General features: G+C 64.2%; 49 protein-coding genes and 2 pseudogenes (2 of these 51 cut by a window edge). 19 read left to right on the top strand and 32 right to left on the bottom strand.

Translation table 11 applies throughout. The features are described from left to right. The 7 genes from HAP48_RS17350 to pcaF form a co-directional block, all read right to left on the bottom strand. On the bottom strand, window positions 1-740 hold the 5' portion of the coding sequence (locus HAP48_RS17350; RefSeq protein ID WP_166212258.1) for a Gfo/Idh/MocA family protein. 430 nt of this gene lie to the left of the window's left edge; the window shows 740 of its 1,170 coding nt (coding positions 1-740); it begins with the start codon at window positions 738-740; its stop codon lies off the left edge, out of view. A 16-nt stretch (window positions 741-756) separates the two neighbouring features. Next, window positions 757-1,608 (bottom strand): shikimate dehydrogenase, encoded by an 852-nt coding sequence (locus tag HAP48_RS17345; RefSeq protein ID WP_166212261.1) that lies wholly within the window; start codon window positions 1,606-1,608, stop codon window positions 757-759. Window positions 1,609-1,629: 21 nt separating this feature from the next. Then, entirely contained in the window at window positions 1,630-2,094 is a 465-nt protein-coding gene (locus HAP48_RS17340; protein WP_166212264.1) for an SRPBCC domain-containing protein, read from the bottom strand. Between the two features lie 9 nt (window positions 2,095-2,103). Then, window positions 2,104-2,427: an ArsR/SmtB family transcription factor gene (locus HAP48_RS17335; protein WP_166212267.1), complete on the bottom strand. Its 324-nt coding sequence runs from the start codon at window positions 2,425-2,427 to the stop codon at window positions 2,104-2,106. A gap of 159 nt (window positions 2,428-2,586) precedes the next feature. Further along, the gene (gene pcaG, locus HAP48_RS17330; RefSeq protein WP_166212270.1) at window positions 2,587-3,189 is read right to left on the bottom strand and encodes a protocatechuate 3,4-dioxygenase subunit alpha; all 603 of its coding nucleotides are present in this window, start codon (window positions 3,187-3,189) and stop codon (window positions 2,587-2,589) included. Window position 3,190: 1 nt separating this feature from the next. Beyond that, a complete protein-coding gene (gene pcaH, locus HAP48_RS17325; protein ID WP_166212273.1) occupies window positions 3,191-3,892 on the bottom strand; it encodes a protocatechuate 3,4-dioxygenase subunit beta in 702 nt (233 codons plus the stop codon). Window positions 3,893-3,997: 105 nt separating this feature from the next. Continuing rightward, entirely contained in the window at window positions 3,998-5,206 is a 1,209-nt protein-coding gene (gene pcaF, locus HAP48_RS17320; RefSeq protein WP_166212276.1) for a 3-oxoadipyl-CoA thiolase, read from the bottom strand. 214 nt (window positions 5,207-5,420) lie between these two features. On the opposite strand from pcaF, the gene mutS reads away from it, so the two are divergent. After that, window positions 5,421-8,147, top strand: a complete 2,727-nt coding sequence (gene mutS / locus HAP48_RS17315; RefSeq protein ID WP_166212279.1) for a DNA mismatch repair protein MutS — start codon at window positions 5,421-5,423, stop codon at window positions 8,145-8,147. A 232-nt stretch (window positions 8,148-8,379) separates the two neighbouring features. On the opposite strand, the gene HAP48_RS17310 is transcribed toward mutS, so the two are convergent. The 5 genes from HAP48_RS17310 to HAP48_RS17290 form a co-directional block, all read right to left on the bottom strand. Next, entirely contained in the window at window positions 8,380-9,201 is an 822-nt protein-coding gene (locus HAP48_RS17310; RefSeq protein WP_166212282.1) for a hypothetical protein, read from the bottom strand. Between the two features lie 140 nt (window positions 9,202-9,341). Next, complete coding sequence (locus HAP48_RS17305; RefSeq protein ID WP_166212285.1) at window positions 9,342-9,851, bottom strand: OsmC family protein; 510 nt, start codon at window positions 9,849-9,851, stop codon at window positions 9,342-9,344. A 56-nt stretch (window positions 9,852-9,907) separates the two neighbouring features. Next, on the bottom strand, window positions 9,908-10,693 hold the full coding sequence (locus tag HAP48_RS17300; RefSeq protein ID WP_166212288.1) for an ABC transporter ATP-binding protein: 786 nt from the start codon (window positions 10,691-10,693) through the stop codon (window positions 9,908-9,910). Further along, window positions 10,693-11,529 carry an ABC transporter permease gene (locus HAP48_RS17295; protein ID WP_166216308.1) on the bottom strand — a complete coding sequence of 279 codons (837 nt, stop codon included), beginning with the start codon at window positions 11,527-11,529 and terminating at the stop codon, window positions 10,693-10,695. The genes HAP48_RS17300 and HAP48_RS17295 overlap by 1 nt, the downstream gene beginning before the upstream one ends. A gap of 216 nt (window positions 11,530-11,745) precedes the next feature. Beyond that, window positions 11,746-12,720: an aliphatic sulfonate ABC transporter substrate-binding protein gene (locus HAP48_RS17290; RefSeq protein WP_166212291.1), complete on the bottom strand. Its 975-nt coding sequence runs from the start codon at window positions 12,718-12,720 to the stop codon at window positions 11,746-11,748. A 197-nt stretch (window positions 12,721-12,917) separates the two neighbouring features. Between HAP48_RS17290 and HAP48_RS17285 the strand changes: the two genes are divergently transcribed. Next, complete coding sequence (locus HAP48_RS17285; protein WP_166212294.1) at window positions 12,918-15,722, top strand: [protein-PII] uridylyltransferase; 2,805 nt, start codon at window positions 12,918-12,920, stop codon at window positions 15,720-15,722. Window positions 15,723-15,966: 244 nt separating this feature from the next. Here HAP48_RS17285 and HAP48_RS17280 read toward each other — a convergent pair whose 3' ends face one another. From HAP48_RS17280 to HAP48_RS17270, 3 genes are all read right to left on the bottom strand, one after another. Continuing rightward, on the bottom strand, window positions 15,967-17,913 hold the full coding sequence (locus HAP48_RS17280; protein WP_166212297.1) for a glycosyltransferase: 1,947 nt from the start codon (window positions 17,911-17,913) through the stop codon (window positions 15,967-15,969). Beyond that, window positions 17,910-19,274, bottom strand: a complete 1,365-nt coding sequence (locus HAP48_RS17275) for an HlyD family secretion protein (protein WP_224496497.1) — start codon at window positions 19,272-19,274, stop codon at window positions 17,910-17,912. Before HAP48_RS17275 ends, HAP48_RS17280 begins: the two co-directional genes overlap by 4 nt. Before the next feature lie 402 nt (window positions 19,275-19,676). Continuing rightward, a complete protein-coding gene (locus HAP48_RS17270) occupies window positions 19,677-19,940 on the bottom strand; it encodes a hypothetical protein (protein WP_166212305.1) in 264 nt (87 codons plus the stop codon). A 375-nt stretch (window positions 19,941-20,315) separates the two neighbouring features. Here HAP48_RS17270 and HAP48_RS17265 point away from each other — a divergent pair, with 375 nt between their 5' ends. Genes HAP48_RS17265 through HAP48_RS17255 form a run of 3 tightly spaced genes read left to right on the top strand, consistent with a single transcriptional unit; the run spans window position 20,316 to window position 23,238 of the window. Further along, on the top strand, window positions 20,316-22,088 hold the full coding sequence (locus tag HAP48_RS17265) for a PAS domain-containing sensor histidine kinase (protein WP_224497060.1): 1,773 nt from the start codon (window positions 20,316-20,318) through the stop codon (window positions 22,086-22,088). After that, entirely contained in the window at window positions 22,082-22,756 is a 675-nt protein-coding gene (locus HAP48_RS17260) for a response regulator transcription factor (protein WP_166212308.1), read from the top strand. The genes HAP48_RS17265 and HAP48_RS17260 overlap by 7 nt, the downstream gene beginning before the upstream one ends. 2 nt (window positions 22,757-22,758) lie before the next feature. After that, window positions 22,759-23,238: a response regulator transcription factor gene (locus HAP48_RS17255; protein WP_420869876.1), complete on the top strand. Its 480-nt coding sequence runs from the start codon at window positions 22,759-22,761 to the stop codon at window positions 23,236-23,238. Between the two features lie 7 nt (window positions 23,239-23,245). Here HAP48_RS17255 and HAP48_RS50030 read toward each other — a convergent pair whose 3' ends face one another. Further along, a complete protein-coding gene (locus HAP48_RS50030) occupies window positions 23,246-23,371 on the bottom strand; it encodes a hypothetical protein (protein WP_275949047.1) in 126 nt (41 codons plus the stop codon). Window positions 23,372-23,578: 207 nt separating this feature from the next. Between HAP48_RS50030 and HAP48_RS17250 the strand changes: the two genes are divergently transcribed. Further along, window positions 23,579-23,770, top strand: a complete 192-nt coding sequence (locus HAP48_RS17250) for a hypothetical protein (RefSeq protein WP_156928452.1) — start codon at window positions 23,579-23,581, stop codon at window positions 23,768-23,770. 265 nt (window positions 23,771-24,035) lie between these two features. On the opposite strand, the gene HAP48_RS17245 is transcribed toward HAP48_RS17250, so the two are convergent. Further along, window positions 24,036-24,560 (bottom strand): methylated-DNA--[protein]-cysteine S-methyltransferase, encoded by a 525-nt coding sequence (locus HAP48_RS17245; RefSeq protein WP_175612321.1) that lies wholly within the window; start codon window positions 24,558-24,560, stop codon window positions 24,036-24,038. A gap of 89 nt (window positions 24,561-24,649) precedes the next feature. Here HAP48_RS17245 and HAP48_RS17240 point away from each other — a divergent pair, with 89 nt between their 5' ends. From HAP48_RS17240 to HAP48_RS17230, 3 genes are all read left to right on the top strand, one after another. Continuing rightward, on the top strand, window positions 24,650-25,012 hold the full coding sequence (locus HAP48_RS17240) for a DUF1304 domain-containing protein (protein WP_166212317.1): 363 nt from the start codon (window positions 24,650-24,652) through the stop codon (window positions 25,010-25,012). A gap of 207 nt (window positions 25,013-25,219) precedes the next feature. Further along, on the top strand, window positions 25,220-26,440 hold the full coding sequence (locus HAP48_RS17235) for an ABC transporter substrate-binding protein (protein ID WP_166212320.1): 1,221 nt from the start codon (window positions 25,220-25,222) through the stop codon (window positions 26,438-26,440). Window positions 26,441-26,819: 379 nt separating this feature from the next. After that, window positions 26,820-28,046: an ABC transporter substrate-binding protein gene (locus HAP48_RS17230; RefSeq protein ID WP_166212323.1), complete on the top strand. Its 1,227-nt coding sequence runs from the start codon at window positions 26,820-26,822 to the stop codon at window positions 28,044-28,046. 224 nt (window positions 28,047-28,270) lie between these two features. Here HAP48_RS17230 and HAP48_RS17225 read toward each other — a convergent pair whose 3' ends face one another. Then, complete coding sequence (locus HAP48_RS17225) at window positions 28,271-28,696, bottom strand: DUF1330 domain-containing protein (protein ID WP_166212326.1); 426 nt, start codon at window positions 28,694-28,696, stop codon at window positions 28,271-28,273. A gap of 138 nt (window positions 28,697-28,834) precedes the next feature. Here HAP48_RS17225 and HAP48_RS17220 point away from each other — a divergent pair, with 138 nt between their 5' ends. Continuing rightward, window positions 28,835-31,084, top strand: coding sequence for a transglycosylase domain-containing protein (locus HAP48_RS17220; RefSeq protein WP_166212329.1), 2,250 nt, complete (start codon window positions 28,835-28,837; stop codon window positions 31,082-31,084). Between the two features lie 156 nt (window positions 31,085-31,240). Here HAP48_RS17220 and HAP48_RS17215 read toward each other — a convergent pair whose 3' ends face one another. From HAP48_RS17215 to HAP48_RS17200, 4 genes are all read right to left on the bottom strand, one after another. Continuing rightward, entirely contained in the window at window positions 31,241-32,080 is an 840-nt protein-coding gene (locus HAP48_RS17215) for a M48 family metallopeptidase (RefSeq protein ID WP_166212332.1), read from the bottom strand. Between the two features lie 198 nt (window positions 32,081-32,278). Beyond that, entirely contained in the window at window positions 32,279-33,607 is a 1,329-nt protein-coding gene (locus HAP48_RS17210; protein ID WP_166212335.1) for a polyhydroxyalkanoate depolymerase, read from the bottom strand. A gap of 127 nt (window positions 33,608-33,734) precedes the next feature. After that, a complete protein-coding gene (locus tag HAP48_RS17205) occupies window positions 33,735-34,559 on the bottom strand; it encodes an ABC transporter permease (protein ID WP_166212338.1) in 825 nt (274 codons plus the stop codon). Continuing rightward, the gene (locus tag HAP48_RS17200; RefSeq protein WP_166212341.1) at window positions 34,556-35,368 is read right to left on the bottom strand and encodes an ABC transporter ATP-binding protein; all 813 of its coding nucleotides are present in this window, start codon (window positions 35,366-35,368) and stop codon (window positions 34,556-34,558) included. The genes HAP48_RS17205 and HAP48_RS17200 overlap by 4 nt, the downstream gene beginning before the upstream one ends. Before the next feature lie 106 nt (window positions 35,369-35,474). On the opposite strand from HAP48_RS17200, the gene HAP48_RS17195 reads away from it, so the two are divergent. After that, window positions 35,475-36,794: an ActS/PrrB/RegB family redox-sensitive histidine kinase gene (locus tag HAP48_RS17195; protein ID WP_166212344.1), complete on the top strand. Its 1,320-nt coding sequence runs from the start codon at window positions 35,475-35,477 to the stop codon at window positions 36,792-36,794. Window positions 36,795-36,913: 119 nt separating this feature from the next. Beyond that, window positions 36,914-37,468 carry an ActR/PrrA/RegA family redox response regulator transcription factor gene (locus tag HAP48_RS17190; protein WP_029079490.1) on the top strand — a complete coding sequence of 185 codons (555 nt, stop codon included), beginning with the start codon at window positions 36,914-36,916 and terminating at the stop codon, window positions 37,466-37,468. A gap of 465 nt (window positions 37,469-37,933) precedes the next feature. Here HAP48_RS17190 and HAP48_RS17185 read toward each other — a convergent pair whose 3' ends face one another. Further along, complete coding sequence (locus HAP48_RS17185; RefSeq protein ID WP_166212347.1) at window positions 37,934-38,416, bottom strand: MmcB family DNA repair protein; 483 nt, start codon at window positions 38,414-38,416, stop codon at window positions 37,934-37,936. Between the two features lie 148 nt (window positions 38,417-38,564). On the opposite strand from HAP48_RS17185, the gene HAP48_RS17180 reads away from it, so the two are divergent. Beyond that, the gene (locus tag HAP48_RS17180; protein WP_166212350.1) at window positions 38,565-39,683 is read left to right on the top strand and encodes a vWA domain-containing protein; all 1,119 of its coding nucleotides are present in this window, start codon (window positions 38,565-38,567) and stop codon (window positions 39,681-39,683) included. Between the two features lie 216 nt (window positions 39,684-39,899). On the opposite strand, the gene HAP48_RS17175 is transcribed toward HAP48_RS17180, so the two are convergent. After that, complete coding sequence (locus tag HAP48_RS17175; RefSeq protein ID WP_166212353.1) at window positions 39,900-41,498, bottom strand: alpha-amylase family glycosyl hydrolase; 1,599 nt, start codon at window positions 41,496-41,498, stop codon at window positions 39,900-39,902. Window positions 41,499-41,600: 102 nt separating this feature from the next. Beyond that, complete coding sequence (locus tag HAP48_RS17170; protein WP_166212356.1) at window positions 41,601-42,413, bottom strand: RMD1 family protein; 813 nt, start codon at window positions 42,411-42,413, stop codon at window positions 41,601-41,603. Between the two features lie 174 nt (window positions 42,414-42,587). Between HAP48_RS17170 and HAP48_RS17165 the strand changes: the two genes are divergently transcribed. Continuing rightward, window positions 42,588-43,256 (top strand): MBL fold metallo-hydrolase, encoded by a 669-nt coding sequence (locus HAP48_RS17165; protein ID WP_166212359.1) that lies wholly within the window; start codon window positions 42,588-42,590, stop codon window positions 43,254-43,256. A gap of 20 nt (window positions 43,257-43,276) precedes the next feature. Here HAP48_RS17165 and HAP48_RS17160 read toward each other — a convergent pair whose 3' ends face one another. Then, complete coding sequence (locus HAP48_RS17160) at window positions 43,277-44,458, bottom strand: extracellular catalytic domain type 1 short-chain-length polyhydroxyalkanoate depolymerase (protein WP_166216310.1); 1,182 nt, start codon at window positions 44,456-44,458, stop codon at window positions 43,277-43,279. Window positions 44,459-44,671: 213 nt separating this feature from the next. Continuing rightward, a pseudogene (locus HAP48_RS17155) lies at window positions 44,672-46,075 on the bottom strand (MFS transporter); the annotation flags it as partial. Between the two features lie 287 nt (window positions 46,076-46,362). Here HAP48_RS17155 and HAP48_RS17150 point away from each other — a divergent pair. After that, window positions 46,363-47,604 carry an LLM class flavin-dependent oxidoreductase gene (locus tag HAP48_RS17150; RefSeq protein WP_029079481.1) on the top strand — a complete coding sequence of 414 codons (1,242 nt, stop codon included), beginning with the start codon at window positions 46,363-46,365 and terminating at the stop codon, window positions 47,602-47,604. Between the two features lie 1,137 nt (window positions 47,605-48,741). Further along, window positions 48,742-49,644: a transglutaminase family protein gene (locus tag HAP48_RS17145; RefSeq protein ID WP_166212363.1), complete on the top strand. Its 903-nt coding sequence runs from the start codon at window positions 48,742-48,744 to the stop codon at window positions 49,642-49,644. A gap of 59 nt (window positions 49,645-49,703) precedes the next feature. Here HAP48_RS17145 and HAP48_RS17140 read toward each other — a convergent pair whose 3' ends face one another. Next, window positions 49,704-49,967, bottom strand: a complete 264-nt coding sequence (locus HAP48_RS17140) for a GlsB/YeaQ/YmgE family stress response membrane protein (RefSeq protein WP_166216313.1) — start codon at window positions 49,965-49,967, stop codon at window positions 49,704-49,706. A gap of 259 nt (window positions 49,968-50,226) precedes the next feature. Here HAP48_RS17140 and HAP48_RS17135 point away from each other — a divergent pair, with 259 nt between their 5' ends. Continuing rightward, window positions 50,227-50,976 (top strand): ion transporter, encoded by a 750-nt coding sequence (locus HAP48_RS17135; protein ID WP_166216316.1) that lies wholly within the window; start codon window positions 50,227-50,229, stop codon window positions 50,974-50,976. A gap of 141 nt (window positions 50,977-51,117) precedes the next feature. On the opposite strand, the pseudogene HAP48_RS17130 reads toward HAP48_RS17135, so the two are convergent. The 4 genes and pseudogenes from HAP48_RS17130 to HAP48_RS17115 form a co-directional block, all read right to left on the bottom strand. After that, window positions 51,118-51,990: pseudogene (locus HAP48_RS17130) on the bottom strand (adenylate/guanylate cyclase domain-containing protein); the annotation flags it as partial. A gap of 371 nt (window positions 51,991-52,361) precedes the next feature. Continuing rightward, entirely contained in the window at window positions 52,362-53,519 is a 1,158-nt protein-coding gene (locus tag HAP48_RS17125) for an FIST signal transduction protein (RefSeq protein WP_225024834.1), read from the bottom strand. A gap of 499 nt (window positions 53,520-54,018) precedes the next feature. Next, entirely contained in the window at window positions 54,019-55,038 is a 1,020-nt protein-coding gene (locus HAP48_RS17120) for an adenylate/guanylate cyclase domain-containing protein (protein ID WP_166212369.1), read from the bottom strand. Window positions 55,039-55,059: 21 nt separating this feature from the next. Then, a complete protein-coding gene (locus HAP48_RS17115) occupies window positions 55,060-55,902 on the bottom strand; it encodes an SDR family NAD(P)-dependent oxidoreductase (RefSeq protein ID WP_166212372.1) in 843 nt (280 codons plus the stop codon). Window positions 55,903-56,080: 178 nt separating this feature from the next. Here HAP48_RS17115 and HAP48_RS17110 point away from each other — a divergent pair, with 178 nt between their 5' ends. Together HAP48_RS17110 and HAP48_RS17105 are read left to right on the top strand one after the other, a co-directional pair. Continuing rightward, window positions 56,081-57,043, top strand: a complete 963-nt coding sequence (locus tag HAP48_RS17110) for a sensor histidine kinase (protein WP_166212375.1) — start codon at window positions 56,081-56,083, stop codon at window positions 57,041-57,043. 213 nt (window positions 57,044-57,256) lie between these two features. After that, window positions 57,257-57,391, top strand: the beginning of a protein-coding gene (locus HAP48_RS17105) for a putative bifunctional diguanylate cyclase/phosphodiesterase (RefSeq protein WP_166212378.1). It continues 1,638 nt past the right edge of the window; the window shows 135 of its 1,773 coding nt (coding positions 1-135); its start codon is at window positions 57,257-57,259; the stop codon falls past the right edge of the window.

Here is a 57,391-nt window from a genome sequence, read left to right as displayed (position 1 = left end):
ATGAAGGCGCGCTCCTCGGGCTTGAGGCCGGCGGTGACATTGCCCACGTCGCAGGTAACGCTGGCAACATTGATGGTCTCGCCGCGGGCTTTCGCCTCGACCTGCTTGAGATAGAGCACGGCCGAGAGCGGATGGCAGCCCATCCGGATCAGCGACCCGCCGCCGGTCATCGCCCACTCTGCGGCGTGCGCGGCATGCGAGCCGGAATGGCTCTCCTCGCCCTTCATGAACAAGATCTTGTCGCGCGTGGCGCGGATGATCTCCGCGGTCTTGGTCACCGCCGGCGCGTAGATCCAGTCCTCGGCATACATGAACAGCTTGCCGCTGCGCTTGATCGCGGCGCGGGTCTTTTCCATCTCCTCCATCACGCGCTGATACATCAGCGCCTTCGCCACGTGCCTGCCGATCGGCGCCTTGTCGCCGGGCTGCCCGAAATAGCCGCTGAACGGTTTCTCGCAGATCACGTGCTTGCCGGCCTGCATCGTCTCCACGATCATCGCGGCGTGCAGGTTCGGCGGCGTGCAGATGTCGATGACGTCAAGCTCGCGGTCGGCAACCAACTCGGCAAAGCTGCGATAGGCGTTCGGGATTCCGTGCTTGCGGGCGAACTCATTCACATGATCGCCGCGCGCCGCGACCGCCCTCACCTCGACATCGACGCCGTAGACGCGCCGATAAGCATACATGTGCAGCTCAGACACGAAGCCGCAGCCGGCCAGACCGATCCTGATTTTTGTCATTTGATGTCTCCGCGGTTCAGGCTGATGCAGAGTAGCGCGCAGCCATCGCGGCGTCGAACGCATTTGCCATCGCGCCATGCGGCGGCGTCAATCCCGTGAACAGCTTGAACGCATCCGACGATGCGTTGATCGCGAGGTCGCGTCCGGTCAGCACATTTGCGCCCCTGGCTTTCGCCGCGGTCAGCAGCGGCGTCCAGAGCGGCGTGTAGACGGCGTCGGCGACCCACATCGAGGGACGCAGCAGCACATCCGGCACCGGCGTGTCGCGGCTTGGCAGCATGCCGACCGGCGTTGCGTTGACGAGGCCGGCGGCGCCGTCCACCGCGGCCGCGACGCTCGTGGCGCTGACAGCAAGGCGATCCGCCAACTGGGCCGCAAGCTGCGCGGCCTTGGCGGCATCGGCATCGAAAATCCGGAGCTCGGCGACGCCGAGACCAGCCAGCGCAAACGCGATCGCCTTGCCGACGCCACCGGCCCCGATCAGCGCGATCGGACCGCGCGGCGCGGTCGTCAGCAGCGGTTCGATCGCGCGCGCAAAGCCCGTCGCGTCGGTGTTGTGCCCGACGAGCCGTGCGCCATCGACGACGATGGTGTTGACCGCGCCGATCGCGCGCGCATCCGGCGCGAGGTCATCGAGCAGCTCGACGACCGCCTCCTTGTAGGGAAAGGTGACGTTGACGCCGACAAAGCCGAGCCGCCTGATGCCGTCGAGCATCGCGCGCAGATCGTCGCGCCCGGCGCCCTTGACCTCGATCAGCTGGTAGTGCGCGCGGATGCCCAGCGCTGCGGCCGCCTGCTCATGCATCGCAGGCGCCGCCGAATGCGCGATCGGATAGCCAATCAGGCCAGTCAGAAAACGGTCGCGCATTGTCCCTCACGTCAGTCGCGCTCAGCTCATGCGGTCGAGCCGAGCATAGCTGTCTTCCATGCCGTGCTCCATGCCGGTCGCGAGCATCGCCGCGCGCGCCCCGGCATCCGGCAGCGTCATCCGCAATGTCATGAGGGTGCCGGTGCCGTCGGGCGCGAACGTGGTCTCGACATGGTTATCGGGCGTCGGGTCGGGCAGATGCATGCGCCCGATATGCACGATGCGGCTGAACGGTTCGAGCGCGAGATATTCGCCGGTCTGATAGAAGCCGCGGCCCTTGCCGTCGCTCCATTCGAAACGGATCTTGCCGCCGGGCCGCGCTTCGCTGATGCAGACCGGCATGGTCCAGCCGTCGGGACCGAGCAGCCACTTCTGCAGCAGCTCCGGCTCGGTGTGCGCGCGATACACCGCCTCGGGCGGCGCAACGAAGCGCCTGATTACGACGACATGGCGGTCGCCTTCGGTGGTCAGTGTCAGCTTGCTCATGTGAACCCCTCACTTTTCAGGCTTCATCGGGGCCAGCACGCCGTCCAGCCGGTCGTAATTGGTTTCGAGCGCACGCCTGAGCATGCCGAGCCATTGATCGATCTCGGCGACTGCCGTCGGCGCCAGCCGGCACGGGCGCTTGGTGCCCTCGACCCGCTTCACGATCAGGCCCGCGCCCTCGAGCACTTTGAGATGGCGGGAGATCGCGGGCTGGGTCATCTCGAACGGCTCGACCAGCTCCATCACGGTCGCCTCGCCGAGAGCGAGCCGCGCCAGGATCGCCCGGCGGGTCGGATCGGCGAGCGCGGCGAAGGCGGCATCGAGGTTGGCCATGCTTGATCTCGTCTCCGTTATATAAATAATTTGTTATATAGCCAATTGTGCATAGTCAAATGAAATCCGCCGCGGGAATGCGCGCAACGGATTTGTCAGTCTTTTCAATGCTGGATTTGCGCGCCGGTGACAGCGCGCGACGGCAGGCGTCCCAGCCGGCTAGACGTCGAAGAACACCGTCTCGTTGTCGCCCTGCAGATGGACGTCGAGCGTGTAGACGCCGCCCGCATCGACCTTGCGCTTTGCAATCAGTGTCGCGCGGCGATCGGCGGGCACCAGCGCCAGCACGGAATCGGCGGCGTTGCCGGCCTCGTCGTCGAAATAGATCCGCGTGTAGAGATGCAGCAGCATGCCGCGCGCGAACACCGCGAGCGCGATGTGCGGCGCCTGCGGCTTGCCGTCGGCATCGGGCACCACGCCGGGCTTGATGGTATCGAAGGCGTAACCGCCGCTCTTGTCGGTGCCGCAGCGGCCAAAACCCTTGAAGGACGAATTGGGCAGCGCGCGCGCATCCTGCGGATCGGAGAAGCGGCCCTGGCTATCGGCCTGCCAGATCTCCAGCATGCAATCCGGGATCACGGCGCCGTCGCCGTCATAGACCTTGCCCTCGACCCGGATGCGCTCGCCCGAGACGTCGCCCGTCAAGAGGTTGCTGGTGAAGGCGTCGTTCCATTCGTATTCGCCGTTCGGCGTCAGGCCGTATTTGAAATAGGGACCGACCGTCTGCGAGGGCGTGATTCCATCAGGACGCGGGTTCGACACGTTACTTGGTCTCCATCGGCGTGGCGTTGCGGCCGCGCAGCACGATATCGAAGCGGTAGCACAGCGCCCATTCCGGCTTGGTGTTGTCGAGATCGAACGAAGAGATCATCCGCGCCCGCGCCTTCGCATCGGTCACCGAGTTGAAGATCGGATCGAACGGGAACAAGGGATCGCCGGGGAAATACATCTGCGTGACCAGACGCGAGACGAAGGAATGCCCGAACACCGAGAAGTGGATATGCGCCGGCCGCCAGGCGTTGTGGTGATTGCCCCAGGGATAGGCGCCGGGCTTGATGGTGATGAACTTGTAATAGCCCTTGGCATCGGATTGCGTCCGCCCGGCGCCGGTGAAATTCGGATCGAGCGGCGCCGGATGCTGGTCGACGACATGGATGTAGCGGCCGCAGGCATTGGCCTGCCACAACTCGACCAGCGTGTTCGGCACGCCGTGGCCGTCCTCGTCGAGCACATAGCCGTGCACGATGATGCGTTCGCCGAGCGGCTCGCCCTTCGCCTGGATGGTGAGATCATTGTCGTGCTCGCGCACGGTCTCATGACCGTAGACCGGCCCGGTCAGCTCCGAGAGCGTGTGCCGCATCGGGATCAGCGGCTTTTGCGGCGAACGCTTCACGGTGGAGCGATAATCCGGCGACAGTCGCGCCGGATGGGCCGCAAGCGATTGCAGCGGGTACAACAAGGTCATGGCGAATTCCTCCGCGGCCCACGCGCCCCGTGAGCTCACATCAGATCATTATAATGCATAACCAAATTGGGGAAGGGCTGTTTTCAGCTCTCCCAAGCCATTGGATTAGTTCAGCTTTTCGATCGCGACCGCGACGCCCTGGCCGACCCCGACACACATAGTTGCCAAGGCAAGCTTCCCGCCCCGCTTCTCCATGCCGTGCACGGCGGTCAACACCAGCCGCGCGCCGCTCATGCCGAGCGGATGGCCGAGCGCGATCGCGCCGCCATGCGGATTGACGAAATCGGCATCTTCCTGGACGCCGAGCTGACGCAGGACGGCGATGCCCTGCGAAGCGAAGGCTTCGTTGAGCTCGATCAGGTCGAAGTCCGACACCTTGATGCCGAGACGCTCGACGAGCTTCCTCGTCGCCGGCACCGGGCCGATGCCCATGATGCGCGGCGGCACTGCGGCCGAGGCGAGGCCGAGGATTTTTGCGCGCGGGGTCAGGCCGTGCTTCTTCACCGCAGCTTCGGAAGCGAGGATCATCGCGGCGGCGCCGTCATTGACGCCGGACGCGTTGCCTGCGGTGACCGTGCCCGGATTGCGCACGATCGGCTTCAGCTTGGCGAGACCTTCGAGCGTGGTTTCGGGACGCGGATGCTCGTCCTTGTCGACGGTGATGGGGCCGGCCTTGCCGCCGGGCACCTGGACCGGCACGATCTCCTCGGCGAAATAGCCCGACGCGATCGCCGCGCCCGCGCGCTGCTGCGAACGGATCGCCATCGCGTCCTGATCGGCGCGCGACACCTGGAATTCCTCGGCAACGTTCTCGCCGGTCTCCGGCATCGCATCGACGCCGTACTGCGCCTTCATCAAGGGATTGATGAAGCGCCAGCCGATCGTGGTGTCGTAGATTTCGGCGGAGCGCGCGAAGGCTTCCGGCGCCTTGCCCATCACGAACGGCGCGCGCGTCATCGATTCGACGCCGCCCGCGATCGCAAAATCGATCTCGCCGGCGCGGATGGCGCGGCCCGCGGCACCGACCGCATCGAGGCCGGAGGCGCAGAGCCGGTTCAGGGTCTGGCCGGGAACCGACTCCGGCATGCCGGCGAGCAGCAGCGCCATGCGCGCGACGTTGCGGTTGTCCTCGCCGGCCTGGTTGGCGCAACCGAAATAGACCTCGTCGACCTGATTCCAGTCGAGCGTCGGATGCTTGGCCATCAGCGCCTTGATCGGGGCCGCGGCGAGATCGTCGGCGCGCACCTTGGCGAGCGAACCGCCGAAACGGCCGATCGGGGTCCGGACGGCATCGCAAATGAACACATCACGCATTGAATCTCTCCCTGAATGCCGCGACTTAGGCGCCGGATCGGCTGGAACTTGAGGTGGGTTTTAGGAGCGTGCCCGCGGCAGGTCAATTGACCGGGACGCGCGTCAAGCGCGCATTGCCGTGATGTCTTGTCATATCTTAGGCCGTGGAGAGGGTGGAAAACCCGGCTCTCGCGGATAGGAGCGCACGACGAAATTTTGTAGTTTCCGCTTCCTCATGACCATCCAGCAACCCATTCCCGCTCCGCCCGAGCCCGCTCCCGCCGCCGAGGCGTCGTCGCGCGTCACGCCGATGATGGAACAGTATCTTGAAATAAAGGCCGCCCATCCCGGCCTGTTGCTGTTCTACCGGATGGGCGATTTCTACGAACTGTTCTTCGAGGACGCCGAGATCGCCTCGAAGACGCTCGGCATCGTGCTGACCAAGCGCGGCAAGCATCAGGGCATGGACATCCCGATGTGCGGCGTGCCGGTCGAACGCTCCGAGGATTATCTCCACCGCCTGATCGGCGCCGGGCATCGCGTCGCGGTGTGCGAGCAGACCGAAAATCCCGCCGAGGCAAAAGCCCGCGGCAACAAGAGCGTGGTCCGCCGCGGCGTGGTCCGGCTGGTGACGCCGGGCACGCTGACCGAAGACACGCTGCTCGACGCCCGCACCAACAATTATCTGATCGCGATCGCGCGCGCCCGCGGCTCGGCCGGCGCCGACCGGCTCGGGCTTGCCTGGATCGACATCTCGACCTCCGAATTCATGGTGACGGAGTGTTCAACGGCGGAGCTCGCGGCGACGCTGGCGCGCATCAATCCGAACGAGGCGATCGTCACCGACGCGCTGTACAGCGACAACGAGCTTGCGCCGACCTTGCGCGAATTGCCGTCGGTGACGCCGCTGACCCGCGATGTGTTCGACGGCGCCACTGCCGAGCGGCGGCTGTGCGACTATTTCGCGGTCGCGACCATGGACGGCCTGTCCGCGATGTCGCGGCTGGAGGCGACCGCTGCGGCCGCCGCCGTCACCTATATCGACCGCACCCAGGTCGGCAAGCGTCCGCCGCTGTCACCGCCGGCGCGCGAGGCGGCCGGCACCACGATGGCGATCGATCCGGCGACCCGCGCCAATCTCGAACTGACGCGGACGCTGGCCGGCGAGCGCCGCGGTTCGCTGCTCGATGCGATCGACTGCACCGTGACCGCAGCGGGCTCGCGGCTCCTGGCGCAGCGCCTCGCCGCGCCGCTCACCGATGTGGCTGTCATCGCGCGGCGGCTCGACGCCGTCACGGCCTTCGTTGCGGATTCGGCGGCGCGCGAAGACATCAGGACCGTGCTGCGCGCGGCGCCCGACATGTCGCGCGCGCTGGCGCGGCTCTCGGTCGGCCGCGGCGGCCCGCGTGATCTCGCGAGCCTGCGCGACGGCATCCTTGCCGCCGACCAGGCGCTGGATCTGCTCGCGCAACTTGCCAATCCGCCGGCCGAGGTGTCGGCCGTGATGGCGGCGTTGCAGCGCCCGTCGCGCGATCTGGCGCAGGAATTTTCCCGCGCGCTCTCCGAACAACTTCCGCTGATCAAGCGCGACGGCGGCTTCGTCCGCGAGGGCTATGAGGCCGCGCTCGACGAGAGCCGCAATTTGCGCGACGCCTCGCGCCTCGTCGTCGCCGCGATGCAGGCGCGCTATGCCGAGGACACCGGCATCAAGACGCTGAAGATCCGGCACAACAATGTGCTCGGCTATTTCGTCGAGGTCACCGCACAGCACGGCGACAAGCTGTTCGCGCCGCCGCTCAATGCGACCTTCATCCATCGCCAGACGCTGGCCGGGCAGGTTCGTTTCACCACCTCGGAGCTCGGCGAGACCGAGGCGAAGATCGCCAATGCCGGCGAGCGTGCGCTCAATCTCGAGCTCGAAATCTTCGAGCGCCTGAGCGCGATGGCGCTCGCCGCCAGCGACGATCTGCGCAACGCCGCGCACGCCTTTGCGATGCTCGACGTCGCGACCGCCTTGGCCAAGCTTGCGATCGACGACAATTACGTGCGGCCCGACGTCGACGGCTCGCTCGGCTTTGCGATCGAGGGCGGCCGCCATCCCGTGGTCGAGCAGGCGCTGAAGCGCGACGGCCAGCCGTTCATCGCCAATGCCTGCGATTTGTCGCCGGCGCCGGGACAGAAATCCGGCCAGCTCTGGCTGATCACCGGCCCGAACATGGCCGGCAAATCGACCTTCCTGCGCCAGAACGCGCTAATCGCGCTGTTGGCGCAGATCGGCTCCTACGTGCCGGCGTCGCGGGCGCGGCTCGGCATCGTCGACCGGCTGTTCTCGCGCGTCGGCGCCGCCGACGATCTGGCGCGCGGACGCTCGACCTTCATGGTCGAGATGGTCGAGACCGCCGTGATCCTGAACCAGGCCAGCGAACGGTCGCTCGTCATCCTCGACGAGATCGGCCGCGGCACTGCGACCTTCGACGGCCTGTCGATCGCCTGGGCCGCGATCGAGCACCTGCATGAGAGCAACCGCTGCCGCACCCTCTTTGCCACCCACTACCACGAGCTGACGGCGCTCTCGGCCAAACTACCGCGGATGTTCAACGCCACGGTGCGGGTCAAGGAATGGCAGGGCGACGTCGTGTTCCTGCACGAGGTGCTGCCGGGCTCGGCCGATCGCTCGTACGGCATCCAGGTCGCAAAACTCGCCGGCCTGCCGCCCGCCGTGATCACCCGCGCCAAATCGGTGCTGGCCAAACTCGAGGCCCAGGACCGCGGCCAGACCGCGCGCGCCTTGGTCGACGATTTGCCGCTGTTCGCAGTCCCCTCGCGCGCCGCCGCCGAGGACAAGCCGCCAAGCGAGACCGATCTGCTGGTCGAAGCCGTGAAGGCGCTACATCCCGACGAGATGTCGCCGCGCGAGGCGCTGGATGCGCTCTATGCGCTGCGGGCGAAGCTGCCGAAGTAGTAGCCTCGTAGCCCGGATGCTGCGAAGCGAAATCCGGGAACGCTCTCTCCGTCGCACGACCGCCCCGGATTGCGCTGCGCTTCATCCAGGCTACGGATCACCCCTTCTCCTTCCCCCTGAAAGGGGGAAGGTCGGGATGGGGGTCAGCCGCAGACGACGCTGTTTGCGGAGAGAGCAGATCCCCACCCGCTTTGCTCTGCGAGCAAAGCGACCTCCCCTTTTCAAGGGGAGGTTAAGACGCACCATACGCTTTCGACGTTCTCCCGCTCTTCCTCCGCCCGATCTGCCACAGCACCAGATTCCAGACGATGCAGGTGGCGAGCGCGCAGCTCAGCCCGATCGGCGAGCCGAATTGCGCCACCGCGACATGCAGCACGGCGACGCCGAGGCCGAAGCCCATCAGGCCCCAGGCGCTGTTGGCGAGCACGGCGGCGGTGGCAGGTCCGCCAATGCGCGGATGCAGGATCAGCATCATCGAGGAGAACACGATCGGGAACAGCGCCATCACGCCGGTGACGCGCGGGCCGACCCAGCTAGACGCCGTGACCACGGTGCCGACCAGGCTCGCGACCAGCGCGGCGCGCAGCGGAATGTCGTACCAGCGCCGCGCGATCAGCGGCATCTTGGCGACGTGGCGATAGGGCCTGAGCAGCGGAATGCAGATCGCAAAGGTGACCGCGTTGACGAGCAGTCCGCCGGCGAGCGACCAGCCGAACTGGCGGATGATGGTGGCGAGCACCAGCCACACCGCGATCGCAGACCCCGCGCTGATCCACATGCTGCGGCGCTGCGCCAGCACGGCGTAGGTCAGGCCCATATAGATCGTGGCCGCATTGACCGGCAGGCTCGCCAGCGCGCCCTCGGCGATGAAGGCGGCATCATGATCGAGCGCGAGGAAGGTGTAGGACGGCCCGGCCGAGATCGGCAATGTCGCGATCAGCGCGCCGATCACCGGCCCCGAGCGTTCCGTGATGATGGATGCGCTGACCACGAACGCGGCCGCAACCGCCATGCGCAACACGAGGATCAGGACGAAGTGGAGTTCGGGGGACATCGAATGTCGTCCCGGCGAAGGCCGGGACCCATAACCACGACTATTCGTGGGGAGCGAAAGCCATCGGGCAGCGGGGCTTGAATCGAGAAGACACGGCGTATGGGTCCCGGCCTTCGCCGGGACGACACCGGTGAAAGCCGCTACACCCGCTGCATCGACACCGAAACCTTCGGGCCGTTCTTGATGGTCTGATAGACCACGCAATAGCGCTCGGTGAGCTTCAGCAGCAGATCGAGCTTGTCCTGCGGCGCGTCGGTGCCGATCTCGAAGCGGAGGCGGATTTCGCGGAAGCCGACCGGGGTCTCCTTGTCGACGCCGAGCGTGCCGCGGAAGTCGAGATCGCCCTCGGCGAACACATTGCCGACTTTCAGCGGCACCTCGACGGCGGTCGCGACCGATTTCAAGGTGACGCCGGCGCAGGCGACCAACGCCTCCAAGAGCATGTCGCCGGAGCAGAGCTCGAGCCCGGAGCCGCCGGTGGCGGGATGCAGGCCGGCGACCGCGAGCGCGCGGCCGGTCTCGACCTTGCAGGAGATGCTCTCATTGTCGATCGAGCCTTTGGCCTTCAGCGTGATCACGGCGGCCTGGGGGTCGGTCTTGTAGCGCTCCTTGATCGGAGCCTGCATTGCGCGGAGTTCGGCGGAGTCCATGGTTCTGCTCCCGGCTGTTCTTCTTTATTCCGATGTAAGGCCTTAGCGAGCCGATGTCACCACCACATCGCCTCGCCGGCGCTCGATTTGTCCGTGACGTCACGCACCTGCCGGTCCAGCGAGCGGTCGAGCGCGGTCAGCACGCGGCGCTTGAAGGTGTCGAACAGCTCCGATTTGCGGTCGCGCGGCCGCGCCAGGTTGATGGTAATCTGCTCGAACAGGCGGCCCGGCCGCGGCCGCATCACCAACACGCGGTCAGCCAGCACCACGGCCTCGTCGACATCATGGGTGACCAGGATCAGGGTCGGCCTTGTGTCGGCCCAGAGATCGAGCAGATGGTCCTGCAGGTCACGCCGGGTGAAGGCATCGAGCGCCGAGAACGGCTCGTCGAGCAGCAGCACTTCCGGCTGCGGCACCAGCGCGCGGGCGATCGCGACCCGCTGCGCCTGTCCGCCGGACAATTCGCGCGGCCAGGCGGCCGCTTTGTCGCTGAGGCCGACGCGGGCCAGCGCCGATGCGACCCGCTCGCGCCTCGCCTCGGCCGGGAGATCGGCGAGGCCGAAGCCGATATTGTCTGCGACGCTGAGCCAAGGCAACAGCCGCGGCTCCTGGAAGATGATGCCGATCTCGGCATGCGGCGAGGTGATCGCCGCATTGTCGAGTATCACGCTGCCGGTGCTTGCGCGATCGAGGCCGGCGATGGCGCGCAGCAGCGTCGACTTGCCGCAACCGGAACCGCCGATGATGGCGACGATCTCGCCGGGTTGGATCTCCGCCGAGAAGCGTTCCAGCGCGTGGACGCCGTTCGGATAGGTCTTGCCGACGTCCTTCAGCGCGAGCATCACTGCCCTCCCCCCGCGCCGAACGCATCCTGCCAGCGCAGCAGCGGCTCCGTGGCGATTTCGATCAGCCAGTCGGTCAACTTGCCGAGGATCGCGAAGATCACGATCGCGGCAAGGATCTGCGCCGGCTTGCCGAGCTGCTGGCCGTCGATCAGGAGATAGCCGAGCCCTTCGGACGCCCCCATGAATTCGGCGGCGACCACGAACATCCACCCCAGGCCGAGCCCGACCCGCAGCGACACCACATAGGCCGGCAGCACGGCGGGCAGCAGGATGCGGCGGATCATCGCAAAGCCGGACAGGCGGAACACGCGGCCGACCTCGACGACCTTGCGATCGACCGAGAGAATCGCGCCCATCACGCCGAGATAGACCGGAAAGAACACGCCGACCGCGATCAGCGCGATCTTCGAGGTCTCGAAGATGCCGAGCCACAGGATGAACAGCGGTACCCAGGCAATCGAGGGAATCGCGCGCAGCGCTTGTACCGTCGGGTCAAGAAGTCGGCGCGCCAGGCCCCAATAGCCGGAGATCGCACCGAGGATGGTGCCGCCCACGACGCCGAGCGCAAAGCCCGCGCCGACCCGCCACAGCGTCGCAAGGATATGGCGCGACAGCTCGCCGCTCCGGGCGAGCGCGACGATGGTCTCGAACACCTTTGACGGCGGCGGGACCAGGCGGCCGTTGGAATAACCGAGGGCGACGACCAGTTCCCAGCTCAGCGCCAGCGCCAGCGGCAGCGCGAGCCCGAGCACCGGTCGCGCATAACGCGGCCACCGCGCCAGCGCCGCACGCGGCGCGGCCGTCTGTTCCAGCGCGGGCAGGTCAACGGTCATGGCCATAGCAAGAACTATTCTTCCGGCGGGATTGCAAGGTGGGCTGGCCCAACTCCACCCACGTCGTCCCGGGCAAGCGAAGCGCGACCCGGGACCCATAACCACAGGACGTAGTGATTGAGATAGCTGGGGCCACAGCTTTGTCCAACAATAAAGCCCTGTGGTTATGGGTCCCGGCTTTCGCCGGGACGACGGAAGCTAGTTTGGCGACGGTGGTTAGTTGGTCGGCAGCGGGACCTGGTCGTCGATCAGGCTGTCGAGCGCGGCTTTGACGTCGGTCTTGGCGTCGATCACGCCGGCCTGCTGCAGCGCGAGACCAGCCGCGAGAATTGATTCGCGTTGCGGCGCGCCGATCCGGCTGTGGGTCAGCTCGGTGCGCTCCTTGAGCTGCTTGTCGACCACGGCGTCCGGCAGCTTGGTGACCGCAATGAAGGTCTTCTTCAGCTCGTCATAGTTGGCCAGCGAATATTTCCGCGCCTCCTCGTAAGCTGCGAGCACGCGGCGGACGATATCCGGATGATCCTTCAAGAACTGCTCGCGCACATTGAGGATGCCCCAGGTGTTGGCGTCGGCCTTGCGGTAGAACAGTTTTGCGCCGTCCTCGACCTCGGCCTGCGCCATCATCGGGTCGAGGCCAGCCCAGGCGTCGACGTCGCCGCGGATCAGCGCGGTCTTGCCGTCGGCGTGCTGCAACAGCACCGGCGTGATGTCCTTTTCGGTGAGGCCGGCGCCGAGCAGCGCGCGGACCAGGAAGATATGCGGATCGGTCCCACGCGTCACCGCGACGCGCTTGCCCTTCAGGTCGGCGACCGAGGCGATTTTGGAATCCTTGCCGGTGACCAGCGCGGTCCATTCGGGCCGCGAATAGACATAGATCGACTTGATCGGGTTGCCGTTGATCCTGGCAACCAGCGCCGCCGAGCCCGCGGTCGAACCGAGATCGATCGAACCGGCATTGAGGAATTCGAGCGCCTTGTTGGAGCCGGCCGACTGCACCCAGACAATGCTGATGCCGTCCTTGGCGAACTCCTTCTCCAGCAGGCCCTTCTGCTTGAGGACCATCGACACCGGATTGTAGGTCGCCCAGTCGATCCGGATCTCCTTTGGCGCGTCGGCGGCAAGCGCCGCGCCGGGCACCAATGTCGAGACCGCGAGCAGCGCAGCGAAGGCGCGCCGGGAAAATTTCTGCATTCGTCGATCTCCTCGAGACGATTAAGAAACAATCTTTTATTTCAATGAGTTAGCCTTGCGGTCAACGAGAAAATCTCTACCCTTTATGAGATGGTGCGAGAACGACTTGCCCGCAGCGCCGTTGAGGGAGCATGGAGCTGCTGTCGTTATACTTTGGTCAGTGACAGCAACGGCTTCGTCCGATATCGGATGGACGTATGGACAGCATCGTAGCCGACGACCGCGCTGAAGCGGATGATCGTTTCGAGACCGTGCGGATCACCGCGGCGGTCAACGCGCTCGCCGAGCAACATGCCGGCCGCGAGGACCAGTTCCGCGCCGCGATGGCGCAGCTGCTCAAGGCCGAACTGATCGCGGCGCGCGCCACGGCGCAGGCGCTTCTCTTGAAGGATCGCCACGGCCGCCGCTGCGCCGAACGGCTCTGTTTCGTGCAGGACGAGATCATCCGCATCCTCTATGCGGCGGCGACCCGGCATCTCTATCACTCGCCGATCCCCTCGGGCGCCGAGCGCATGGCCGTGGTCGCGACCGGCGGTTATGGCCGCGGGCTGATGGCGCCGGAATCCGACATCGATCTGCTGTTCATCCTGCCCTACAAGCAGACCGCCTGGGGCGAGCAGGTCGCCGAAGCCATCCTCTATTGCTTGTGGGACATGGGGCTGAAGGTCGGCCACGCTACCCGCTCGGTCGATGAATCGATCCGCCAGGCGCGCGGCGACATGACGATCCGCACCGCGATCCTGGAAACCAGGTTCCTGACCGGCGACCAGCCGCTCTATGACGAACTGGTCGAGCGCTTCGACAAGGAAGTGGTGCAGGGCACCGCATCGGAATTCGTCACCGCCAAACTCGCCGAGCGCGAGGAGCGGCACCGCCGCGGCGGCCAGTCGCGCTATCTGGTCGAGCCCAACGTCAAGGACGGCAAGGGCGGCCTGCGCGACCTGCACACGCTGTTCTGGATCGCCAAATACGTCTACCGCGTGCGCGAGACGGATGAGCTGCTCGAGCGCGGCGTGTTCGACGCGCAGGAGTACCGCACCTTCCGCCGCTGCGCCGACTTCCTGTGGTCGGTGCGCTGCAACCTGCACTTCTTCGCCGGACGCGCCGAGGAGCGGCTGTCATTCGACATGCAGCGCGAGATCGCTGTTAGACTCGGCTATACCTCGCATCCCGGCATGCAGGACGTCGAGCGCTTCATGAAGCACTACTTCCTGATCGCAAAAGACGTCGGCGACCTCACCGCGATCCTGTGCGCCAAGCTCGAGGAGGAGCACAACAAACCGGCGCCGGTGCTGAGCCGGATGGTGGCGCGGTTCCGGCCCGGCACCAAGCGGCGGCGGGTGGCGGGCAGCGACGACTTCATCGTCGACAACAACCGCATCAACCTCGCCGCGCCCGATGTCTTCAAGCACGATCCGGTCAATCTCATCCGGATCTTCCGCCTCGCGCAGCAGAACAGCCTCGCCTTCCATCCCGACGCGATGCGCACGGTGACGCGCTCGCTGAAGCTGATCAACACCCAGCTGCGCGAGAACGACGAAGCCAACCGCCTGTTCATGGAGATCCTGACCTCCGACAATGCGGAGACCGTGCTGCGGCGGATGAACGAGACCGGCGTGCTCGGCCATTTCATCCGCGCCTTCGGCAAGATCGTGTCGATGATGCAGTTCAACATGTACCACCACTACACGGTGGACGAGCATCTGATCCGCTGCATCGGCTACCTGCAGGACATCGAGCGCGGCGGCAACGAGGAGTTCACGGTCGCCAGCGACCTGTTCCGCAAGATCCAGCCCGAGCACCGCCCGGTGATCTATATCGCGACGCTGTTGCACGATATCGCCAAGGGCAGGCCCGAGGATCACTCGATCGCCGGCGCCAAGGTGGCGCGGCGGCTGTGCCCGCGGCTCGGCTTCTCCGCCGCCGACACCGAACTGGTGGCGTGGCTGATCGAGGAGCACCTGACGATGTCGACGGTGGCGCAATCGCGCGACCTGTCGGACCGCAAGACCATCGAGAATTTCGCCGCCGTGGTGCAGTCGGTCGAGCAGATGAAGCTGCTGACGATCCTGACCACCGCCGACATCCGCGGCGTCGGCCCCGGTGTCTGGAACGGCTGGAAGGCGCAGCTGTTGCGCACGCTGTATTACGAGACCGAGCCGGTGCTGACCGGCGGCTTCTCGGAGGTCAACCGCGCCCAGCGCATCGCGGTGGCGCAGGCCGAATTTCGCCGCGCCTTCACCGAATGGCCGGAGGCGGAGCTCAACGCCTATATCGGCCGGCACTACCCGGCCTACTGGCTCAAGGTCGAGCTGCCACGCAAGATCCGCCAGGCACGCTTCATCCGCGCCAGCGAGCAGGCCGGCCACAAGCTCGCGATCAATGTCGGATTCGACGAGATCCGCGCCGTCACCGAGCTGACGATTCTGGCGACCGACCATCCCTGGCTGCTGTCGATCATCGCCGGCGCCTGTGCGTCGGCCGGCGCCAACATCGTCGACGCGCAGATCTACACCACGACCGACGGCCGCGCGCTCGACACCATCTCGATCTCGCGCGAATACGACCGCGACGAGGACGAGGGCCGCCGCGCGACGCGGATCGGCGAGATGATCGAGCACGTGCTGGAAGGCAAGCTGCGGCTGCCCGAGGCGGTGGCGAAACGCGCGGTGCGCAGCAAGACGCGACCGTTCATCGTCGAGCCTGAGGTGACCATCAACAACCAGTGGTCCGACCGCTACACCGTGATCGAGGTCTCCGGCCTCGACCGCCCCGGCCTGCTCTATCAGCTCACCACCGCGATCTCGAAGCTCAACCTCAACATCGCCTCCGCCCATGTCGCGACCTTCGGCGAACGCGCCCGCGATGTGTTCTATGTCACCGACCTGCTCGGCGCCCAGATCACGGCGCCGACCCGGCAGGCCGCGATCAAGAGCGCACTGCTGCATCTGCTCGCGAGCGAGGACCAGGCCGCGAAGCCCGCGGCGCAGATCAATGCGTAGGGTGAGCATGCAAGACCCGTCATCCTGAGGAGGCCGCGCAGCGGCCGTCTCGAAGGATCGACGGCCACGCTCGCACCGCGTGAGAACCCAACCCGCGGGCATATCCGGGCCGTGCATCCTTCGAGACGCGCGCAAGAGCGCGCTTCTCCAGCGACAAAGGCGGAGCCTTTGCGCGGGGATGACGGTGAAAGACTGCATGACGGTGAGAGACTGCGCCGCCCCTCACGCTTGTCGCCGCTCGTCGTCAGCCGAACAACCGCATCAGCAGGGCCTTGCCGACCGGCGCGGCGCGCACGCCGCTGAAGGCGCGGACATATTCGCCGGCATAGAAGGCGCGCACGACGTTGACCCGGGTCGCAACCGCATCCTCGAAGCGGACGCCGAAGCCGTCGCGGGTGCGGCGGACCACGGTCGCGGTCACGCTCTGGCCGTAGACATTGCATTTGATCGCGGCGCCAATTGCGGGCGGCGCAGGATCGATAAAGCGCGCGCCCGAGATCGAGATGTCGGCCATCCGGACCAGCCGCGACTCTGTGCCTTCGTGGATCAGGATCGGCTCGTCGCGCTCGAAGCGCTCGGCCTTGCGGCGCCGCGGCTGCTCGATGCAGATGAAGCAGACGATCGCGAGCACGACGCAATTGTACAGGCTCCAGGCCAGCGCCAGCCCGCCATAGGCGATGTTCTCGCCGCGCAGGTGCAGGATGAATGCATAGGCGATCGCCAGCAGGGTGATCAGCAAGGCGCTGCCATAGAGCCGCAGCAGCGGCCATTCGATGAAGCGGCGGTTGCGGTCGCCGCCCTTGGCCGTCACCTTGAATTTGTGGCCCTGCGGCTTGGCAAGTCCGGTCACGACCGCCTTCAGGACCGCGGGGGCGGCGATGTATTGCGAGACGTCGGTCATGATCGCAAGCGAGCGGCCGCGCGAGATCCAGGCCATCGTGAAGGCGTGCCAGACATAGAACGGCATGAAATATTTCAGCAGCTCGAAAAGATCGGCATGCACCGCCTTGATCCCGAACAGCAGATAGAGCCAGGGCACGACCAGGCCGAGAATCTTGGTGCCGTAGACCGCCGACCAGCTCATGAAGGCATCGACCAGCGACAGCCGGTCCGTGAAGGCGAGCCTGGATTGCCGTGAGAACGGCCCGCTGCGGCCCCTGAATATCTGCATGAAGCCGAGGCACCAGCGCCCGCGCTGGGTGATGTATTCCTTCAATCCCTCCGGCGCGAGGCCGAGGGTCAGGCGCTCATTCAGATAGATCGTGCGCAGGCCCTTCTCCTTCAATCGCAGCGTGACGAGATAGTCTTCCGTCACCGAATCGGTCGGGAAGCCACCGATCTGCATCAGGCCGGAGAAACGGATCAGCGATGATGTGCCGCAGCAAAACGCGGTGCCCCAGGCATCCTTGGCCGGCATCAGGATATCGAAGAAGAAGCGCTGCTCGTCGGGCCAGACGTCGGTCGCGGCGAGATTGGTCTGGATCGGATCCGGGTTGATGAAATGCTGCGGCGTCTGCACGACGCCGACACTGCCGTCCTGCATCAGGCTCATCGCCCGGGTCAGGAAGTCCGGCATCGGGACGAAGTCGGCATCGAGGATCGAGATGTACTCCGGCCTCTCCGGCGGGATGGATACGTGCCGGAGCGCATGATTGATGTTGCCGGCCTTGGCGTGGCGGTTGTCCGGACGGGTCAGATAGTTGCAGCCGAGCTCTTGGGCGAGCCGGCGCAGCCAGAGCCGCCGCCCATCGTCGAGCACCCAGACGCGGTAATTGGGATAATTCAGGCCCGTTGCGCCGATGATGGTGCGTTCCAGGATCGCCTTCTCCTCATTGTAGGTGCAGATGAAGACGTCGACGAGCGGCGCATCTGTCGACGCCCTGGATCGGCGAAGGACCGCATTGACCTCGGGCGAGCGGTCGATGGTCCTCGAGAGGAACAGCAACGACAGGCATACCGCGATCATCGAGGCCGCCTCGGCCACCACAAAGGGATAGCCGACCAGCGCATCGGCGGTGAGGCCCGGAGGCGGCAAGGTCTGGGTCACCCGCCAGACGAAATAGTGGAGCAGCAGCACGAACGACACGCCGGTCATCATGACGCGGGCCAGCGTGTGCTCGCGCCGGAGCAGCGGCAGGATCGCAAGGCAGGCGCCAAAGGCGACCAGCCCGGGCGCAAAGGCCGCCATCATGACTTTGCCGCGTCCCCGTTGAACACCACCCGCCCGGTGCGGCCGACCGCGCATTCCTTGCCCGTGCTGTCGAGCGCCGGCATCGAGACCGTCACCCGATACGGTTCTTTGTTCAGCGCATCCGGATTGATCGCAAGGTTCGCGGGCGCGCCCGATGCGCCGGTGAGATTGACGATCTCACCCTGGATCGCCGCGCTGCCGTCATTCGGCTCGAAGCTCGCCTGCTCGCCGAGCCGGAGGCGGTTGTAGACGCCTTCGGTGACATTGGCGGTGACCACGGCGCCGCTGCAATCGAGCAGCTTGAGCAAGGGCTGACCGGCCCGGACATCCTCGCCGGGCGACGTCATCATCTCCCAGATGCGCCCGGCGACCGGCGCCTTGATGTCGGCTTCCGCCCGGTTGACGTAATGCAACTGCTCGACGGCGATCTCGTGGGTCAGCCAGTCGATCTCGGCATCGGCATGCGCCAGATCGGCGCGCAGATCGCTGGCGCGCTGGCGCATCTCCTCTTCGCGTTGAGCGGAGCTCGGCCGGTCGTTGTAGCTGTCGCCGAGATAGGTGCCGCTCCTGACAGCGGTGAGCTCAACCTTGGCGGCGTCGAGCCGACGGCGGGCACCGATCTCGGTCTGCTGGGCGATCGCCTGCTCGCGCGTCAGGCGGGCCATTTCGACCGTCGAGACGCTGCCTGATTTGATCAGGGACGAGGCCCGCTCGACGGCGGCCACTGCCTCCTCCCGTCGCGCGGCCGCGGCCTCGATCGCCGACTGGATTTCGGCGATGCGCGCCTCGAGCTGAAGGATGCGGCCATCGCGGAACTGGCCCGCCTGGCGGGCGAGGTCCTGTTGCGCGGTCTCGGCGGCCGCGAGCTTGGCGGCCAGGCTCGGGCGCTCGTTCTCCAGCCGCGACATCTGCCGCCGGAGATCATCGAGCCGCACGCGATCGCCGCGCGCGTTGACGACATGAAGGATCGCGTCGCCCTCATGAACCACGCTGAGTTGTGCGGAGCCCTGCGGCTTCGCAGTCACGGTCCCGTCGATCGGCGACCGCAAGGTCACGATCCTGGCGTTGACCACGGCCTCCACGCTCGAGGTCTGCAGCACCGCCTTCAGCGGCAGCCATCCGAAGACGGCGACGATGGCAAGGCCGATGCCGACCTTGAGCAGGCGGCGAACCCATCGGCCGGAGCCTCGGGGCGGTTCGGGATGGGGAGCGCTATCGCTGACGGGCTCGCTGACCGGCTCGTCGTGCGCCGGCTGCAACCGATCTTGCAAATCGCGCTGCAACCCTCGTGCGCCCGATTCCTCGTCCTTGCTGACGGACGTATGATCGTCAGGAAAGGGTTTCTGCTGTGCCTGATTCATGATGACCGGCCCCTGAACTGTCAGTGCGCGAACCAACGCACAGCTCTGCGGAGCGATGCCGTCGCCAGGCCGATCCAATAAGCAGGTGCTTCAAAAGCGGCTAAAGCGAACCGGGCATCTTTCGGAAAAATTGCTGCAATTTGCCACGGTCGGGAGCCTGGCGCGGGAGTGAGGTCATCGACCTGTTCCGCCGGTCATTCCCGATGCGCCATTGCGCATCTGAGAGCCTGCGGGAACTGAGCCCGGAATCCATCAGGGCCGGGGCTAGTCGGGGAATGGATTCCGGGCTCTCACGGAGGCTGTTGTCGGACCCGTTTTGCGCGACCCAGGCGTGAGCAGCCAGCGCGTCGGTCCCGGCAGCCTGCCGGACTTAGAGTCTAGGGCGGGCTACGGCCCTGGATCTCACATGTCTAATTGCGGCTGTAGCGCTGCCAGGCTCGCCCCCAGCAAGGCCAGGTAGCTGGCATGACAGACCACAACGCCAAAATCGAAGGCGTCGAGCAGATCGATCCAATTGTCGGCCCATGGGTTGTCGACCGGCACGCTCGCCGTTTGCTTGCCACCGTCGATCACGAAAGGCTGGAAGCTGCGATCGCGTCTCTGCCCCCGCGTCTCGAGCGCGATGTCATCGGAGCAAAGGATCAAATGCAGGCGAGCGTTCGGCAATTTCAACCTCCAGATCTCTGATCGGCGACTGTTGAATCCGGGATGCCTACTGTTATCGAGTTACCCAATAAGCGTAGTCGCCGGGAAGGAACGCGCCATTGAACGGAGGTTGATCCGGCCGTTACATTCGGATGGGGACAACATACTTAGGTTTAGCCGCAACCTGAACCTGAGCGTATCAGGTGATTTCGCTTTTCGCGCGATCTCACCCACGCGGGCGGATTGCCACAGGCCCCCACGATCTCGTCCCGACGTCGAGAAAGCTGCTAATGTCCGGCCTGTTGGGAGGGCGACGTTGTCGCCGCTGATGATAGCGGTCACCTAGCGACGCAGCGCGGCCCATCATGGCCAAGTGCTGGATGGCAAGTGCTGGTGATGCCGATGATGCACAACCCGACCAAGAAGTACTGGTCGACCGAGCAATGGCTGCTCGGCGGCATGGTGCTGGCTTGGGCGGGAACCTGCGCCGGGCTGTTGCTCGGTCCGGAGCCCGCAGCGACCGCCCATCTGGCTGCCCTGGCGGCGCTGGTCGCCGCGCTCGCCGCTGCATTGCTGATGATGCGCGTGGTGGGCCGCACCCAAAGGGAGATGGAAGCCGCCTTGCGCGGCCGGGTGCGCGGCGAAGAGCGCGCGATCGAGGCGCTGCGCAACAGCGAGGCGCAATGGAAGGAGGTGTTCGAGCACAACCCGGTCATGTACTTCATGGTCGACGCAACGGGCCTCGTCCTGTCGGTCAACACGTTCGGCGCGGCACAACTCGGCTACACCGTCGACGAATTGCTCGGACAATCCGTGCTGCGGGTGTTTGCCGCCGAAGACCGGGATATGGTCCTGCGCAACGTCGCGGCCTGCCTCGACAATATCGGCCAGACCCACGGTTGGGAAATCCGCAAGGTCCGCAAGGACGGTTCAAGGCTTTGGGTTCGCGAAAATGCCAAGGCCGTGCGGCGGCTGGGCGATCAGTTGATTGTCCTGATCGCATGTGAGGATATTACCGAGCGCAAGCAGGCCGAGAATGCGCTGCAGCAGAGTGAAATGTACCTGACCGAAGCCCAGCGATTGAGCCACACCGGCAGCTTTGGCTGGCACGTCGCCAGCGGCGAGATGATCTGGTCGGAAGAAACGTTCAGAATCTTCGCGTTCGACAAGGCTCCTTGCATCAAGCATGGCACGGTCCTGCAACGCGTCCATCCGGACGATCGAGCCCGCGTGCAACGGACCATCGACCGCGCCTCGGTCGACGGCAAGGACTTCGAGCACGGCTACCGATTGCTGATGCCCAATGGGGCGATCAAATATGTCCACGCCCGGGCGCATGCGGTGACCAACATCTCGGGCGACACCGAATTCATCGGAGCGGTCACCGACGTGACCGCCCGCAAGCGGGCCGAGGCGGAATTGCACGAAGCGCAGATCAACCTCGCCCACGTCACGCGCGTGACGGCGCTCGGCGAGCTCGCTGCGTCGATCGCCCATGAAGTGAACCAGCCGCTTGCCGCCGTGGTCACCAACGCCGCGGCATGCCTGCGGTGGCTCAACCGGGCGGCTCCCGATCTGAACGAAGCCCGCGGGGCGGTCAGGTCGATCATCAGCGACGGCAACCGGGCGGGCGAGGTCATCCAGCGCGTCCGCGCCCTGGTGAACAAGACGACCGATCAGAAGGCGCCGCTCGACATCAATGCAGCCATCAACGAGGTGATCGGCCTGGTGCAGCATGAACTGCAGAGCCACCTGATATCCCTGCAGCTGGACCTCGCTCCCGCGCTGCCGCCTGTTGTCGCCGACCGTGTCCAGCTGCAGCAAGTCATCCTCAACCTGGTCCTCAACGGCATCGAGGCGATGCAGCCGGTCACGGACCGGCCGCGGGAACTGGTGATCCGGACACGCATCGATCCCGCCAAGCATGACGATGCCGGGCAAATCCTGGTCACGGTCACCGACTGTGGCGTCGGGATAACGACCGAGAATGCCGAGCGGCTGTTCGACGCCTTCTACACCACCAAGGCCAGCGGCATGGGAATGGGCTTGTCGATCTGCCGCTCGATCGTCGAAGCCCACCGGGGTCGCCTGTCCGTGGCCGGAAATGCCGGCCCCGGCGCGACATTCCAGTTCACCTTGCCATTGCGTGAAGAGGATCATGCATGGTGACCGGACCCGCGGCATCACCTCCCACGCACGCAAGCGCCGGCGATCCGGCCGTCTTCGTCGTCGACGACGACGCGTCAGTGCGGGACTCGCTGAGCAGTCTTTTCCGGTCGGTCGGTCTGCGGACCGAAGTGTTCGGATCGGCCCATGAATTTCTCCAGCACAAGCCCCCGGATGTCCCGAGCTGCCTGATCCTGGACATCAGGCTGCCCCGGCTGAGCGGCCTCGACTTTCAGGCCGAACTGGCCAAGGCCGACATTCATATTCCGATCATCTTCATGACCGGCCATGGCGATATCCCGATGACGGTCAGGGCCATGAAGGCCGGAGCGGTCGACTTCCTGACCAAGCCGTTCCGCGACCAGGACATGCTGGATGCCGTCACCACAGCGATCGAGCGCGACCGGAATCGTCGCGATGAGGCCAAGGCCCTTGCACACCTGCGCGCAGCCTTCGCGACCCTGACCGCCCGCGAGCGCCAGATCATGACACTCGTGACGACGGGGCTCATGAACAAGCAGGTCGCCGCCGAAATCGGGGTGGCCGAGATCACGGTGAAGATACACCGCGGCCACATCATGCGGAAAATGGCGGCTAAATCGCTGCCGGATCTGGTCAAAATGGCGCAGATCCTTCGGATCGGACCGGCATCCGGCGGGCCGCAAACCTAAGTATGATTCTCCGATCCCGACTGGCGACGCACTGTGCCTCCGCGTCCACGCACAGACCAAAGCCCGTTCTGGCCGTCCCAGGAAGGACCTCCTTGTCCCACCCGCCAATGATATCCATCGTCGACGACGACATGTCGGTTCGCACCGCGACCCACAATCTCGTCAGGTCGCTCGGCTACGCAGTCGAGACCTACGCGTCGGCTGAGGAATTCCTGCACTCGCCCCACCTGAATGAGACATCCTGTGTGATAGCGGATGTCAGGATGCCGGCCATGAGCGGGCTCGACCTGCAGAGCCATTTGATCGCCAGCGGACGGCGCTTTCCGTTCATTTTCGTCACCGCCTTCTCCGTCGAAAGCGATCGCGCCCGGGCCCTGAGGGCGGGCGCGATCTGCTTTCTGAGCAAGCCCTTCGACGGCGACGTCCTGATCAAATGCCTCGACACGGCCCTCGCGCAGAACGGAAGCGCGCCCGGCGAATGAGTTCACATCAGACATACGCAAGGATGATGCCGCCAAACATCAGGACAAGTTGCGCCTGGACGATAGTGGCGCGAGATTGCGCGCCGTCGTCCTTCGCGAAGATCGACGGCCAGGACAGCATCAGAGACAGCATCAGACATTCTGATTGGCAAATGGCAATTCCTCGGAGGGAGGTCGCCATGCGTGCGGAACCGCGCTGCGCCCAGTGTGACAGCGAAGAGCCCAAGATCATCAGTTTGCGAAATCCGGCGGGCGAACGCTATTGCGGACGGCTCTGCCTGTACAAAGCTCAGGAGGAATTCACTCGCTGGCTTTGGCGTGCGAATGCGGAGGCCGCGTCATGACCGGCCGTTGCGGGAATCCGGGGTGCAAGCGCCCGTTCGGGCTGATCCGGCACAGCTGGCATTTCGAGCAGTTTTGCTCCGTGAAGTGCCGCGAGATCTACAAACAGCAATTGGAGCGCAACAAGGCCTATTGGAAGTGGCTCTATCCCTTCCCCGGCAGCCGCGGCCCGGCGAGGAAACTGGTCTGACCGCCAGGATTAGACTTTTGTTCTGACGCGTTTTCTTCACGCGAACCGGCGTCCACCCCGCATCAAGTGCGGGACATGCTTCGCTCGAAAACGCTCTGGCAACGCGCAAAGGAGTCCCCATGACGACGGTCGATGCGATGCTGGTAGGAGCGATACTCGCATGGGTGCCTTCGCTCATCGTCTTCCTCTATATCGTGCGCGATCTGCGAAACATGCCGAGCGAAGATCTCGATTGATCGCCTCGGGCGGCTGATGAAATTGGCCGCTATATCTCCACGCCCTCATGCTGCAGCAGCCAGCGCTTGCGCTCCAGCCCGCCGCCATATTTGACCAGTGAGCCGTTGGCGCCGATCAGGCGATGGCAGGGCACGACGACGCTGATCGGGTTCGAGCCGTTGGCATGGCCGACCGCACGCATCGCGTTCGGCACTTTCAGTTTCGCCGCCAGCGCGCCGTAGCTCATGGTGGTGCCCGGCGAAATCTTCGGCAGCGCGTGCCAGACCCTCTGCTGGAACGGCGTGCCGGCGACGCGCCATTCGACATCCGCGAGCCGATCGAGATCGCCCTTGAAGTAATCGGCGAGCGCCTCGCGCATCGCCGCCGGCGCGCGGCCGTCCCGCAGCGTCACCGTGCCATAATGCAGCCGCAGCAACTCGAGCATGCGTCCTTCATAGTCGTCCCAGTCGAGCGCGCGCAGCACGCCGTCGTCATCGGTCACCAGCAGCGCGGTGCCGATCGGGGTCTTGAGACGGTCGAGGTTGAAGCTCTGTGCAGTCTTGCGGTCGGCCATGGTCATCGCTCGGAAACAGGTCGCTCGGCATACAATTCACCGCCCGCGTGCTAGCGTCCACCCGAATTCCGGTGAAGGGGGACCGCATCATGCTTTTGCTTGGCAATGTTCTGGTCGCGGCGGTGGCCGCGCTGCACATCTATTTCCTTGTGCTCGAGATGTTCCTGTGGACCAAGCCGTTGGGCTTGACGACCTTTCGCAACTCGGTCGAGAAGGCGACCGACTCGGCCGTGCTCGCCGCCAATCAGGGGCTCTATAACGGCTTCCTCGCCGCCGGACTGATCTGGGGCCTGGTGCACGGCAATCCGGCCTTCGCGTTCCAGATCAAGACATTCTTCCTGCTCTGTGTGATCGTCGCCGGCGTCTACGGCGCCGCCACCGTGAGTCGGCGCATCCTTTATGTGCAGGCGACACCTGCGGCGCTGGCGCTGATCCAGCTCTGGCTCGCTTAAGGCGCGGGCGCGCTTTTGTTTTTCTTGAGCGTGATCCCCTCGGAAAATCGCTTCACACTTTTCCGGATCATGCTCAAACGCGACACTGCGCGCAGGGCGCATCGCCTTGCAATGCAACCACGCTTCCTCCATCATCCCTGATAACGGTGACATCCGTGGGCTTGAGGCTTGCGGACAAGATCACCGGCAACATGGGAGGTCACGGACATGAGGAGCGTGCAATTGCTCGCTGCGACAGCGCTTGCCATCGCGTTGTCGGTTACATCGGCCGCCGCGCAGAAGAAGTACGACATCGGCGCGACCGACACCGAGATCAAGATCGGCCAGACCGTGCCGTTCTCGGGCCCCGCATCCGCCTATGCCGGCATCGGCAAGACCCAGGTGGCCTACATCAAGATGATCAACGAACAGGGCGGCATCAACGGCCGCAAGCTGAACCTGATCCAGTATGACGATGCCTATTCGCCGCCGAAGGCGGTCGAGCAGGTGCGCAAGCTGGTCGAGGGCGACGAGGTGCTGTTCACGTTCCAGATCATCGGCACGCCGTCAAATGCCGCCGTGCAGAAATATCTGAATACCAAGAAAGTGCCGCAGCTGCTCGCCTCCACCGGCGCCTCGCGCTTCTCCGATCCGCAGAACGCGCCGTGGACCATCGCGTTCAACCCGAACTACCAGTCCGAGGGACGCATCTACGCCAAATACATTCTGGCCAATCACCCCAACGCCAAGATCGGCATCTTCTACCAGAACGACGATCTCGGCCGCGACTACATCACCGGCCTGAAGAGCGGGCTCGGCGACAAGGCCGCCAGCATGATCGTCGCCGAAGTGTCCTACGAGCTGACCGACCCGACGGTAGATTCCCAGATCGTCAAGCTGAGGGCCTCCGGCGCCGACCTGATCTATGACGCCTCGACGCCGAAATTCGCGGCGCAAGCGATCCGCAAGATCGCCGACCTCAACTGGACCCCGGTGCACATCCTCGACATCAATGCGAGCCCGGTGTCGGCGACGCTGAAGCCCGCCGGTCTCGACATCTCCAAGGGCATCATCTCGACCAACTACGGCAAGGACCCCGCCGATCCGCAGTGGAAGGACGATCCCGGCGTGAAGGCCTATTTCGCCTTCATGGACAAGTATTATCCGGAAGGCGACAAGCTCAACACCGTCAACACCTACGGCTACTCGACGGCCGAGCTCTTGATCCAGGTGCTGAAACAGTGCGGCGACGACCTCACCCGCGAGAACCTGATGAAGCAGGTGACCAGCCTGAAGAAGTTCGTGCCGAGTCTCGCGCTGCCGGGCATGTCGATCACGACCGGACCGAACGACTATCGCATCAACAAGCAGATGCAGATGATGAAGTTCAACGGCGAGCGCTGGGAGCTGTTCGGCCCGATCATCGAGGACACCGGACCGGCGGGTTAGACAGAGCCGCATCGAAGCTTCCTCCCTCTCCCCGTTCTTACGGGGAGAGGGTTGGGGTGAGGGGCTGCTGCCGCGCAAACGGAGCTAGTTGCGCCCGCGGAGAGTCCCCCTCACCCGGAACGCATCTGATGATGCGTTCCGACCTCTCCCCGCAGGCGGGGCGAGGTCAAGAAGGCCGGCGCCGCGCTGCTCAGGCCACCCGCCTTTCCGCACTGCCCCCTACTTTCGTTGACTGAAATCGCTCACCTTTTCGGCGCCGCTCGTCTTGCGTTGCAGCAAGCGTTCCGCCAGTATCCGGCGCAAGCGATGGCGACCGTGGGACTTGAACCCGCGGACAAGATCATCGGCCAACCATCAGTCACGTGAGGGAAACAGCATTATGAGGAACGGGATTTTACGTCTGGTCACGGGAACGGCGCTCGCAGTCGCGCTGTCTGCAACGTCGGCCTCCGCGCAGAAGAAATACGACACCGGCGCGAGCGATACCGAGATCAAGGTCGGCCAGACCGTACCCTTCAGTGGCCCGGCCTCTGCCTACGCCACCATCGGCAAGGCCCAAGCCGCCTACATCAAGATGATCAACGACCAGGGCGGCGTGAACGGCCGCAAGATCAACCTGATCCAGTATGACGACGCCTATTCGCCGCCGAAAGCGGTCGAGCAGGTGCGCAAGCTCGTCGAAAGCGACGAGGTGCTGCTGACTTTCCAGATCATCGGCACACCGTCGAACGCCGCCGTGCAGAAATATCTCAATGGCAAGAAGGTGCCGCAGCTGTTCGCCGCCACCGGCGCCTCGAAGTTCACCGACCCGAAGAACTTCCCATGGACGCTCGGCTTCAACCCGAACTATTTCAGCGAAGGCCGCATCTACGGCCAGTACATCCTGAAGGAGTATCCGAACGCCAAGATCGGCGTGCTCTATCAGAACGACGACCTCGGCAAGGACTATCTGAACGGCATCAAGGCCGGCCTCGGCGACAAGGCGGCGAAGATGATCGTGGCCGAAGCCTCCTATGAGGTGTCCGACCCGACCATCGATTCGCAGATCCTCAAGATCAAGGATGCCGGCGCGGACCTGTTCTTCTCGGCCTCGACGCCGAAGCAGGCGGCGCAGGCGATCAAGAAGATCGCCGAGCTCGGCTGGAAGCCGGTGCACATCCTCGACATCAACGCCACCTCGGTCGGCGCGGTGATGAAGCCGGCCGGACTCGAGGCCTCCAAGGGCGTGATCAGCGTCAGCTACGGCAAGGACCCGCTCGATCCGACCTGGAAGGACGATCCGGGCATGAAGCGCTACTTCGACATGATGGCGAAGTACTATCCGGACGGCGATAAGGATTCGAGCTTCAACGGCTACGGCTATTCCACTGCGCAGCTGTTGGTTCACGTGCTCAAGCAGTGCGGCGACGACCTGACCCGCGAGAATGTGCTGAAGCAGGCGACCAACCTGAAAAATGTCGAACTCGACCTCGCGCTGCCCGGTATCAAGGGCAACACCACGCCGAACGACTATCGCGTCAACAAGCAGCTGCAGATGATGAAGTTCAACGGCGAGCGCTGGGAGCTGTTCGGCCCGATCCTCGAGGACGCCGGCCCAACGGGCTAGCGCTTCGTGCAGGTTTGAGATGCAATCGGCGGCCTCCGGGCCGCCGATTTTGTTTTTGCGGTCTATGCAGGCTCTACCACCGTCACCCTGAGGAGCGCGCTCTTGCGCGCGTCTCGAAGGGTCGACGGCCACCAGCGGGGCCGTGCATGCTTCGGGGCTCGCTCCGCTCGCACCTCAGCATGACGGGGATGGAGATCGTTGCGTCCGATCGATTTCCGCGCGCTCTATTTTGGAATCTCGCCAAACGTCTTCCCCACCGGCAGCACCGCATGACGGATCAGCCGCGAATCCTCGACGCCGGCCTGGCGGTGCTTGACCGCCTCGCGATAGACGGGGTCACGGATCATTTCGACGAAGGCTGCGACGCTTGGGTATTCCGCGATGAAGCAATGGTCCCAGCGCTCCTCTTGCGGACCGATCAGCATCAGCTCGAAGCGGCCCTGCCAGACGATGCGGCCGCCGAGCCGCTCGAACACTGGGCCGCTCTCGCGGCCGTAGGCGGCATAGGCTTCGGCGCCGGTCGCCTTGCGGCCGTCGGGATAGGCGGCCCATTCGCGCAGCCGCACCAGATTGAGCATGTGGATCGGGCCCGGCCGGTTGTTGTCCCGGAATTGCGCAAACACTTCTTTGGTTGGATCGATATGGCCCATGCGGTGCTCCCTGTTTCTTTGTTCCATCCTTATTTAGGAACGCGCCGCCTCACCTCCTAATCCCCCGTTAAGCTTTGCGTAACCGCCCCTTAAACCGGGAACGCTAGCGTGCCCGCGGTCAGGGTGTGAGCGTTGCGGATGGCGTGGGGACGTAAAAAAGGCGGTGCGCGCAAGGAGCCGCTGTTCGGGCTTCCGGCTGCGCTTGCCGACCTCAGACTGTCGCCCTCCGATCGCATTCCCGGCGGCGGCGACGACAAGCCAGCCAAGTCCAAGCCCAAAAGCAGCGACAAGAGCAGCGAATCCGGTGGCGAGAAACCGCGCCCGTCGCGCAGCGGCAGCAAGCGGCGGAGCAAGTCGCGCGGCTTCGGCATCGGCCGCCTGTTCTATTGGACCGCGGTGCTCGGCTTGTGGGCCGGCATTGCGGTGATCGGTGTCGTGGTGTGGGTCGGCGCGCATCTGCCGCCGATCCAGTCCCTGGAAATTCCCAAGCGTCCACCGACGATCCAGATCGTCGGCATCGACGGCTCAGTGCTGGCGCAGCGCGGCGAAATGGCCGGCGCCAACATCGCGTTGAAGGATCTGCCGCCCTATCTGCCGAAGGCGTTCATCGCCATTGAAGATCGCCGCTTCTATTCGCATTTCGGCGTGGACCCGGTCGGCATCCTGCGCGCCGCGGTGACCAACATCCTGCATCGCGGCGTCTCGCAGGGCGGCTCGACCCTGACGCAGCAGCTCGCCAAGAACCTGTTCCTGACCCAGGAGCGTACCATGCAGCGCAAGCTGCAGGAGGCCGAGCTCGCGCTGTGGCTGGAGCGCAAGCATTCCAAGAACGAGATCCTCGAGCTCTACCTCAACCGCGTCTATTTCGGTTCCGGCGCCTATGGCGTCGAGGCCGCCGCGCAGCGCTACTTCGGCAAGTCGGCGAAGAACGTGACACTGCCGGAAGCCGCGATGCTCGCGGGCCTCGTCAAGTCGCCGTCGCGGCTGGCGCCGAACCGCAATCCTGAAGGCGCCGAGCAGCGCGCGCAAATCGTGCTCGCGGCGATGGCGGACGCCAAATTCATCACCGAGGCCCAGGCCAAGGCCTCGATCGGCCAGCCCTCGATCGCCGTGAAGCCGGCCGGCGCCGGCACCGTGAACTACGTCGCGGACTGGATCGGCGAAGTGCTCGACGATCTGGTCGGCCAGATCGACCAGGACATCGTGGTGCAGACCACGATCGATCCGAAGCTGCAGAACGTCGCGGAAGCCGCCGTCATCGACGAGCTCGCCGCCAAGAGCGTGAAGTTCAATGTCAGCCAGGGCGCGCTGGTGGCGATGACGCCCGACGGCGCGGTGCGCGCCATGGTCGGCGGCCGGAACTATGCCGAGAGCCAGTACAATCGGGCGGTCACGGCGAAGCGGCAGCCGGGCTCGGCGTTCAAGCCGTTCGTCTATCTCACCGCGGTCGAGGCCGGGCTGACGCCGGACACGATCCGCACCGACGCGCCGCTCGACATCAAGGGCTGGAAGCCGGAGAACTACACCCACGAATATTTCGGCTCCGTGACATTGACCCAGGCACTGGCGATGTCGCTGAACACGGTCGCGGTGCGGCTCGGCGTCGAGGTCGGTGCCAAGAATGTGGTGCGCACCGCGCACCGGCTCGGCATCTCCTCGAAGCTCGAGCCCAACGTCTCGATCGCGCTCGGCACTTCGGAAGTGTCCGTGATCGAATTGGTCGGCGCCTATGCGCCATTCGCCAATGGCGGCTACACTGTGTCGCCGCATGTGGTGACCAAGATCCGCACCAGCACGGGCAAGCTGCTCTATGACCGCCCGGCCGATCCGCCCAACCAGGTGATCGAGCCGCGCTATGATGCGATGATGAACAGCATGATGCGCGAGACGCTGATCTCGGGCACTGCGCGCAAGGCGGAGATCCCCGGCTGGACCGCCGCCGGCAAGACCGGCACCAGCCAGGATTACCGCGACGCCTGGTTCATCGGCTACACCGCCAAGCTCGTCACCGGCGTCTGGCTCGGCAATGACGACAATTCGCCGACCAAGAAGGCAACCGGCGGCGGGCTACCGGTCGAAGTGTGGACCCGCTTCATGAAATCAGCGCTTCAGGGCGTGCCGGTCGCGGCGATCCCGAACTCGCAAGGCAGCTGGGCGCCGGCGAACCTGATGCAGGTTTCGTCGCAGATCACCGCGCCTTCTGCGCCGCCGATGCAGATCCAACCGCAGACGCAGGCCCCGCCGCCGGCGCCGGTCCCATCCGGGGGCGGTTATTATCGCCCGCCCCCGCCGACGCCGGCACGCGCGTCGGTGCCGCCCAACCCGAACGCGCGGCCGGAGGCTGCGGCGGGACTGGATGGCTGGCTGGCCGATCGGTTGTTTCGGTGAGCGATAGGGCCGACGGTCGCGCCCAACTTCGGTCGTCATCCCCGCGAATGCGGGGATCCAGTACGCCGCGGCCTATCGGCTCAATTACAAACGCCTCTGGAATACTGGATCGCCCGCTTTCGCGGGCGATGACAGCAGAGGTGGCGGAGACAGCAGCTACTCCTGAATCCCGTAGCGGTGCAGGTCGTTGCCGTGGGTGTCGAGCCAGTTCTTGGCGCGCGTGACCGAGGCGCAGACCTTGTCGACCACCCGCCAGAACCGCGCCGAGTGGTTCATCTCGACGAGATGGGCGACCTCGTGCGCGGCGAGGTAATCCAGCACGAAGGGCGGCGCCAGGATCAGCCGCCACGAGAACGACAGCGAACCCGCCGAGGTGCACGAGCCCCAACGGCTGGACTGATCGCGGATCGAGATCCGCCGCACCCGCACGCCGAGTTCCGCGGCGTGCAGCTGCGCTGATTTCTGCAGATCCTTGCGCGCCTCGCGCTTGAGGAAGTCATGCACCCGGCGATCCATGTGCTCGACGCCGCCGGCGACGCACAGGATCTTCTCGCCGCTGTCGCGCGTCTCGGTCCACACCGTGCCGCGCTCGCCCGAGCGATGCACCAGCCGATGCGGCACGCCGCGCAGCGGCACCACCGTGCCGGGCTGGAACGGTGCCGCCTTCGGCAAGCGGCCAAGACGGGCGGCGATCCAGCCACCATGGAGATTTGCGAACTCCTTGGCTTCGATAATCGTGCCGCGCGGCGGCATCGTCAGGATCGCTTCACGATCGGTCGGATGTATCCTGAGCGTGTAGCGGCGCGCGCGCCGGTGCCGTCGCAGCCTCACGGTGAAGAACTGGGAGCCGTGTCTGACCAATACGGTCGCGGGTTCGGCAGGCCGCCGATAAAGGAGCGCGCGAGTAGCCATTTCTGAGAGTCCGGGGAGCAGGAGTTCGCCCGAACTTTGCCATATCCGCCGCCAGGGAAAGCGCTCGGCGCAAAAACAAATCATTTGCCCAATATACAGGGGCTGGCCGTTAATTGACCTCTACCGGCAGGGGTCGGAACCGGAATTTTTCTGATGAATCCGGTTCGCAAGCAAGGCCCATAGAGTGAAACATTATTCACCCCTTGATCTCAGCCTGATTTGAGATTCTTTTAGTTAAATCAGTGACTTGCGCGACCGCGAAAATCGCGGCCGGGGCGATACCTATTCGGCCGCGGCGACCAAGGAAAGCCGCGTATTGGCTGCCGAAACCATGAAATCGGAGATCCGCGGCACGATTTCGGAGCGGAAACGCGAGCCGTTGAACACGCCGTAGTGCCCGACGCCCTTCTGCACATAGTGCACGCGGCGATGGTTCGGGATCGCGGTGCAGAGCGCGTGCGTCGCTTCGGTCTGGCCGAGGCCGGAGATGTCGTCCTTCTCGCCCTCCACGGTCATCAGCGCGACGCGGCGGATCTTCGAGGGATCGACCGGCTTGCCACGATGGGTCATCTCGCCCTTCGGCAGCGCGTGCTTGACGAACACGAGGTCGACGGTCTGCAGGTAATACTCCGCTGTGAGGTCCATCACGGCGAGATATTCGTCATAGAATTCGCGGTGCTTGTCGACGAGGTCGCCGTCACCCTTCACCAGATTGGCGAACAGCGCCTTGTGCGCGTCCATGTGCCTATCCAGGTTCATGCTGATGAAGCCGTTGAGCTGCAGGAAGCCCGGGTAGACGTCGCGCATCACGCCCGGATGCGGGAACGGCACCTTGGTGATGACGTTGTTGCGGAACCATTCGATGCCGCGCTCTTCGGCGAGGTTGTTGACCGCGGTCGGATTGCGCCTTGTGTCGATCGGGCCGCCCATCAGCGTCATCGACAGCGGCACGAACGGATCGTGGTTGGCTTCCATGACGGAGACGGCCGCAACGACCGGCACCGAGGGCTGGCACACCGCAATCACGTGCATGTTGCCGCCGAGCGCATGCAGCATCTCGATCAGGTAATCGACGTAGTCGTCGAGATCGAACCGGCCAGCCGCAAGCGGCACCATGCGCGCGTCGGCCCAGTCGGTGATGTAAACCTCATGCGTCGGCAGGAACGCCTCGACCGTGCCACGCAGCAGCGTCGCATAGTGGCCCGACATCGGCGCCACGATCAGCACGCGCGGCTGCGGCGAGCGCAGCGGACGCGTCAGCTTGCGATCGAAATGCAGCAGGCGGCAGAACGGCTTCTCCCAGATCGAGCGAACCTCGACCGGCGTGCGGATGCCGTTGACCTCGGTCGTCGGCAGGTTCCAGTCGGGCTTGCCGTAGCGGCGGGTGGTGCGCTCGAACAGCTCACAGCTGGCCGCGATCGATTTGCCGAGCTGGGTGTGGGTCCACGGATTGAGCGGGTTCTGAAACAGGATCTTGGTGGCGTCGGTCACCGCGCGCGCCGGATTGAGCGACGCCTGTGCCATTTCGTACATCCAGTACAACGGCGTCGTGAGTGCCGGACCGCCTTCCGCCGCTAGTGGCGGGGCACCGCCAAATTCACCGATGGGCATAGTGTTTCAGACCCCTGTTTTGCGCCGCAGCATCCTGACGAATGCGTAACAATGCGTCAATGCGCCGCTAGCCAAATGTGGGGGTGATATCGGGCTAATACACCGAGATTCCACGCGAAAGTGACATTTATTCACCACCTGACAGCAGCGACCCGTTGTGCTTGGCGCTCTGCAAAAGGGCAAGGAAGGTCGCAAAAGAGGCAGCAAACAGGATCGCGTTGATGACCAGCGCCCACACCATCAGGTCGGCGCGGAAGACGTGATCGATCAAGAGCGAGCGCATGCCTTCGAACACATAGGTCGGCGGCAGCGTCCAGGCGACGACTTGCAGCCATCCCGGCAGCACCTCGACCGGATAATAGATGCAGGCCAGCGGCATCACCGCGAACATCAATGTCCAGACGATGCTTTCCGCCCCTAACCCGTTGCGCAGCACGAGGCCCGAGGCGAACACGCCGACCGACCAGCTGGTGAAGATCAGATTGCAGAAGAATGCGATCAGCGGCAGCCCGATGGCGTAGAAGTTGAAGCCGAAGAAGAACAGCGCCAGCAGCGTCATCGGGATCACGCCGATGGCGAGCCGGATCACGCTCATGATCATCAGCGAAAGCAGGAATTCGATCGGCTTCAGCGGGCTCATCATCAGGTTGCCGAGATTGCGCGCCCACATCTCCTCCAGGAACGAGATCGAGAAACCGAGCTGGCCGCGGAACAGGATGTCCCACAGGATCACCGCGCCGATCAGCGTGCCGCCGGCCTTGGCGAAGAAGCCGGATGACTGCGAGATGTAATTCTGCAGGAAACCCCAGGTGATGATCTGCAATGCCGGCCAGTAGACCAGCTCCAGCAGCCGCGGCCATGACGACATCAACAGATACCAATAGCGCAGCACCATCGCATTGATGCGGTGCAATGAAATCCCGCGCTGGTGGTGGCTGACGAGTTCGCTCATGGCGCGCCCTCCCGGATGCGGCCGCGCGCGACGTCGAGAAACACCTCTTCCAGCGTGTCGCGGTTGTAGCGCGCCATGATCCTGTCGGGGCTATCGTCGTCCTGGATCTTGCCGCGTTTCATGATGATGACGCGATCACAGAGACGCTCGACCTCCAGCATGTTGTGCGACGCCAGCAGGATGGTCGCGTTATGGGTCTTGCGGTAGGTCTCGAGATGCTGCCGCACCCAATCGGCGGTATCCGGGTCGAGCGAGGCGGTCGGCTCGTCGAGCAGCAAGAGGTCCGGCTCGTTGATCAGCGCCTTCGCCAGCGCGACGCGGGTCTTCTGCCCGGCGGAGAGCTTGCCGTTGGAACGGTCGAGGAATTCGGTGAGATCGAGATCGGCGGCGAGCTGGTCGATCCGCTCGCGCAAATGCTTCACGGCATAGAGGCGCCCGAAGATGGTCAGGTTCTGCCGCACCGTGAGCCGCATCGGCATGTCGACATAGGGGCTCTCGAAATTCATCCGGCCCAGCACGTCATAGCGCTGCTCGGGAATTTTCGCGCCGAGCACCGCGACGCTGCCCGAGGTCGGCAGCACCAGGCCCATGATCATCGCGATCGTCGTGGTCTTGCCGGCGCCGTTGCCGCCGAGCAGGCCGGTGATGCTGCCACGCGCGATGCGGAAGGAAATGCCGTCGACCGCGCGGGTGGTCTTGTAGACCTTGACGAGATGCGCGACGTCGATCGCGGCCGATCCGCCCTGTTCAGCCGCGGGCGCTTCATGAGCCGTGGGCGGTTGCCCCTGACTTGTATCGCTCTGTTGCATCTGGCCGTTCATTGAGCCATTGCGACAATAAGCGCAAGGCTTGCTCCGCATCGTTGCGCTAAGTCGCGAATTTGTGCGCCGCCCACGGCACAGCTAAGGTCCCGAGATGACCGACGTCGCTTCCGATTTCCGCCAGCCCCGCCGCTATGTCCGCCTCGATACGATCCTGCGGCTGCGCTGGCTCGCCGCGCTCGGCCAGCTGGTCGCGATCTTCATCGTCGCCCAGGGACTGGAATTCGACGTTCCGATCGTCCCCTGCGTCACCATCGTGACATTCTCGGCGCTGCTCAATCTGGCGCTGCAGATCGCGTTCAACCCGATGCAGCGGCTGGAGCCGGTCTATGCCGCGGCCCTGCTCGCCTTCAACATCGTCGAGCTCGGTGGGCTCCTGTACTTCACCGGCGGGTTGCAGAACCCGTTCTCGTTCCTGTTCCTGGCGCCGGTCCTGATCTCGGCCACGGTGCTGCCGATCCGGCTGACGATCGCGCTCGGCTGCGTTGCGGTCGCCTGTGCCTCGGCGCTGTTCTTCTACCATCTGCCATTGCCCTGGGATGGCGACGATCCGCTGGTGCTGCCGCCGATCTATCTGATCGGCGTTTGGCTCTCGATCCTGCTCGCGATCGGCGTCACCAGCCTTTACGCATTCCAGGTGACCGAGGAGGCGCGTCAGCTCTCCGATGCGCTCGCCGCGACCGAGCTGGTGCTGACGCGCGAGCAGCATCTGACCCAGCTCGACGGCCTCGCCGCCGCAGCAGCCCACGAACTCGGCACGCCACTGTCGACGATCTTCCTGATCTCGCGCGAGCTCGAGAAGACGGTGCATGACCCGGCCATCACTGGCGACCTGAAGACGGTGCGGGAACAGGCGCAGCGCTGCCGCGACATCCTGAGCAAGATCGCGCAACTCTCCTCGAGCGGCGCGCCGTTCGACACCATGAAGCTGTCGACCCTGATCGAGGAGGCGGTGGCACCGCATCGCGATTTCGGCATCAACATCAAGGTGCGGCTTGCTGTCGCAGCAACGAGTGAACCGGTCGCGGCACGCAATCCGGCGATCCTCTATGGCGTCGGAAACATTCTCGAGAATGCGGTCGATTTCGCGCACCAGACCGTCGAGGTGAACGCGTGGTGGAACGCGGAAACCATCGAGATCGTCGTTTCCGACGACGGCCCCGGCATTGCGCCTGATATGCTGAAGCGGATCGGCGAGCCGTATTTGTCACGCCGCCGGGGCGCAGATGAAGCCCAAAACGCCCGTGGAGGCTTGGGTCTGGGCGTTTTCATCGCAAGGACGCTGCTGGAACGGACCGGCGCCAAGGTGTCGTTTACCAATCGCACCTTCCCCGATCACGGCGCCGTGGTGCAGATTGTCTGGCCGCGCGAGCGCTTCGAGGAAGCCGCGCCGGGCGACGAAACCGCAGCTTAAGAACGATTCTTAATCACAACTCTGGCATACCGGATGCAGCCGACGCGACTTTCGGCTGCCTTGGCAGCGCCACGGTAGGAGCCCATATTGTGGGTGTCTGCCACAGGGAAAAATGGACCGTGAACGCCATCACTGAACTGAATGACCATGCCGACCGCTCGCTCCTCATCGTCGAGGACGACAAGCCGTTCCTGGAGCGCCTGTCGCGCGCCATGGAGACGCGCGGATTTGCGGTGAAGTCATGCGACACGGTGTCTGATGGTCTCGCCGAGATCGGCCGCGCCGCGCCCGCTTTCGCGGTCGTCGACCTCAGGCTTGGCGACGGCAACGGCCTCGACGTCGTCTCCGCGTTGAAGCGCAAGCGGCCGGACGCACGCGCGATCGTACTGACCGGCTACGGCAACATCGCCACCGCCGTCACCGCGGTGAAGATGGGCGCCGTCGATTATCTGTCGAAGCCCGCCGACGCCGATGACGTCGTCGCAGCCCTGCTCGCAACCGGCACCGAGAAATCCGAGCTGCCGGCCAATCCGATGTCGGCGGACCGCGTGCGCTGGGAGCACATCCAGCGCATCTACGAGATGTGCAACCGCAACGTCTCGGAGACCGCGCGCCGCCTCAACATGCACCGCCGCACGCTGCAGCGCATCCTCGCCAAGCGCGCCCCGCGCTGAGCGGTTGCTTCACATGCTTTAGCGATGGCCGGGCCTTGCTGCCCGGCCATTTGCTTTTGTAGCTTTCCTAGGGTGGGTAGAGCGCAGTGAAACCCACCAACCTCGCGCCGCGGCGACAAGCGACGGGTTTCGCTCCGCGCTAGTCTAGTCATCCTACGGCTCTATCTCCGTCACCCTGAGAGGATGTGAAGCTTTGTCTTCATCCACTGTTGTCGTCGCCCGGCTCGACCGGGCGACCCAGTACGCCGCGGCCTATGGGCTCAAGCACGACCGTCTCTGGAATACTGGATCACCCGCATGCGCGGGTGATGACACTGAGCAAGCTGAGTAAACCAATTCCGTCACCCTGAGGAGACCGCGAAGCGGACGTCTCGAAGGGTCGACGGCCACCAGCCGGGCCGATTCATCCTTCGAGGCTCGCTACGCGAGCGCCTCAGGATGACGGAGTGACGACCTTGCTCGTCTCTAAAACTCGTGCCCCTGCGGATCGACCAGGCGGTTGATGCGCTGCGCCGCGGCAATGGCAAAGCGCACCGTCATCGCCTTGCGCGTGGCGGCCGGCAGGCGGTGCTCCGGCGCCTCGCAATGCAGATGCGCGCCATAGGCGTCAGCGATGATCAGGCCGGTGTCCACGGGGAAGATCTCGCACGGCAGATCCTGCGTGAAGGCGAAGAACAGCCGGTCGCAATGCATCCGGTAGTCCTGCCATTTCTGATCGGCGCGCAAATCCTCGACCGACGACTTGATCTCGACGATCCAGATCTCGCCGCGCTCGTTCAGTGCGACCAGATCGGCGCGGCGGCCGGACGGCAGCGGCAGCTCGCTGATGCAGGAAAATCCGAGCGATCTCAGAAGCCTCGCCGTGCCGCGCGCGATCGCAAGGGCGGTGTCCGACTGGCGTCGGTCGGGCGCGGGCACAAGCGCGATCTGGCGGGCGGGCGATTCCATCTGCCGAGAGTAGCCGATTCCGTTGCGTGGCGGCAGCGCCGGAATCGGCCGCAAATTCGCACCCAGGCCGCCGCGATTTCGGCCTCAAGCCACCGCGAAGCCGATGGAACCTTGGTTCCGAGGGACGAAACCACTGGAGGAGAGACCCATGCGGTCACGCATCTCGCTTCGCTCACTCGTCTTCGCTCTCGCAACCCTTCCGCTGCCCGCCGGACTGTCCTCGGCCATCGCCAGGCCCGTGGTCGAGGTCGCCTTCGTGCTCGATACCACGGGCTCGATGGGCGGATTGATCGAGGGCGCCAAGCGCAAGATCTGGTCGATCGCCACTGCGATCGTCGATTCCAATCCCGACGCCGACATCCGGATGGGCCTGATCGCCTATCGCGACATCGGCGATGAGTATGTGACCAGGAAGGTCGAGCTGACGCGCGACATCCAGGATCTCTACGCTAATCTGCTGGAATTGAAAGCGCGGGGTGGCGGCGACTGGCCGGAGAGCGTCAACGAGGCGCTCGACGTCGCCGTCAACAAGATGCAATGGACGCAAGGCCGCGACAGCACGCGCATCGTGTTCCTGGTCGGCGACGCCCCGCCGCACATGGACTATGCGCAGGACACCAAATACCCGGTCACGCTCGCGGTCGCCAAGCAACGCGACATCATCGTCAACGCCGTACTCGCCGGCAACGCGCAGGATACCGAGCGGGTGTGGCGCGATATCGCGCAGAACGGCAACGGCGAGTTCATCCCGATCCCGCAGGATGGCGGCCAGATCGTCACCATCGAGACGCCGTTCGACGAGGACATCATCATCCTGCAGCGCGAGATCAACGGCACCGTGATTCCCTACGGCCCGCGCGCGCTGCAGAAGCGTACCGAATCCAAGACCCAGCAGCTGTCGAGCGTCGCCGCAGCTTCGCCGGCGCGCGCCTCGGAGATGGCGAGCTTCATCAACAAGCGGTCGAAGGCGACCTCGGAGGCGGTCACCGGCGATGGCGACCTGGTCGCCGACGTCGCAGCCGGCCGCAACGATGTGGCGAAGGTCAAGGAGGAGGAGCTGCCCGACAATCTCCGCGCCATGAAACCAGAAGCGCGCAGCGCCGAGATCGACAAGCAGATTACCCAGCGCAAGGCGCTCAACGAAAAACTCGCTGCGCTGGTCGCCAAACGCGACAAATACGTCGCCGAGCACCGCAAGAGCGCGCCGAAGGCGTCATCGTTCGATCGCGTGGTCGAGGACACGCTGAAGGCCCAGATCAAGCGGTAGGGCAGGCCATGCTCTATCCGTTCCCTCCCCCGCTTGCGGGGGAGGGTCAGGGTGGGGGCTTTCGCCGGGTGGGAGCGGCGATTGTTTACGAGGAATATTTCGCGCCCGCGAAGCCAACCGAAGTGTTCGCGATCGACCGTCGAGAGCCCCGTTGTGGAGCGACCCCCACCCCACCCTCCCCCGCAAGCGGGAGAGGGAGCCAGCGAGTTACGGAGGCTACGCGAGATCCAGCGGCAACCCGAGGATCACGCCTTCGTTCGCCCGCAGGTCGAGCACGCCATCGACCCTCTCGCCCTGCCGGTCCATCAAGGTCGAGAGCAGGACCTCGTTGTTGAAGCCGATCGCGCTTGAGGAGATCGACGCGGGGACCGCCCCGAAATTCAGCGCGATCACGGCTACGCCCTCCGCGCTGCGCCGCCGGTAGAGCAGGACATCGCCCTGCGCCGCCGCCGGTTCATAGCTGCCATGGACGAGCTGCGGCAGCGTTCGCCGCAATCTGATCAGCGCCTTGTAGAGGTTGAGGATCGACGCCCGCTCCGCCTCGAGGCTTGCGACATTGTCGCGCGCAAAATCCTGCGCGAGCGGCAGCCAGGGCCTCGCCGTCGAGAAGCCGGCATGGCGTTCGGCACTCCATTGCATCGGCGTGCGGCAGCCGTCGCGGCCGACGCCGATGTCAGGCACGTTCTTCTCGAAGGGATCACGCACCTGATCCGGCGCGATCGCAACCTGGCGCATGCCGATCTCGTCGCCGTAATAGAGCGTCGGCGTGCCGCGCAAGGTCAGCAGCAGCATCGCCGCGACCGGGGCCTGCGCCGGTCCCACCCGGCTCGCCACCCGCGGCCGATCATGATTGCCGAGCACCCAGTTCGGCCACGCGCCCGGCGGCAGCGCCTTCTCGTAATCGGCGATGATCTGCTCGACCGAGCGCGCGCTCCACAAGGTCGACAGCAGCGCGAAATTGAACGGCATCTGCGCGCCGCGCAGATTGTTGCCGTAATAGGCAACCAGCCGGTGCAGCGGCAGATAAATCTCGCCGATCAGCACGCGGTTGTCGAAATCATCGGTAACGCGGCGCATCTCGGTGATGACGGCGTGCACCTCGGGCTGATCGGTCGAATACTGCGTCAGCAGTTTCTCGTGCGGCGGCCGGCCTTCGCGATAATGCGGATTCGGCGGGTTGTCGCGGAATTCGGCGTCCTTGATCAGGTGCCAGATCACGTCGACACGAAAGCCGTCGACGCCCTTGCGTAGCCAGAAGCGCATCACGTCGTAGACCGCCTCCCTGACCTCGCGATTGCGCCAGTTGAGATCGGGCTGCTGGGCGAGGAAGGCGTGATAATAATATTGGCCGGAGGCTTCGTCATAGGCCCAGGCGCTGCCGCCGAACTCCGACAGCCAGTTGCCATCCGGCGCCGGATCGCGCCAGATGTACCAGTCGCGCTTCGGATTATCGCGCGAGCTCTTGGCCTCGACGAACCAGGGATGCTGGTCGGAGGTGTGGTTGGGCACAAGGTCGAGGATCAGCTTGAGGCCGCAATCGTGCGTGGCCGCGACCAACGCGTCGAAATCCTCGATGCTGCCGAACAGCGGGTCGATGCCGGTGTAATCGGAGATGTCGTAGCCGAAATCGGCCATCGGCGACGGGAAGACCGGCGACAGCCAGATCGCGTCGACGCCGAGCCGTGTCAGGTAGGGCAGCCGCGCGATGATCCCCCTGAGATCGCCGACGCCATCGCCGTCGCTATCCCCGAACGAGCGCGGATAGATCTGATAGAAAATGCCGCGCCGCCACCAGTCCCTGTGGTCCTGATCCATCCCGCTCCCCCCTCGCTCGTGGTCCGGCCCCGTGTCCCCGGAGCCGCCCATCGGTTCAGGGATGGCGCACAATTCAGTACGGAAAAATGGCGCTGCAGCGCGTCAGTGCCGGGCGATTGCGAGCTGATAGATCGTGATCAGCACCTCGAACAGGATCAGGAAGACGATGATCAGCTCCAGTCGCAGCGAGCGGCTGGTATCGATGATATCGGTCAGCACCTGCGCGGTCTCGGCAACCACCGCAAGCTTGCGATTGAGCGATTCCGCACGCTCTTTCAATTCATATTCGTCCTCGAGCCGGGCATAGAGCCGCTCGAGCTGTGGCTTGTCCCAGAGGATGTCGGGCTTCTCCGACACTTCGACCGGGCCGGCCACGCGATGCCGCACCAACAGCGCGTTGCCGATGTGCTTGAGGATCGCGACGCGGCCGCGATGGACCCGCCCGCCCTTGGCGAGCTCGCGCGCCAACGGCTCGGTCGTGTCGAAGACGGCCCGGACCTCGCGCTCATGCCGCGCCAGCACCACGCTCTTGGCCAGCGCCTCGCCGACCAGGATCAGCCGCTCCGGCGACAGGCTTTGCAGATAGATCGGGCCGCCCGGCGGAATCTGATCCTCCTTCTCGGCGGCGAGCTCGATGATCGCGATCTCCTCCTCGCGCCGCGTGAACAGGCCGGTCATGCGCGACTGCAGGCTGCGCAGGAATTCATCCTCCTCCAGCGCATTGAGGCCGATCAGGACGACGACGCCGTAGCGGAACAGGATCGCCACACCATTGTCATTGACGCGAAATGCCAAGGGTGTGGTGGCCAGCACGTCGCCGCGCTCGAGGCCGGACGTGTTGATGCGGTCCGCGACGAAGAAGGCGCGGGCGGTGGTCCGGGGTCCGCCGAGCGGCGAGTTGGGAGCCTGGGTCATGGAGTTCCGGACTGCGAGGACTAACTCATGCGCGAGAGCAGCCGCATACCGGCCCGCTCTCGATGTGCGCTGCTGGAGGTGACCTTATCACGGTCCATTTTGGGATCACACGCCGGGGCAGATGCATTTCCGGTGCGTGTTGACGGCGTTTCCCGGTAGCCTATGGTGCCCCCCATGACCGAGACAACCGAAACCAAACCGAAGGCCGGCGCGATCATCGTGCCGGTGACGCTGTTCGAGCAGAACTGCACCATCATCTGGCACGAGCCGACCAAGAAGGCCGTGGTGATCGACCCCGGCGGCGACGTGCCGAAGATCCAGGCCGCGATCAAGCAGACCGGCGTGACGGTCGAGAAGATCTGGCTGACCCATGGCCATATCGACCATGTCGGCGGCGCCGCAGACTTGCGCGATGCGCTGCAGGTCAAGATCGAGGGCCCGCATATCGCCGACAAATATCTGCTCGACAATGTGGTCTCGAGCGGCGAGCGCTTCGGCATCACCGGGGTGCGCAATTTCGGTCCGGATCGCTGGCTCGACGAGGGCGATCAGGTCTCGATCGGCGACCTCACCTTCGACATCCTGCACTGCCCCGGCCATTCGCCGGGCAGCGTGGTGTTCTTCAACAAGGACCTGCGCTTCGCCCATGTCGGCGACGTGCTGTTTGCCGGCTCGGTCGGGCGCACCGATCTGCCCGGCGGCAGCCATCCGACGCTGATCCAGTCGATCAAGGAGAAGCTGCTGCCGCTCGGCGACGATGTCGGCTTCATCTGCGGCCACGGCGCGGGATCGAGCATCGGCCAGGAGCGGATGACGAACCCGTTCCTGACCGGCGAGATGTAGGCGCGCGAGGCGCGGATATCTCAGGGCTGTTTCATCAGCCCCGCGGCCGTCAGCGCCCGGGTGATGACCGCGCCGACGTCGACGCTCTTGCTGCTCCGCTTACGCGGCCGGTCGCTCTTGCGACCGGATGCGACCTCGGGCGCTTCGGCAGGCACCGGTATCGTCATCGAAATCGTGTCGGCGCGTTCAAGCGGGATTCCGGTCGGCGCGATATGCGGCTGACGGACCTTGTCGGTCAGGCCGAAGAAGCTCGCGATATGATAGGACGAGGAGATTCCGGCCTCGATCAGGAACGCGCCTTCCACGCCATAGCGCTCGTCATTGTCGGCAAGCCCAAGCGGCGTGCCATGCGCCATGGCGGTGATGCTGAAGGATTCGACCAGCGTTTCGCCATCGGCGTTCCACCAGACCTCGCGGGGATGGCCGTCGACATCCGACTTCGACATTGCGGCCAACGGCAGGCCGTGAACGTCGAGCCACTGCCGGACGATCGCATCGGCATTGGCAGGACTGACGGTGCGGTCGGCGCTGCCGTGCCACACCGAAATTTTCGGCCATGCGCCGCTATGCGTGGACGCATTGCGCACGAGACCGCCGAGCTCGGGCGCGGACAGCGCGCTCGCATGCATCATCGCATGCAGCGCCTCGCGCAGATCGGTGGCGACGCCGTACGGCAGGCCGGCAACGATGGCGCCGCCTGCGAACACTTCCGGATAGGTCGCGAGCATGACCGAGGCCATCGCGCCGCCGGCGGACAGTCCCGTCACATAGATGCGACGCGGGTCGATCTCATGCGCGCCGAGCATATGCGCGACCATCTGCCTGATCGAGGAGGCCTCGCCCTGCCCGCGCGCGATGTCCTGCGGATTGAACCAGTTGAAGCAGGTGTTGCCGTTGTTGGCGGCCTGCTGCTCCGGCATCAGCAGCGCAAAGCCGTAATGCGCCGCCAGCGCCGACCAGCCGGCACCGAGATCGTAGGACGCGGCGGTCTGGCCGCAGCCATGCAGCACCACGACGAGCGCGGGCGACCGCGCGAGCTGCGCGGGCACGAACGAGAACATCCTGAGATCGCCGGGGTTGACGCCGAATTCGGTCGTCTCGACGAGCGCCGTCGGCACGGCCGGCGCGAGCGCGCCGAGACCGCTGAACGCGTTCATCTTCGGAAGATGACGCAAGAATTCGACGTTGTTGACCAGAGACAACAGCAACTCCTGAGGTGATTCATTCTTCTGTGTCACCCGATCAGATAATTGCTGCACTGCGAAATGAAAAGACCGTGCGCTGTCCTTCCCCTGCGGAATTGTGAGAATCGGCGTTAACGCGTGATCAGATGGTGAAGCGCGATGAATAGTTGCCGTAGCACCTTGTTTGAGCATGAACTTTTCGAAAAAGCGCGCCAAACCTCCAAGGATTCGTGCTGTCGCGCGGCGCATCCATGACAGAAATGCGGCTGAAATAATGACCGACAGCACAAACAATGCGCATGCCGTAAACAGCGCCAGACGTGCTGATGTTGCGCTCTCGACGGCGAAGAAGACCGCACCGATCGCGGCGACGCCGGCCGCGTTGCCGATCTGCGTCGTCGTGCCGTACATGCCGGAGCCGGCACCGGCGCTTGCGGGCTTCACGCTCGACAGCACCGCACTCGACAGTGGCGCCATCACCAGCCCCTGACCGTAACCAAAGATCATCAGCACCAGCGCGAGCAACAGCGCCGATGGCGCTGCGATCACCTCAACCGTCGCGATGAGCACGGCGAGTCCCACAATCTGCACAGCGCAGCCCTCGATCAGCACCAGCGTGCCGCGATACCGGGCGCGCACAGCGCCGTGACGCGAGGCGATCACGAAGGTCAGCGCCAGCGGCACGAACACCAGCCCGGCCTGCAACGGCGGAATCCGCAAGCCCTTCTGCATGAACATGGTCATGACCAGATAGAAGGACAGATTTGCGAAGAAGAAGCAGAACACCGCGACCAGGCCGCGCATGAAGGCCAAATCCGACAGCAGCGACAGATCGATCAGAGGCATGCCGCCACGGCGCGCGACGCTGCGCTCGAGCCGCACGAAGGCCGCGATCACGGCAACGCCCGCCGCCATCACCAGCCACAGCCACGGCGTCCAGTTCAGATCGTGACCGAACAGCAGCGGGCCGATCAGGCACAGCAAGCCCACAAACAGCACGATCGCGCCGGGAAGATCGAGCCGGGTGCCGGCGCGGCGCGGCGCGATCGGCATGATCTTCAGCGCTGCTGCGATGATGACGACCCCGAACGGCACGTTGACGAAGAACACCGCGCGCCAGCCGAGGCCCGCGAGATCGAGCGTCACCAGCGCGCCGCCGAGCGCGAATCCGGTCACGCCGGCGAGCCCCAGCACGATGCCGTAGATACCGAAGGCCCGCGCGCGGGCAGCGTCGGAGAACAACAGATGCAGCGTCGCCAGCACCTGCGGCACCATCAGCGCGGCGGTTGCGCCCTGCGCGAGCCGGGCCAGAATCAGCTCCGGCCCGGATTGCGCGAGACCGCACCACAGCGACGTCGCCGAGAAGCCCGCGACGCCGGCGATGAACACGTCCCTCGCGCCGTAGATATCGCCGAGCCGGCCGCCGGTGACCACCAGCGTGGCGTAGGCGATCAAATAGATCGCGATCACCGCCTCGATTTGCGCCGGCGTTGCATGCAGCTCGGCCGCGATCGTCGGGATCGCAACGTTGACGATGAAAGCATCGACGCCGAACATGAATTGCGCTGACACCACGATCGCCAGCACCCACCAGCGGCGGGAGGTTTCCGCGCGCGTCACGACGATCTGGTGCATGTGGTGCGGTCCTGCCCGAAATGAGATTGCGGCCGACATCAGCAGATTCCGGTCATCCCTTCGATTACCTCGGAGGTAGGCGTTGGTTCATCCATGGCTCTCCCGCCGATCCGCAGCGTCGACGGCAATTTGCGTTGATGCGCTGGGAAACATTCCGGATGGCGGCAATCGCCGCCGAATTGCGCAACAACCATGCGAGCGCCGCAGCCTCGGAGCATTGCCTTGCCCCGGGCCACCCCGTAGGTTGGCGGAAAGCCCCGATAACAATAGTCCGGAGAGAACGACCTATGGCGCGCCTCAAGTTCGGAGCCTTCCTCGCCCCGCATCATCCGATCGGCGAGCATCCGATGCTGCAATTCCGCCGCGACCTCGATTTCGTCGAACAGCTCGACGCGCTCGGTTACGACGAGTTCTGGTGCGGCGAGCACCATTCTTCGGGCTGGGAGACGATCGCCTCGCCGGAAATGTTCCTGGCCGCCGCCGGCGAGCGCACCAAGCGCATCAAGCTCGGCACCGGCGTGATCTCGCTGCCCTATCACCACCCCTTCAACGTCGCGCAGCGCATGGTGCAGCTCGACCACATGACCGGTGGCCGCGCCATCTTCGGCTCCGGCCCGGGCGCACTGGCCTCCGACGCCCACACGCTCGGCATCGACCCGATGACCCAGCGCGATCGCCAGGACGAGGCGATCGCGGTGATCCGCCGCCTGTTCAACGGCGAGCGCGTCACCGCCAAGACCGACTGGTTCGAGATGCACGACGCGGCGCTGCAGATCCTGCCGCTGCAGGAGGACATGCCGTTCGTGGTGGCGTCGCAGATCTCGCCGTCGGGCATGACGCTCGCCGGCAAGTACGGCATCGGCATCATCTCGCTGGGCTCGATGTCGACCCAGGGCCTGATGGCGCTGCCACAGCAATGGCAATTCGCCGAGGACGCCGCCGCGAAGGCCGGCACCACGGTGAGCCGTGCCAACTGGCGCGTGCTGCTGTCGTGGCACATCGCCGAGACCCGCGAGCAGGCGCGGCGCGAGGCCGGCGCCGGCCTGATGCGCTGGCACAACGAATATAATGTCGGCACGTTGATGCGGCCGGGCCTGACCGCGTTCGCCTCGCCGGATGAGGCGGTCGACAAGACCGCCTTCGTCGAGGGCGCAGCGTCCACCATCGGCACGCCGGATGATCTCGTGAAGATGATCAAGAACCTGGTCGATGTCTCCGGCGGCGTCGGCACCATCGTCGGCTTCGCGCATGACTGGGCCAATCCGGAAAACACCCGCCGCAGCTGGGACATGGTCGCACGCTATGTCGTGCCGGAGATCAACGGCTATATCGACGGCTTGCGCAAGTCGCGCCAGTTCCTGATCGACAACCGTGCCGTGTTCGAGCGCGCCGGCCAGGCGGTGATGGCCAAGATCATGCAGAACGACAAGGCCGCCGCCGCCCTTCAGCACACCGGCACCGGCCGTGTTGCGATTCCGGCTGTGAATGCACCCGATCTCGCGAAGGCCGCGGCGAAGCAGAAGGCGTGAGCGCACGGGATGGCTCCACGCGACGCGGGAAAGATTGGGCGTCCCGCCCTCCCCGCGTCGTCCTGGCGAAAGCCAGGACCAATAAGCACAGGCGATAGTTGTGAAAGGGGTCGCGGCCCCAGCGTCGCGCAATAGCGAGCGGCTGGGGTAATGGGTCCTGGCTTTCGCCAGGACGACGATGAGGATGGTTCTCGATTTCAACCTGTCAAACAGCTTGTTCGGTGTCATCGCCCGGCTTGCCGCCTTCGCTAAAGCTTCGGCGTGCCTGGGATTCGTGGCCTCGTCGAAGCCTTGGCGTAGACGGGACCGGGCGATCCCCAGTATTCCAGAGACGCTGGTGCGTGAGCCGAGGGGCCGCGGCGTACTGGATCGCCCGGTCAAGCCGGACGATGACAGGTGTGGATGGGGACATAGCCTCGCGTTCTCGCGACATGATTCGTCCGAGCTTTGCTCTTCGTTCCGCCCTCCTCTCGCAGAGGGCGCAGGGAACGCCGGGTGCCGATCGCACCCATGGGCCCCGAGCAAAAAATAGAAAGCTCGGGGGTAGGACCACAGGTGTAACCGGAAACAACCCGGCTTTCCCTGCGCGATGGGTTACGGCTTACTTCGTGCTCTCCCCGGCGAGACTGGGCTTGCTTGTCACCGCCTTCGCAAGACGCGTTAGCGCATTGTGAAAAGACACCTACCACTAGGGCGTCAGGACCACACGACTTCACCGTCCGCTTCGTGCGCTCTCGTCAGTCGCGCAATCGGCGTCCACCGCATCTCACACCGCGTTCGTGACGATCGCGATCCGCCCCTCGATCGGGTGAGACGGACATATTGAACATCTGAGTTGGGTGAAACGCGAAGCGGAAATTTGCCCGTCGGGTTAATTTGTCGCAGCCTGATACCCTGGCGACGCTAGCCTATTTCGCCTTGTGACCCGGTGGCGGCAGTCGACCGAGCAAGTGGAGGAAACCAGGGGTACCGTCCGCGCACTCAATTCCGCGTAACGAGGCGTGTTGACCTAGATCAATATCAACCTCCGTTCTTCTGCATCAAGTTCGGTTAGCGGCGCACTCCACTGTTTCGGCCACGCGATAACCCGATCTTTGTTCTTCCTCGACGCGGCAGTCCAACCGGGAGAAGGCTCGTATGGCGATGCTTGGCGAAATAAGCCATACCACCACCTACCGATACGCTACGCCTGTCACCTTCGGTACCCATCGAGCTATGTTCCTGCCGCGACGCGGCGCCTCCGCGCGGTTGCTGAGCTGGTCGGTAGAGACCAGCGTGCCCTCAACGATCCGCTGGGTTACCGACTCCCGGACCAACGCCATAACGGTGATGGATTTCAGCGAGCCGTCCAGCGAACTCAAAATTGCGTTCCAGGTTCGGGGAGTCTACTTCGGCGTAAAGGGAATAGAGGCGTTTCCTCTCGAGTCTCGGGCCGATGAGGTGCCCGTACAATACACCCCGGATGAGTGGACCGACCTCGCTGGCTATCTGCGTCCTCATGCCGAGGATCCCGACGGCAGCGTGGCGGCATGGACCAAGAATTTCGTTGCGGGTGATCAGGATCAAACCATCGATGTTTTGCAGCGCATGCTCAGCTCGATTCGCTCCTTCAGCTATTGCGCGAGGGATACTGAGGGGACGCAATCGCCTTCCGATACTCTCCACAAAAGATCTGGCACCTGCCGGGACTTTGCCTGGCTGATGATCGAGACCTTGCGCCGGCTCGGGTTCGCGGCGCGCTTCGTCAGCGGCTACCTCTATGATGCAGCCTTGGATGGTGGCGCCGTTGGCATGACCGGCTCCGGCGCAACGCATGCCTGGCTGCAAGTGTTTCTTCCCGGCGCCGGTTGGCTGGATTACGATCCGACCAACAGCATCAGTGCCGGATTTGATCTGATCCCGGTGGCGATCGCTCGCCATCCAGGTCAGGCGATCCCGCTGGCTGGTTCGTGGATTGGCGATGCGAAAGACTATCTGGGGATGTCGATCGACGTCGCAGTCCGCAAGATCGGCGAGTTCCGCGATCCCTCCGAGGGGTAGCGGCCAGCCGCGAGGCATTGATCGCCGGCCCGTATCGACGACCACCGATGGCCAATCAATCAAGCGCGCCCTTGGCGACCCGTCACGAGGCCGTAAAGAAGCAGCAGAATGATCGAGCCGACAACGGCACCGATGAAGCCTGTGCTCTCCCCGGGCCCGTACCATCCAACAGCCTGGCCAAGGTAGGTCGCTACGAACGCGCCGACAATTCCCAGAACGGCCGTGAGGATGAAGCCCTTGGGCTCCGACTTGTCGCCAGGCATGATGAACTTGGCGATTACTCCGACAATAAAACCAATAATAATCGTCCAGATAACGCTCATGGATTTACCCCGCAGCTTCAGCAACAGACTGTCGGAATTGACCGGCGCCAGTTTTTCCCGCGTTGATCTACATCAAGCTTGGTCATTTGGAGTGGCCACAGGAAAGGTTGGGCAAGGTGCCGGGCGGCCGGCAGGTTCGACCACGAACATCACTGCAAACGCCGGATCGTCATAGCCCGTGGAGGCGACAAGCGTGTCAGCACTGGGAGCGCAGGCTGAGGGCTCTCCTCGAACGCCGCTTTCTCGATTTCGAACTGCAATGCGCCATTTGTATTGTGGACGCAGCGCCAATTCGCGTCTCTTTCTCTATGCGCTCCTGGTCTTTGATCTGGTCTCACTTCTGTTCATCATCGGCACATCGTTCCTGCCGCGCAGCGAATTGGTGCGGGGCCTCGATGTTACTTTTGGTATCGCCTTTCTGATCGAGTTGATTTTGCGCATGGCAGGAAGTCGTCGGGTGAGCCGCGAACTGCTCAGCATCACGACCTGGACCGACGTCGCTGCGATTGTATCCTTGCTGGCGGCAACAGCGAGCGAAGCCGCCGGCTTCTTGCGCGTACTCCGCACGTTTCGGCTGTTGCGAACGTACCGGGTGGTGCAATTCCTCCGTGAAGACAGCGTCTTCTTTCGTCGCAACGAAGAGCTGTTGATCGCAATCATCAATTTGTCCGTCTTCGTTTTCATCATGACGGGCGTGGTTTACGAAACGCAACGAGGCGTGAACCCCGGCATCAAGAACTACGCAGACGCACTTTATTTCACGATTACTGCGCTCACGACCACGGGCTTTGGCGATATCACTTTGCCGGGAACGCCGGGTCGCATGATTACGGTCGTGATCATGATCTTCGGCGTCACGCTCTTCCTGAATCTGGCAAAGGTATTGTTCAGCCCAAGCAAGGTGCGGTTCAGCTGCCCTTCCTGTGGTCTTCTTCGTCACGATATCGATGCCGTCCACTGCAAGGCGTGCGGCACCGTGCTGAATATTCCTGACGAGGGCGCCGTTTAGGAGGTGATGCCGCCCCTCCGCTGCGCGAGAGGCGAAAGGTCATGCCACCGCGCCGATCCCCACGACGTCGAACCGCCGCCCTTCTGCTGGTGTGGCAGCAAAGGCTGCATGATGGCCGTGCCGAGGCCGACGGCGTAAGGCTCAGGCTTCCGCTTGGAGGCGGACCGGCGACAGAACGGCGCCACTGTCAATGGAGAGTCGCGCAAGCATCTCGCGCAGCAGCAGGGCAGCCTCCTGTCGCTCGTCGTCGGACATCAACTTGAAATTGGCATCGAGCTTGAAGTGGGGCATCTCCGCGCGAACCTCGTGCTTTTCTTTCAAGTTCTCGTGGAGGTCGATCACCCGGTAGGTATGGATGGGATGGCTGAAGCCCTTCACCTTGATCGGCTCGCACTCCTCGCAGTAGACCTCATCCTTGACGTGGGCGAAGGTCTCGTAGGCGATGAGGATCTCGCCCGGCGTGGCGGCGGACTCCAGTCGAGCCGCAAGATTCACGCCGCTGCCGATGATGGTGTATTCCATGCGATCCTCGCTGCCAAAGTTGCCGACGGTGCAGTAGCCCGTGTTGATTCCGATCCGGCACTCCAGCGGCTTTTCGATGCCCGCATCCCGCCAGATGTGCCTCAGGTCGTGCAGCCTCTCTCGCATGGCGATGGCCATCTTGACACAGGCCAGGGCGTCTTCCTTGACGCCCTGCGTCTCCGGGTCACCGAAGAATGCGACAATGGCGTCTCCAACATACTTGTCGACGGTCGCACCGAAGGACAGCGCGATCCGGGACATCTCTGTCAGATAGTGGTTGAGAAGCTGCGTAAGATCCTCGGATTCGAGCCTCTCCGACGTCTCGGTGAAGCCGGCGATGTCCGAGAAGAAGACTGTCAGCCGCTTGCGATCGCTCGTAATTCTAACTTCCTGCTTGCCGGAGAAGATCGAATCATAGACCTGCGGCGATAGGTATTTGGCGAGCTTGCTCGATAGCGCCTCCAGCCTCTTGTTCTTGAGCGCGATCTCCTCGGATGCCAGCCGCACGCGCTCGTTGGCCTCCGACAGTTCCTGCGAGCTGAGCTCGAGCGAGCGCTCGAGCAGTGCGCGTTGATTGTCCGCACTGGCATAGCCGGCATCGAGGGCAGCGATGAACGCCTTCAGCTCCTCCGGAACTTCGTCCTTGATGCCGAGATGCTTCCGAAGCTGGCGACTGAGGAGGCTATGCATGCCGAACTCCCCATAGAAGCGGGACGCCGGCTCTGCAGAGCCGTCATCCCGCTGTACAGTTCGTGCCTGAGCAGGATCGTTCCTCGAAATTGCTACGCTTTCTTGAACCCTGCTCAATGCTTTGACGCGTTTTCTTCACGAGAAGCCGGCGTCCCATTTCGCTCGGAAACGCTCTAGTGCTCCGAAAAAACGGTTATCGTCATCGTCTGGTTATGCAGCCGGCAGGCTTCGCCCTGGCTAAACGGCGCGAGCTCGCCATAGGAGTAGAACCCCGCGATGGTGGCATCGTCGCCGAGCACCTCCCGCACGGCTTCGGTCTCTTCCTCGGTGCGTTGATCCATCACGAGCTTTCGCCCGACGCAGCTGACCAGCAGCGCCAGATCCGGCTTCTGCCCTCCAAGTCCCTTCATGCTCGTCTCGGCCGCGGCCCTGGCGCCCTCAACGAGATCGTCAACATTGGTCTTCATAAGCTGAGCAGTTCCGCCCTGGGGGATGTCGCCGGCGAAGGTCATGGACTTGTTCTGCTCGTCGATCGACAGGATGGTGCGCACCACGCTCACCTTGGAGTTGGCCTCGGTGACTGCGATGGGAAACAGAAGTGCGGATGCCGGCAGCTTCTCGGCATGCGGCCCCAGATACGTCTTGTAGAGATCGAGCGCGTTCCGTCCGTCGAGCTCGTAGAGCACGTTCCCTTCGGCTCGCGTGATCTCGCGGATCGGCCCGAACGACTCCCAGCCTCCCATCGAACCATACCCAATCTTGAGATGGTCGCCGTAGAAGCCGATGGCGGCCGCGCATTGCGGGGTGGCGCCGCTTTCGTCGACCACCAGGGTTTCGGCGAAGTTAGCGCCGTCTCCGGACAGCCCGCCGGTCACCGACACGGTCGAGGCGACGCCGCTGGCGATGCCCTTCGCGAGTTCCGATCCGTTGACCTTCAAGCCGTCCGACATGACGAACACGTGGCGCAGCGTGTCGTCGTTCAGCTGCCGGGCAAGCTCCTTTCCAACCTCGAAACTAGTCTGTCCCTCGCCAATCGTCGCGTGGGCTGCCCGGAAGTTCGTGTGATCGAACCCTATAACGGTCGCCACCAACGAGTCGTCCGTGACTTCATCCCCGGCAATCTCGCCTGAGGTCGAGCCCCCGATCAGCATCGCCCCGGGAAAATGATCCCGAAGCTCGCCCGTCAGCGCTCTCTCCTTCAGCAACTGCTTTGCACCGAATGCAAATATGAGTCTCTGCAAACCTGCCTCGGCAGCCGGCAATTCCGGAGTCCAGCCGCGGCTTTGAATCCACTGGTATTGGGCATGTTGCATGACCTTTTCCTCCTGCAAGATAAGGTGATCATGCCGATGAAAATGTCTAACGAGTCAGGGTCTCTGCACGACCACCTTCACCAATGACCATTTGCGGCGCATCTGAAATACGACTTCGCCACATGGAAGCCATTTAGCTTATACTCAAGTGGTTTGATTTAAAAGGATTACTCCTTTTTCCTTTTTCGTCTTTACTCGACCACGAATAGGACGGCTGGGACTTTTCAACCACAGCAGGCTTCGCCGCGACTTCGGGTCCATACATCGGTAATTGGTTCGCCACACCAGAGTACCGTGCACGATAGAGCATGGTTCAACACCTCGCGAGAGTCAGTTCTCAAAACTAGCTAGTCGATCGCGCCGATGAAGAGTGGGAGCAGCAACAGCCCGAAGTCATGATGAGATTTTGCGATGAGATGTCACCTTTCGTGGCTGAAGCAGACGTCCGTGAGTACACGCTCCGGCACAAGCCCTATCGAGACAGGGCCGCCTCTCTGCTCGCGAGAGAGGTGAAAGATTACGCCGCCGCGCCGATCCCGACGACGTCGATGCCGTCGACGCGGCCGCGGATCGGGAGCCGGCCGAGATCGTGCACGGGGAACGGCGGCGCGGCGGCGAAGCGCGCCATCGCCGTGCGCGAGGCGAGAAAGCCGCCATCGACCTTGCGGCTCAACTCCTCCAGCCGCGCCGCGGTGTTCATGACGTCGCCGTTGAACACGATGGCAGGCTTGACGTCGCCGATCTCGCCGACGATCACGGGTCCGAAATGCAAGCTGCCGCGGATTTGCGGCGCCGCGCCGAACTCGCGTTCGAACTGCGGTGCTGCCTTTCGCAGTGCATTGCGCATCGCCACGAAACACCGCAACGGCCGGCATTCCACCGCGCCAAGGCGTTCCGGCCAGGTCACGATGACCTCGTCGCCGACATAGTTCAGCACCTCGCCGCGATAATCGACGACGGACTCCGTGAGCAGGCGGAAGGTGCGATCGAGAAAACGATGAATGCCGATGCCGCCGAGCCGCTCGGCGAGCCCGGTCGATCCCGCGATATCGACGAACAGCACAAAGCGGTTCTCCTCGACCGGAGAGTGGTAGCGGCCGGAGACGAAGTTCATGAAGACGCGCGGGCCGATCAGATTGGCGATGCTGAAGCCGAGGTTCAGGATCACCGAGACTGCGGCGGAATAGGCGATGCTGACTCCAAAATCCGCGATCGAGGTTTGCAGCGGAAACCCGGCAACCCGCTCACCGACCTGGAGCAATTGAATGACGATAATAATCCCGGCGTAGATCGCGCTGCGTACAGCAAGAAGTCCAATGAAGGACAGGCGATTGAGTCGCTCCATCATCGGGCCCCGAAGGATGAACAGTTCGACCCCTCCGATCGCCACGCAGGTGACGAGGGCATAAGCGAAGCCCGCCATCAGCGGCCCAATTGTGTGACGGCCTTGCACGAGATTGATTCCGATGCTTGCCACCGCGCCCGCGACAATGATCGCTGCGAGATAGCGCAGCCGACTTTCAAGCTTCGCGTTCATGCTCCCGTCGCGGTGACGGCGTCACCCCGCTCCCTGATCGAACGCCTTGCGCAGCGTGACGTAGCCTGCCTGCTGCTGGCTCCAGTTGCGGCCGCCGGTGATGGCGCCGTCGACGACGAGGTCGTGGCCGTTGATGAAGCTCGATTCGTCGCTCGCCAGAAACACCGCGGCATGCGCGATGTCGTCGGTCAGGCCCGCGCGCGGGATCGGCTGCGCCGCCTTGTAGACCTCACGCATCACCGCCGCGGTCTGCTCGGCGGCTTCGGTCGACAGTCCGAGCGCCTTGCCGATAATGCCGGTGGCGATCGCGCCGGGCGAGATCGAGTTGACGCGGACACCGGACTCGCCGAGCTCCATCGCCACGCATTTGGTGAAATGAATAACCGCGGCCTTCGCCGCACCGTAGACCATCGACGAGGAGAAGCCGGCGAGCCGTCCGGCGATGCTGCCATTGTTGATGATGCTGCCGGAGCCCTGTTTGCGCATGATCGGTGCGGCATGCTTCATGCCGAGCATGACGCTGCGCACCAGGGTGGCCATCGCGGCGTCGAACCGCTCGACGTCGAGGCCCTCGATGCCCCCGGTCTGCGCCGGGCCGCCGGCATTGTTGAACAGGCAGTCGATCCGGCCGAATTTCTCCACCGCCAACGCGATCAGCGCCTGCATCTGTTCCTCGACCGTGACGTCGGTCTGACGAAACACGCAAGTCCCGCCGAGCTGTCGCGCCAGCGCCTCGCCTTCCGGCGCGCGCCGGCCGGCGATCACGATCTTCGCGCCTTCCGCGACAAAGACTTCCGCCGTGCGCAACCCGATGCCGCTGGTCGCCCCGGTAATCACCGCGACCTTGCTGTCCAGCCGTCCCATGCCGATCCCCCAACTGACGTATGATGTTGCAGATATTCCCCAGCCACTTCGGACAACGCAAGCACAGCCACGCTTGCGCGTTTGCGAGGTCCGCCTGTGGCCAGAAGGCCACAACTGCGGTTTTTCGGTCGCAGCGGCCTTATTTTGGATCGCCTGTTCACGTGAACTGGAACGAGCGATGGCGAAGTGGATTGACGAATTCAGGGCGGGTTGGCGGGGCGATTCCCAGCCGTCGACGCTGCTTGCGGGCACCTTCGCGGTGCTTTGTCTCGTTTTGGCCACGGCCGCGCGCTTCGGGCTCGCCCAGATCAGGCCGGACGTGTTCTTCACGCCCTATTTCCCGGCGGTGTTCTTTGCGACCGCCCTGGGCGGTTTCCGGATCGGGATTGCAACCGCGTTGGCCAGCGGCCTGCTCGGCGTTGTCCTCAATTTCAGCGGCACGACCGCCGATCCGGCCCGCTTTGCGCTGCTGATGATTTTCTGGGTGGTGTGCGGCATCGCGATCTGGGGCGTCGAGCACTACCGTTCCCTGGTCGCGCAGCAGCGCGAAGTCTCGAAGCGACTGATCGAGGAGGAACAGTACCGCAAGATCGTGGTCGACGAATTGCAGCACCGGCTGAAGAACAAGTCCTCGACAATTCACGCCGTGCTGCACCAGGCGCTGCAGGACCGGCCCGAGGTCTGGCAGCGCATCGACCATCGCATCCGCGCGCTCTCGGCAACCGACGATCTGATCGCGCGGGTCGACGGCTATGGTTGCGATATCAAGGATTTGCTGCGCTCGGAGCTCGGGCCTTACGGCCATGTGCGGTTCAATCTGAACGGCGAGCAGCTGTTCCTGCCCGCCAAGCTCGCGGTCTCGCTGGCGCTGATCTTCCACGAGCTCGCAACCAACGCAGGAAAGTATGGCGCCTTCTCCTCGCCGCGCGGGTTTCTGCAGGTATCGTGGTCAGTCGACGATGGACGTCTCAACGTGATCTGGGACGAGACCGAGGGACCGGTGGTCGAGGCGATCGGCGAAGCAGGCTTCGGCACCAAGCTGCTGAAGTCGGCGCTGCGGCCGTTCGACGGCAAGACCGAGATCAGTTACCTGAAGACCGGTGTTCACTGCACGATGCAGTGCAAGCTGCCCAACTGTTGATAAGTCTGCTTTTCGGTACACGCTCATTGTTTGCGCGTGCCGATGCAACCACGCGGGCCGCAATCGCTTTCGGCGGCGGGCGAAGCCGCCATTGATACTCTGTTAATGACGATTGCCGCGACGGCTTGCGAAAGCTACCGCGGTCTCATTCTGTCACGGCATTTCGCAAGTCCGCTTAACCAAAACTACAACGGACTTTGCCAAGGTCGGCACATGCACAGTTTCACCAGGAACGATTTTCAGGCGGGCGCGGCAGCGACCGGCCAGGACGACATTTCCAACAATGAATTGCGCATCCTGCGCGACCTTCTCCAGCTGCTGCCGGCGGGCGTGACCGTGCAGGACGAG

The sequence above is a fragment of the Bradyrhizobium septentrionale genome (assembly GCF_011516645.4).
Classification (GTDB): domain Bacteria; phylum Pseudomonadota; class Alphaproteobacteria; order Rhizobiales; family Xanthobacteraceae; genus Bradyrhizobium; species Bradyrhizobium septentrionale.
This window is presented reverse-complemented; position numbering and strand designations above follow the sequence as displayed.

Excerpts from the sequence above, each read along its gene's own strand:
- HAP48_RS17345 (WP_166212261.1), bottom strand. The coding sequence starts at position 1,608 with ATGCGCGACCGTTTTCTGACTGGCCTGATTGGCTATCCGATCGCGCAT.
- HAP48_RS17340 (WP_166212264.1), bottom strand. The coding sequence starts at position 2,094 with ATGAGCAAGCTGACACTGACCACCGAAGGCGACCGCCATGTCGTCGTA.
- HAP48_RS17335 (WP_166212267.1), bottom strand. The coding sequence starts at position 2,427 with ATGGCCAACCTCGATGCCGCCTTCGCCGCGCTCGCCGATCCGACCCGC.
- pcaH (WP_166212273.1), bottom strand. The coding sequence starts at position 3,892 with ATGACCTTGTTGTACCCGCTGCAATCGCTTGCGGCCCATCCGGCGCGA.
- pcaF (WP_166212276.1), bottom strand. The coding sequence starts at position 5,206 with ATGCGTGATGTGTTCATTTGCGATGCCGTCCGGACCCCGATCGGCCGT.
- mutS (WP_166212279.1), top strand. The coding sequence starts at position 5,421 with ATGACCATCCAGCAACCCATTCCCGCTCCGCCCGAGCCCGCTCCCGCC.
- HAP48_RS17310 (WP_166212282.1), bottom strand. The coding sequence starts at position 9,201 with ATGTCCCCCGAACTCCACTTCGTCCTGATCCTCGTGTTGCGCATGGCG.
- HAP48_RS17305 (WP_166212285.1), bottom strand. The coding sequence starts at position 9,851 with ATGGACTCCGCCGAACTCCGCGCAATGCAGGCTCCGATCAAGGAGCGC.
- HAP48_RS17300 (WP_166212288.1), bottom strand. The coding sequence starts at position 10,693 with ATGCTCGCGCTGAAGGACGTCGGCAAGACCTATCCGAACGGCGTCCAC.
- HAP48_RS17295 (WP_166216308.1), bottom strand. The coding sequence starts at position 11,529 with ATGACCGTTGACCTGCCCGCGCTGGAACAGACGGCCGCGCCGCGTGCG.
- HAP48_RS17290 (WP_166212291.1), bottom strand. The coding sequence starts at position 12,720 with ATGCAGAAATTTTCCCGGCGCGCCTTCGCTGCGCTGCTCGCGGTCTCG.
- HAP48_RS17285 (WP_166212294.1), top strand. The coding sequence starts at position 12,918 with ATGGACAGCATCGTAGCCGACGACCGCGCTGAAGCGGATGATCGTTTC.
- HAP48_RS17280 (WP_166212297.1), bottom strand. The coding sequence starts at position 17,913 with ATGATGGCGGCCTTTGCGCCCGGGCTGGTCGCCTTTGGCGCCTGCCTT.
- HAP48_RS17275 (WP_224496497.1), bottom strand. The coding sequence starts at position 19,274 with ATGAATCAGGCACAGCAGAAACCCTTTCCTGACGATCATACGTCCGTC.
- HAP48_RS17265 (WP_224497060.1), top strand. The coding sequence starts at position 20,316 with ATGCCGATGATGCACAACCCGACCAAGAAGTACTGGTCGACCGAGCAA.
- HAP48_RS17260 (WP_166212308.1), top strand. The coding sequence starts at position 22,082 with ATGGTGACCGGACCCGCGGCATCACCTCCCACGCACGCAAGCGCCGGC.
- HAP48_RS17255 (WP_420869876.1), top strand. The coding sequence starts at position 22,759 with ATGATTCTCCGATCCCGACTGGCGACGCACTGTGCCTCCGCGTCCACG.
- HAP48_RS50030 (WP_275949047.1), bottom strand. The coding sequence starts at position 23,371 with ATGCTGTCTCTGATGCTGTCCTGGCCGTCGATCTTCGCGAAGGACGAC.
- HAP48_RS17250 (WP_156928452.1), top strand. The coding sequence starts at position 23,579 with ATGACCGGCCGTTGCGGGAATCCGGGGTGCAAGCGCCCGTTCGGGCTG.
- HAP48_RS17245 (WP_175612321.1), bottom strand. The coding sequence starts at position 24,560 with ATGGCCGACCGCAAGACTGCACAGAGCTTCAACCTCGACCGTCTCAAG.
- HAP48_RS17240 (WP_166212317.1), top strand. The coding sequence starts at position 24,650 with ATGCTTTTGCTTGGCAATGTTCTGGTCGCGGCGGTGGCCGCGCTGCAC.
- HAP48_RS17235 (WP_166212320.1), top strand. The coding sequence starts at position 25,220 with ATGAGGAGCGTGCAATTGCTCGCTGCGACAGCGCTTGCCATCGCGTTG.
- HAP48_RS17230 (WP_166212323.1), top strand. The coding sequence starts at position 26,820 with ATGAGGAACGGGATTTTACGTCTGGTCACGGGAACGGCGCTCGCAGTC.
- HAP48_RS17225 (WP_166212326.1), bottom strand. The coding sequence starts at position 28,696 with ATGGGCCATATCGATCCAACCAAAGAAGTGTTTGCGCAATTCCGGGAC.
- HAP48_RS17220 (WP_166212329.1), top strand. The coding sequence starts at position 28,835 with ATGGCGTGGGGACGTAAAAAAGGCGGTGCGCGCAAGGAGCCGCTGTTC.
- HAP48_RS17215 (WP_166212332.1), bottom strand. The coding sequence starts at position 32,080 with ATGATTTGTTTTTGCGCCGAGCGCTTTCCCTGGCGGCGGATATGGCAA.
- HAP48_RS17210 (WP_166212335.1), bottom strand. The coding sequence starts at position 33,607 with ATGCCCATCGGTGAATTTGGCGGTGCCCCGCCACTAGCGGCGGAAGGC.
- HAP48_RS17205 (WP_166212338.1), bottom strand. The coding sequence starts at position 34,559 with ATGAGCGAACTCGTCAGCCACCACCAGCGCGGGATTTCATTGCACCGC.
- HAP48_RS17200 (WP_166212341.1), bottom strand. The coding sequence starts at position 35,368 with ATGCAACAGAGCGATACAAGTCAGGGGCAACCGCCCACGGCTCATGAA.
- HAP48_RS17195 (WP_166212344.1), top strand. The coding sequence starts at position 35,475 with ATGACCGACGTCGCTTCCGATTTCCGCCAGCCCCGCCGCTATGTCCGC.
- HAP48_RS17185 (WP_166212347.1), bottom strand. The coding sequence starts at position 38,416 with ATGGAATCGCCCGCCCGCCAGATCGCGCTTGTGCCCGCGCCCGACCGA.
- HAP48_RS17180 (WP_166212350.1), top strand. The coding sequence starts at position 38,565 with ATGCGGTCACGCATCTCGCTTCGCTCACTCGTCTTCGCTCTCGCAACC.
- HAP48_RS17175 (WP_166212353.1), bottom strand. The coding sequence starts at position 41,498 with ATGGATCAGGACCACAGGGACTGGTGGCGGCGCGGCATTTTCTATCAG.
- HAP48_RS17170 (WP_166212356.1), bottom strand. The coding sequence starts at position 42,413 with ATGACCCAGGCTCCCAACTCGCCGCTCGGCGGACCCCGGACCACCGCC.
- HAP48_RS17165 (WP_166212359.1), top strand. The coding sequence starts at position 42,588 with ATGACCGAGACAACCGAAACCAAACCGAAGGCCGGCGCGATCATCGTG.
- HAP48_RS17150 (WP_029079481.1), top strand. The coding sequence starts at position 46,363 with ATGGCGCGCCTCAAGTTCGGAGCCTTCCTCGCCCCGCATCATCCGATC.
- HAP48_RS17145 (WP_166212363.1), top strand. The coding sequence starts at position 48,742 with ATGGCGATGCTTGGCGAAATAAGCCATACCACCACCTACCGATACGCT.
- HAP48_RS17140 (WP_166216313.1), bottom strand. The coding sequence starts at position 49,967 with ATGAGCGTTATCTGGACGATTATTATTGGTTTTATTGTCGGAGTAATC.
- HAP48_RS17135 (WP_166216316.1), top strand. The coding sequence starts at position 50,227 with ATGCGCCATTTGTATTGTGGACGCAGCGCCAATTCGCGTCTCTTTCTC.
- HAP48_RS17120 (WP_166212369.1), bottom strand. The coding sequence starts at position 55,038 with ATGAACGCGAAGCTTGAAAGTCGGCTGCGCTATCTCGCAGCGATCATT.
- HAP48_RS17115 (WP_166212372.1), bottom strand. The coding sequence starts at position 55,902 with ATGGGACGGCTGGACAGCAAGGTCGCGGTGATTACCGGGGCGACCAGC.
- HAP48_RS17110 (WP_166212375.1), top strand. The coding sequence starts at position 56,081 with ATGGCGAAGTGGATTGACGAATTCAGGGCGGGTTGGCGGGGCGATTCC.